At 60.9% G+C, this 44,172-nt stretch carries 38 protein-coding genes and 1 tRNA gene; 24 read left to right on the top strand and 15 right to left on the bottom strand.

The genetic code is table 11. The features are described from left to right. A partial coding sequence (locus ABF757_RS07755; RefSeq protein WP_415481646.1) for a stimulus-sensing domain-containing protein occupies positions 1 to 675 on the bottom strand: 675 nt, incomplete at its 3' end. Between the two features lie 9 nt (positions 676 to 684). After that, positions 685 to 1,398 carry a response regulator transcription factor gene (locus ABF757_RS07750; protein WP_025860260.1) on the bottom strand — a complete coding sequence of 238 codons (714 nt, stop codon included), beginning with the start codon at positions 1,396 to 1,398 and terminating at the stop codon, positions 685 to 687. Positions 1,399 to 1,586: 188 nt separating this feature from the next. Here ABF757_RS07750 and ABF757_RS07745 point away from each other — a divergent pair, with 188 nt between their 5' ends. The 9 genes from ABF757_RS07745 to ABF757_RS07705 all read left to right on the top strand — a co-directional run bounded on the left by ABF757_RS07745 (position 1,587) and on the right by ABF757_RS07705 (position 11,312). Further along, entirely contained in the window at positions 1,587 to 2,174 is a 588-nt protein-coding gene (locus tag ABF757_RS07745; RefSeq protein ID WP_025860259.1) for a nucleotide exchange factor GrpE, read from the top strand. A 182-nt stretch (positions 2,175 to 2,356) separates the two neighbouring features. Further along, entirely contained in the window at positions 2,357 to 4,261 is a 1,905-nt protein-coding gene (gene dnaK / locus ABF757_RS07740) for a molecular chaperone DnaK (protein WP_025860258.1), read from the top strand. Positions 4,262 to 4,406: 145 nt separating this feature from the next. Beyond that, complete coding sequence (gene dnaJ / locus ABF757_RS07735; protein WP_415481645.1) at positions 4,407 to 5,552, top strand: molecular chaperone DnaJ; 1,146 nt, start codon at positions 4,407 to 4,409, stop codon at positions 5,550 to 5,552. A gap of 5 nt (positions 5,553 to 5,557) precedes the next feature. Beyond that, positions 5,558 to 6,328, top strand: coding sequence for a 4-hydroxy-tetrahydrodipicolinate reductase (gene dapB, locus ABF757_RS07730; RefSeq protein ID WP_415481644.1), 771 nt, complete (start codon positions 5,558 to 5,560; stop codon positions 6,326 to 6,328). Positions 6,329 to 6,487: 159 nt separating this feature from the next. Next, the gene (gene metK / locus ABF757_RS07725; RefSeq protein WP_415481643.1) at positions 6,488 to 7,675 is read left to right on the top strand and encodes a methionine adenosyltransferase; all 1,188 of its coding nucleotides are present in this window, start codon (positions 6,488 to 6,490) and stop codon (positions 7,673 to 7,675) included. A gap of 21 nt (positions 7,676 to 7,696) precedes the next feature. Beyond that, a complete protein-coding gene (gene trmB, locus ABF757_RS07720; RefSeq protein WP_415481642.1) occupies positions 7,697 to 8,434 on the top strand; it encodes a tRNA (guanine(46)-N(7))-methyltransferase TrmB in 738 nt (245 codons plus the stop codon). A gap of 96 nt (positions 8,435 to 8,530) precedes the next feature. Next, on the top strand, positions 8,531 to 10,108 hold the full coding sequence (gene purH, locus ABF757_RS07715) for a bifunctional phosphoribosylaminoimidazolecarboxamide formyltransferase/IMP cyclohydrolase (RefSeq protein WP_415481641.1): 1,578 nt from the start codon (positions 8,531 to 8,533) through the stop codon (positions 10,106 to 10,108). A 111-nt stretch (positions 10,109 to 10,219) separates the two neighbouring features. Beyond that, positions 10,220 to 11,014, top strand: coding sequence for a hypothetical protein (locus tag ABF757_RS07710; RefSeq protein ID WP_415481640.1), 795 nt, complete (start codon positions 10,220 to 10,222; stop codon positions 11,012 to 11,014). Positions 11,015 to 11,150: 136 nt separating this feature from the next. Further along, positions 11,151 to 11,312: a DUF1328 family protein gene (locus tag ABF757_RS07705; RefSeq protein WP_025860255.1), complete on the top strand. Its 162-nt coding sequence runs from the start codon at positions 11,151 to 11,153 to the stop codon at positions 11,310 to 11,312. Between the two features lie 52 nt (positions 11,313 to 11,364). Here the strand turns inward: ABF757_RS07705 and glyS are convergent, their stop codons facing one another. Further along, the gene (gene glyS / locus ABF757_RS07700) at positions 11,365 to 13,425 is read right to left on the bottom strand and encodes a glycine--tRNA ligase subunit beta (RefSeq protein WP_415481639.1); all 2,061 of its coding nucleotides are present in this window, start codon (positions 13,423 to 13,425) and stop codon (positions 11,365 to 11,367) included. Between the two features lie 4 nt (positions 13,426 to 13,429). Then, complete coding sequence (locus ABF757_RS07695) at positions 13,430 to 14,314, bottom strand: glycine--tRNA ligase subunit alpha (RefSeq protein WP_025860253.1); 885 nt, start codon at positions 14,312 to 14,314, stop codon at positions 13,430 to 13,432. Positions 14,315 to 14,600: 286 nt separating this feature from the next. On the opposite strand from ABF757_RS07695, the gene ABF757_RS07690 reads away from it, so the two are divergent. Further along, positions 14,601 to 15,344 carry a DUF2076 domain-containing protein gene (locus tag ABF757_RS07690; protein WP_415481637.1) on the top strand — a complete coding sequence of 248 codons (744 nt, stop codon included), beginning with the start codon at positions 14,601 to 14,603 and terminating at the stop codon, positions 15,342 to 15,344. 78 nt (positions 15,345 to 15,422) lie between these two features. On the opposite strand, the gene ABF757_RS07685 is transcribed toward ABF757_RS07690, so the two are convergent. The 4 genes from ABF757_RS07685 to ABF757_RS07670 all read right to left on the bottom strand — a co-directional run bounded on the left by ABF757_RS07685 (position 15,423) and on the right by ABF757_RS07670 (position 19,084). Then, positions 15,423 to 15,929 (bottom strand): helix-turn-helix domain-containing protein, encoded by a 507-nt coding sequence (locus tag ABF757_RS07685; protein ID WP_025860251.1) that lies wholly within the window; start codon positions 15,927 to 15,929, stop codon positions 15,423 to 15,425. Positions 15,930 to 16,097: 168 nt separating this feature from the next. Beyond that, entirely contained in the window at positions 16,098 to 17,738 is a 1,641-nt protein-coding gene (gene lnt / locus ABF757_RS07680; protein WP_415481636.1) for an apolipoprotein N-acyltransferase, read from the bottom strand. 90 nt (positions 17,739 to 17,828) lie between these two features. After that, positions 17,829 to 18,677, bottom strand: a complete 849-nt coding sequence (locus tag ABF757_RS07675; RefSeq protein ID WP_415481635.1) for a GNAT family N-acetyltransferase — start codon at positions 18,675 to 18,677, stop codon at positions 17,829 to 17,831. Beyond that, a complete protein-coding gene (locus ABF757_RS07670) occupies positions 18,674 to 19,084 on the bottom strand; it encodes a Fur family transcriptional regulator (RefSeq protein ID WP_035370507.1) in 411 nt (136 codons plus the stop codon). Before ABF757_RS07670 ends, ABF757_RS07675 begins: the two co-directional genes overlap by 4 nt. Before the next feature lie 218 nt (positions 19,085 to 19,302). Between ABF757_RS07670 and ABF757_RS07665 the strand changes: the two genes are divergently transcribed. Further along, positions 19,303 to 19,560, top strand: a complete 258-nt coding sequence (locus ABF757_RS07665; protein WP_025860248.1) for a sulfurtransferase TusA family protein — start codon at positions 19,303 to 19,305, stop codon at positions 19,558 to 19,560. A 47-nt stretch (positions 19,561 to 19,607) separates the two neighbouring features. Here ABF757_RS07665 and rho read toward each other — a convergent pair whose 3' ends face one another. Both rho and ABF757_RS07655 read right to left on the bottom strand, forming a co-directional pair. Next, complete coding sequence (gene rho / locus ABF757_RS07660; protein WP_025860247.1) at positions 19,608 to 20,906, bottom strand: transcription termination factor Rho; 1,299 nt, start codon at positions 20,904 to 20,906, stop codon at positions 19,608 to 19,610. A 229-nt stretch (positions 20,907 to 21,135) separates the two neighbouring features. Continuing rightward, a complete protein-coding gene (locus ABF757_RS07655) occupies positions 21,136 to 22,254 on the bottom strand; it encodes a magnesium transporter CorA family protein (protein ID WP_415481634.1) in 1,119 nt (372 codons plus the stop codon). A 283-nt stretch (positions 22,255 to 22,537) separates the two neighbouring features. On the opposite strand from ABF757_RS07655, the gene trpB reads away from it, so the two are divergent. From trpB to ABF757_RS07605, 10 genes are all read left to right on the top strand, one after another. Next, the gene (trpB, locus tag ABF757_RS07650) at positions 22,538 to 23,770 is read left to right on the top strand and encodes a tryptophan synthase subunit beta (RefSeq protein WP_415481647.1); all 1,233 of its coding nucleotides are present in this window, start codon (positions 22,538 to 22,540) and stop codon (positions 23,768 to 23,770) included. Continuing rightward, positions 23,767 to 24,600: a tryptophan synthase subunit alpha gene (gene trpA / locus ABF757_RS07645; RefSeq protein WP_415481633.1), complete on the top strand. Its 834-nt coding sequence runs from the start codon at positions 23,767 to 23,769 to the stop codon at positions 24,598 to 24,600. Before trpB ends, trpA begins: the two co-directional genes overlap by 4 nt. Positions 24,601 to 24,625: 25 nt before the next feature. After that, complete coding sequence (locus ABF757_RS07640) at positions 24,626 to 25,870, top strand: TIGR03862 family flavoprotein (RefSeq protein WP_415481632.1); 1,245 nt, start codon at positions 24,626 to 24,628, stop codon at positions 25,868 to 25,870. Beyond that, the gene (locus ABF757_RS07635) at positions 25,867 to 27,342 is read left to right on the top strand and encodes a helicase HerA domain-containing protein (protein ID WP_415481631.1); all 1,476 of its coding nucleotides are present in this window, start codon (positions 25,867 to 25,869) and stop codon (positions 27,340 to 27,342) included. Before ABF757_RS07640 ends, ABF757_RS07635 begins: the two co-directional genes overlap by 4 nt. Positions 27,343 to 27,400: 58 nt before the next feature. Beyond that, the gene (locus tag ABF757_RS07630) at positions 27,401 to 28,585 is read left to right on the top strand and encodes an ATP phosphoribosyltransferase regulatory subunit (RefSeq protein WP_415481630.1); all 1,185 of its coding nucleotides are present in this window, start codon (positions 27,401 to 27,403) and stop codon (positions 28,583 to 28,585) included. Positions 28,586 to 28,684: 99 nt separating this feature from the next. After that, positions 28,685 to 29,974 carry an adenylosuccinate synthase gene (locus ABF757_RS07625; protein WP_415481629.1) on the top strand — a complete coding sequence of 430 codons (1,290 nt, stop codon included), beginning with the start codon at positions 28,685 to 28,687 and terminating at the stop codon, positions 29,972 to 29,974. Positions 29,975 to 30,202: 228 nt separating this feature from the next. Then, on the top strand, positions 30,203 to 30,898 hold the full coding sequence (gene phoB, locus ABF757_RS07620) for a phosphate regulon transcriptional regulator PhoB (RefSeq protein WP_025860243.1): 696 nt from the start codon (positions 30,203 to 30,205) through the stop codon (positions 30,896 to 30,898). A 31-nt stretch (positions 30,899 to 30,929) separates the two neighbouring features. Continuing rightward, positions 30,930 to 32,177, top strand: coding sequence for a sensor histidine kinase (locus tag ABF757_RS07615; RefSeq protein WP_415481628.1), 1,248 nt, complete (start codon positions 30,930 to 30,932; stop codon positions 32,175 to 32,177). 98 nt (positions 32,178 to 32,275) lie between these two features. Beyond that, complete coding sequence (gene pstS, locus ABF757_RS07610; RefSeq protein ID WP_025860241.1) at positions 32,276 to 33,310, top strand: phosphate ABC transporter substrate-binding protein PstS; 1,035 nt, start codon at positions 32,276 to 32,278, stop codon at positions 33,308 to 33,310. A 173-nt stretch (positions 33,311 to 33,483) separates the two neighbouring features. After that, positions 33,484 to 35,175 carry an OprO/OprP family phosphate-selective porin gene (locus ABF757_RS07605; RefSeq protein WP_415481627.1) on the top strand — a complete coding sequence of 564 codons (1,692 nt, stop codon included), beginning with the start codon at positions 33,484 to 33,486 and terminating at the stop codon, positions 35,173 to 35,175. 384 nt (positions 35,176 to 35,559) lie between these two features. Here the strand turns inward: ABF757_RS07605 and ABF757_RS07600 are convergent, their stop codons facing one another. Beyond that, complete coding sequence (locus tag ABF757_RS07600; protein ID WP_415481626.1) at positions 35,560 to 36,888, bottom strand: hemolysin family protein; 1,329 nt, start codon at positions 36,886 to 36,888, stop codon at positions 35,560 to 35,562. A 277-nt stretch (positions 36,889 to 37,165) separates the two neighbouring features. Here ABF757_RS07600 and acuI point away from each other — a divergent pair, with 277 nt between their 5' ends. Beyond that, positions 37,166 to 38,158 (top strand): acrylyl-CoA reductase (NADPH), encoded by a 993-nt coding sequence (gene acuI / locus ABF757_RS07595; RefSeq protein WP_415481625.1) that lies wholly within the window; start codon positions 37,166 to 37,168, stop codon positions 38,156 to 38,158. Positions 38,159 to 38,205: 47 nt separating this feature from the next. On the opposite strand, the gene ABF757_RS07590 is transcribed toward acuI, so the two are convergent. Both ABF757_RS07590 and argC read right to left on the bottom strand, forming a co-directional pair. Further along, positions 38,206 to 38,937 (bottom strand): SDR family oxidoreductase, encoded by a 732-nt coding sequence (locus tag ABF757_RS07590; protein ID WP_415481624.1) that lies wholly within the window; start codon positions 38,935 to 38,937, stop codon positions 38,206 to 38,208. A 44-nt stretch (positions 38,938 to 38,981) separates the two neighbouring features. Further along, entirely contained in the window at positions 38,982 to 39,896 is a 915-nt protein-coding gene (argC, locus tag ABF757_RS07585) for an N-acetyl-gamma-glutamyl-phosphate reductase (RefSeq protein WP_415481623.1), read from the bottom strand. Between the two features lie 152 nt (positions 39,897 to 40,048). Here argC and mazG point away from each other — a divergent pair, with 152 nt between their 5' ends. Beyond that, positions 40,049 to 40,915 carry a nucleoside triphosphate pyrophosphohydrolase gene (gene mazG, locus ABF757_RS07580; protein ID WP_415481622.1) on the top strand — a complete coding sequence of 289 codons (867 nt, stop codon included), beginning with the start codon at positions 40,049 to 40,051 and terminating at the stop codon, positions 40,913 to 40,915. Between the two features lie 22 nt (positions 40,916 to 40,937). On the opposite strand, the gene htpG is transcribed toward mazG, so the two are convergent. Both htpG and ABF757_RS07570 read right to left on the bottom strand, forming a co-directional pair. Further along, positions 40,938 to 42,806: a molecular chaperone HtpG gene (htpG, locus tag ABF757_RS07575; RefSeq protein ID WP_415481621.1), complete on the bottom strand. Its 1,869-nt coding sequence runs from the start codon at positions 42,804 to 42,806 to the stop codon at positions 40,938 to 40,940. A gap of 131 nt (positions 42,807 to 42,937) precedes the next feature. Then, positions 42,938 to 43,855, bottom strand: coding sequence for an N-formylglutamate amidohydrolase (locus ABF757_RS07570; protein WP_415481620.1), 918 nt, complete (start codon positions 43,853 to 43,855; stop codon positions 42,938 to 42,940). A gap of 67 nt (positions 43,856 to 43,922) precedes the next feature. On the opposite strand from ABF757_RS07570, the gene ABF757_RS07565 reads away from it, so the two are divergent. Beyond that, a tRNA-Val gene (locus ABF757_RS07565) sits at positions 43,923 to 43,997 on the top strand. Positions 43,998 to 44,172 lie beyond the last annotated feature (175 nt).

Genomic DNA, 44,172 nt, shown 5'->3' with positions numbered 1-44,172 from the left:
GTCGCCATTGTCTTCCGGCGGGCCGGGGGGGTGGTCGGGCGTGTCTTCCTCATCCGTATCTAGCGTGACGATACGCGGATTGTGGCTGGCCCACAGCCAGGACAGAAAACGCTCATACGCGCTGGGGGCGGGCATGTTGATGGCCCGCGCATGATGGGTGGACGGCGAGAAGGTTAGCGGGATGTCCGGCGCGTCTGAAATATCGATCAGATTATCGGCCACCAGCCGCCCGTCAGGCCCGAACAGGCGGGCATGGGCGGCGGGGCTTGGTTCTGTCAGGCGTTGCAGCAGTGGGCGGGCCAGCGCGGTTTCCAGCGCGTAGTTCTTGTCCTGCCCCCCGCTGCTTATGCGGGGCGAGTGGGTGGCGCGCACGGCACTCTGCCCCAATGCTCCGGCATAGATGCGGGCCTGCTCGCGCAGTCCCGAGACTTCTGAGGCCAGAAGGCTGTTACGGAACTGGCCAAGAAACAGCACCGTAACGCCCAACAGGGCAAGTGGGAGGATATTGACCAGCAGGATACGCCGCATGAGCGGCGAGACCAGTCGCGTGCGTGACGCCTGATAGGCGGCGGTGGCCTCCACCCCTTTCTGGGGGCGTCTGCCGGGCACGCGCAGGTGGCGCAGCGAATCCACGCGGCGGGACAGCGGCGCCAGAAAGGGGGGCCGGTCTGTCATGTGTGCTGGTCAGTCCTCGCGGTAGCGGTAGCCGATACCGTACAGGGTTTCGATCTGGTTGAAATCATCATCAACCTGCCGGAATTTCTTGCGCACGCGCTTGATATGGCTGTCGATTGTCCGGTCATCTACATAAACCGTATCGCCATAGGCTGCATCGATAAGCTGGTCGCGTGATTTGACCAAGCCCGGACGCAGCGCCAGCGTTTTGACCAGCAGGAACTCGGTAACCGTCAGCGGTACGTCCTGTTCGCGCCATGTGCATTTGTGGCGCAGCTCATCGAGCGAAAGATCGCCCCGCATCAGCGCGCCGCCAGCGGGCGCACCGCTCGCTTCAGCCTTGCTGGCCTCGTTGCGACGCAGCAGCGCGCGAATGCGCTCAAGCAGAAGCCGCTGCGAGAAAGGCTTTGTAATGTAGTCGTCCGCCCCGAGACGCAGCCCCATGAGCTGGTCCACTTCCTCGTTTTTGGAAGACAGGAAGATAACCGGCAGATTCGAACGGTTACGCAGGCGCTGCAAAAGCTCCATGCCGTCCATGCGGGGCATTTTGATATCCAGCACGGCCAGATCCACCGGGTAGGCGGTCAGCCCCTGCAGGGCTGCCTCGCCATCCGTGTAGGTACGGACATTGAATCCTTCGGCCTCAAGGGTCATCTGAACCGAGGTCAGGATGTTGCGGTCGTCATCAACCAGAGCAATTGTCTGCTTGGTGCGCTCTGTCATTGGTCTTGTTTTCCTTCCCGGCAACGGCGCGAGCGCGTCAGATTAGGCTTTGCAAGGGTGGCATGCCAAGGGGTAGCGGCTGAATGACACGCTTTTTTGCCCCTTGGGCGGGTTGGTGGGCCGGTTCATGGGAGTTTCATGCGCGAGAGGTCTTGTCGGCGGCAGCGGCGTTGCTTACTTCTTTGGGCATGACGCACGATACAGACCCCTCACAGGTCGAGGCGCCGGTCGAGCCGGGCCAGGCCGAACAGTCCACCCCCAGGCAGGATGATGCCGCGCCGGGGACGGACGCTCGTATTGCAGAGCTTGAACAGTCCGCAACGGAGTTCAAGGAAAAATGGCTGCGCGCCGAGGCGGAGAACCAGAACCTTCTGGCCCGCGCCAAGCGCGATGTGGATGATGCCCGCCAGTACGCGGTGCAGAAATTCGCCCGGGACGTGGTGGAAGTGGCTGAAAACCTGCGCCGTGCGCTGGCCAGCCTGCCCCCCGCGCAGGAAGGCGAGGACGGCGTGCTGAGCAAGATGCGTGAAGGCATCGACAGCACCGAGCGTTCCTTTATTTCCATTCTCGAGCGCCACGGCATCCATTGCGAAGACCCCGCTGGCAAGCCTTTCGACGCCAACCATCATCAGGCCATGGCCGAGCAGCCCAGTGCCGAGCACACGCCCGGCACGGTCATGCAGGCATGGACGCCTACATGGACTCTGCACGGTCGTCTGCTCAAGCCGGCCATGGTTGTGGTGGCCAAGGCGCATGAAGGCGGACAGCAGGGCTAAAAAACCATCCGATGTTGGCTGGCGTGCCTTGAAAAAGGAAAAACGCCGCCATACATCAAGTTCAGTCGGTTCGTGCGGCTCCCATGGCGTAAGGCAGGGTGCAGGTAGCGGGCCGGTATAAAGATGCAAGAAGGGTTCCATCAGGTGCTTCGGGCCAGACGGAATCGCTGAAGGGAGAACACATGAGCAAGGTTATCGGTATCGATCTCGGCACGACCAACTCCTGCGTTGCCGTGCGTGAAGGCAACGAGACGAAGGTTATCGAGAACTCCGAGGGCGCGCGCACCACGCCGTCCATGGTCGCTTTCACCGAAGGTGGTGAAATGCTGGTGGGTCAGGCCGCCAAGCGTCAGGCCGTTACCAACCCGGCTAACACGCTTTACGCCGTCAAGCGCCTGATCGGGCGCCGCTTTGATGATGCGACCGTCCAGAAAGACAAGGGCATGGTGCCCTATTCCATCGTCAAGGGCGACAATGGCGATGCATGGGTTGAAGCCCGCGGCACCAAATACGCGCCGTCGCAGATTTCCGCCTTTGTTCTGGGCAAGATGAAAGAAACGGCCGAGGCCTATCTGGGCGAAAAGGTTACGCAGGCGGTCATTACCGTTCCCGCGTACTTTAACGACGCCCAGCGTCAGGCCACCAAGGATGCCGGCAAGATCGCGGGTCTTGAAGTCCTGCGTATCATCAACGAGCCGACTGCGGCAGCTCTGGCCTATGGTCTGGAAAAGAAGAGCGGCGGCACGGTTGCGGTATACGATCTGGGCGGCGGCACGTTCGACGTATCCGTGCTTGAGATTTCCGATGGCGTGATCGAAGTTAAATCCACCAATGGTGACACATTCCTGGGTGGTGAAGATTTCGACAACCGGGTGATCGCGTTCCTGGCTGACGAGTTCAAGCGTGAGCAGGGCATTGACCTGCGTTCCGACAAGCTGGCTCTCCAGCGCCTGAAGGAAGCCGCGGAAAAAGCCAAGATTGAGCTGTCTTCCTCCAAGGAAACGGAAATCAACCTGCCGTTCATCACGGCAGATGCGTCTGGCCCCAAGCATCTCGTGCTCAAGCTGACCCGCGCCAAGCTGGAAAGCCTGGTGGATGATCTGGTGCAGCGCACGCTCGAGCCCTGCAAGGCAGCCCTGAAGGATGCCGGTCTGTCTGCATCGCAGATCGATGAAGTCATTCTGGTCGGCGGTATGACCCGCATGCCCAAGGTGATCGAAACGGTGAAGTCCTTCTTCGGCAAGGACCCGGCCCGTAACGTGAACCCCGATGAAGTCGTGGCCATTGGTGCAGCTATTCAGGGTGCGGTGCTCAAGGGCGATGTGAAAGACGTGCTGCTGCTTGATGTCACGCCGCTTTCGCTCGGTATTGAAACGCTGGGTGGCGTGTTCACCCGCCTGATCGACCGCAACACGACCATTCCGACCAAGAAGAGCCAGGTGTTCTCCACGGCGGAAGACAATCAGGGCGCGGTTACCATCAAGGTGTTCCAGGGCGAACGCGAAATGGCGGCTGATAACAAGCTGCTGGGCAACTTCGACCTGACCGGCATTCCGCCCGCACCGCGCGGCACGCCCCAGATTGAAGTCACGTTCGATATCGACGCCAACGGCATCGTGTCCGTGTCCGCCAAGGACAAGGCAACCGGCAAGGAACAGCAGATCAAGATTCAGGCTTCTGGTGGTCTGTCCGATTCCGATATCGACCAGATGGTGAAGGACGCCGAAGCCAACGCCGAAGCCGATAAGGCCAAGCGCGAACTGGTTGAAGCCCGCAACAATGCCGAAGCGCTGGTGCATCAGACTGAAAAGTCTCTGACGGATGCAGGCGACAAGGTTCCGGCTTCTGAAAAGACCGAAGCCGAAAGCGCCATTGCCGCCGTCAAGGCTGCTCTGGAAGGCACGGATGCGGAAGCACTCAAGAGTGCAACCGAACGCTTGACGCAGGCTGCCATGAAAGTGGGTGAAGCCGCTTACAAGGCAGCTCAGGAAGAAGAGGGGGCTGCGGCTTCTGGCGCTCCCAAGGCGGACGAACCCGAAATCGTCGATGCCGATTTCGAAGACGTGCACGACAACAAGAAGTCGTAAGCGGCGCAGGTTCCAGAAGGCGGCCATCCTGTATGGCCGCCTGTATTGCGCGTCCGGCGCCCGCTCTTTATGAAGCCGGGCGCCTTTTTACATTCAGGACAGTAAAGGCCGCGCCCGGCGTGGGGCGGCGCCACAAGGATAGCTCATGGCCACGCAGCTTGATTATTATGAAGTTCTTGAGGTTTCCCGGACAGCTTCGGCGGAGGAAATCAAGAAATCCTATCGCAGGCTGGCCATGCAATACCACCCCGACCGGAATCAGGGTGATGCGGATGCGGAAGCGCGGTTCAAGGAAATCAGCCATGCTTACGATATTCTGAAAGACGAGCAGAAGCGCTCTGCCTATGACCGCTTTGGCCATGCCGCGTTTGAAGGCGGCGGGGCTGGGCCGGGTGGGTTTGACTTCAGCGGCTTTGGCGGTGGCGGCGGCGGTCTGGGCGATATTTTCGAGCAGATGTTCGGGGATATGATGGGCCGCCGGGGCGGTGGTCAGGCCCGCAGTGGCAACGATATCCAGACTCATGTTGAAATCACGCTGGAAGAAGCGTTTTCAGGTGTGAAGAAGGATGTGCGGGTCATTACCCGCGTGGCCTGCGAAAGCTGTAACGGCAGCGGTTCGGAAAGTGGCGCCTCAGGTGTGCAGACCTGCCCGAGCTGCCATGGCATAGGCAAGGTGCGGGCCCAGCAGGGCTTCTTTATTGTCGAGCGGCCATGCCCGACCTGCCATGGCACAGGGCGTTCGGTTAAAGACCCGTGCAAGGCCTGCCATGGCGAAGGTACGGTCGAGCGTGAACGCGTGGTGGAGGTTCAGGTGCCTGCCGGTGTGGAGGACGGTACCCGTATCCGCATGACCGGCAGTGGCGAGGCCGGAGCCAACGGTGTGCCGCCGGGTGATCTGTATGTGCATGTGTCCGTGCTGGAGCATGGGCTGTTCCAGCGCGATGGCGCGAACATCTACTGCCGTGTGCCGCTGCGGATGGGGCAGGCGGCTCTGGGCACGGAAATCGAAGTGCCGGTAATCGACGGTAGCCGCGCCAATGTCAAAATTCCCGCAGGCACGCAGGGCGGCGCGCATTTCAGGCTCCGCGGCAAGGGGTTCTCGGTTCTGCGGTCTTCAGCACGTGGGGATATGTATATTCAGGTCACGGTGGAAACACCGCAGCACCTGACCAAGCGCCAGCGTGAACTGCTTGAGGAATTCGAGACTGAAGCGGGCGAGGACATCAAGCACAGCCCCGAACATACGGGCTTTTTCCGTCGTGTGCGTGACTTTTTCGAAGGTGGGGAATAACACGCATGCGGGTTGGTATTGCCGGTATTGGCGGGCGCGTAGGGCGACTGCTGGTGGAAGAGGTACGCGCGGCGGGTCTGGACCTGTCGGGCGGCACCACGCGCAAAGTGCAGGATGTGGTATCGCCCTACCCCCTGTTTACGGATATCGCTGAACTAGCCGCCCTGAGCGATGTGGTGATCGATTTTACCCATGCCGATACGGTGTGCGGGAATGCCCGCGTGCTGGCGCAGGCTGGCGTAGGTTGGGTGCTGGGCACAACTGGCCTGTCTGCCGAGCAGCAGGCAGCGGTTGATGAAGCGGCTCGGCAGATTGGCGTGGTGCATGCCGCCAATTTTTCACCCGGCGTTACGCTGGTGCAGCGTCTGGCCCAGATGATGGGGCAGGCCCTGCCCGCGAAGAGCTACGATGCCGAAATTGTGGAAATGCACCACCGCCAGAAGGTGGATGCCCCATCAGGCACGGCGCTGGCCATCGGGCGCTCCGTAGCGCTGGGGCGTGGCGTGGTGCTGGAGGATGTGCGCGAAAGCGGGCGCGATGGGCATACCGGCCCCCGCAAGGCCGGAGCAATCGGCTTTGCGGCCCTGCGGGGCGGGCAGATCGTGGGCGAGCACGAGGTTCTGTTTACCTCAGCGGATGAGCAGATCACTCTTACGCACCGGGCGTTCGACCGGCGTATTTTTGCAACCGGCGCCGTGCGTGCGGCTGGCTGGCTGTCCGGGCGTGTACCCGGTTTATACGGCATGGAGGATGTTCTGGGCCTGCCACCGCTTTAGGCGGCAGAGCGCCTGAACGGGGCGGCGCAGGGCCGGACTGCGCGGCCAAATGGTAAATATCCTTGACCCGCGCTGTCTATCCCGTCATATCGTCCCGTCCCTTTCATGCAAGGGACATCCTCTGTTTCCTTTTCACTCACGTGGGGCAACGGCACCATTATGCGTAAAGACGGCGATTTTCTGTTTACTTCGGAATCCGTATCCGAAGGTCATCCCGACAAGGTTGCTGACCGGATCAGCGATACCGTTCTGGACGCGTATCTGGCGGCCGACCCGGAAGCACGTGTTGCCTGTGAAACACTGGTAACCACCAACCGCATCGTCCTCGCTGGTGAAGTGCGTGGCCCGGCTTCCGTGACATCGGAAAAGCTGATTGAGTTGGCGCGCGAAGCCGTGCGTGACATTGGTTACGATCAGGAGGGTTTCTCCTGGCGTCGTGCCGATGCCTCCAACTACCTGCATGCTCAGTCCGCTGACATCGCCGTAGGCGTGGACAGCACGGACGACAAGGACGAAGGCGCAGGCGATCAGGGTATCATGTTCGGGTACGCGTCCAATGAGACCGATACCCTCATGCCCGCTCCGCTGTATTATGCGCACCGCATCCTGCATACCATGCGCGACCTGCGTCGTGCTGGCGATGCCCGCGTGGCAGGCCTGCAGCCCGATGCCAAGAGCCAGGTGACCCTGCGTTATGTCAACGGTCGCCCCGTTGGTGCCACGTCGGTCGTTATTTCCACCCAGCATGATGAGGGTGTGGATCAGGCTGACCTGCGCCAGCGCCTGCTGGGCCTGACGCGCGATGTCCTGCCCGAAGGCTGGATGCCGCCTGAAAACGAATTTTACGCGAACCCCACCGGTGTGTTCGTAATTGGTGGCCCCGATGGTGACTGCGGCCTGACCGGGCGCAAGATCATTGTGGACACCTACGGCGGTGCGGCTCCCCATGGCGGTGGCGCATTCTCCGGCAAGGACCCCACCAAGGTGGATCGTTCGGCTGCCTATGCCTGCCGCTATCTGGCGAAGAACGTTGTGGCGGCTGGTCTGGCTGACCGCTGCACCATCCAGCTTTCCTACGCTATCGGCGTGTCGCATCCGCTTTCCGTTTATGTCGATCTGGACGGAAGCGGGAACGATGTAGACGAAGTGCGTCTGGGCAACGTGCTGCGTGAGGTCATGGACCTGACGCCGCGCGGTATCCGCAAGCACCTGCGTCTGAACCGCCCGATCTATGCCCAGACATCGGCTTACGGTCACTTTGGCCGCACACCTGATGACGCGCGTGACGACTTTACGTGGGAACGCACGGATCTGGTTGACGCCCTGCGTAGCGCACTCAACCGCTAAGCTGAGAGAGCGCGTCTGTTCATGACGGAGGTCACAGGTCAGGCCGTGGGCGGCCAGCCGGAAACGGCGGAGGTCAAACCGCCACCCGAAAGGCTTTATGGTCGCCAGAGGGGGCACCCCCTGCGGCCCCGTCAGGAACGTCTGCTTGATGAAACGCTGCCGCGCCTGCGTTTCTCGCTTGAAAAAGCAGGAAACCCGGCAGCGGTATTCGGGCAGGAGCCCGAGCAGATCTGGCTTGAGGTCGGGTTTGGCGGGGGCGAGCATGTGCTAGCCCAGACGCAGGCCCACCCTCAGGTGGGCTATATTGCTTCCGAAGTTTTCCATAACGGCCTGTGTTCCCTGCTCACCAAGCTCGTGCCTGTCGGGCAGGAAGCAACGGCCCCCGTGCCGGACAGGCTGCGTCTGTGGGACGACGATGCACGGCTGGTGCTCAAGGCTCTGCCTGAGGCCAGTCTTGACCGTCTTTTCTTGATGTTCCCCGACCCGTGGCCCAAGGCACGCCATGCCAAGCGGCGCTTCATGCACCCGCAGAACGTGGCGCTGGTGGCCCGTGCTCTCAAACCCGGTGCGGTATGGCGTGTCGCCAGTGACGACCCGACTTATCAGGCATGGGTTGGCGAGGTTATGGCCCAGCAGGACTGGTTTGATGCACCAGCCCCTGTAACCGAGCGGCCTGAGGGCTGGTTTCCAACACGGTATGAGGCCAAGGCCATCGCGGCGGGCCGCCAGCCGTTGTACTGGACATTCACCCGTCGGTAACGGCGGGTTTGTTTTTTCTCACAGGCTGATTGCGCACGCACGGTTCTGCGGTCGCTCAGCCGTTCCCGTCTTTCCTGCTGTGCGAAAGGTCCCTCCATGAGCCAGACGACACTGCCAATCCGGCGTGCCCTTATTTCCGTTTCCGACAAGACAGGCCTGCTTGATCTGGCGCGTGCGCTGGCCGCGCAGGGAGCCGAAATCCTGTCCACCGGCGGGTCTGCCAAGGCACTGCGCGATGCGGGTGTGCCGGTCAGGGATGTGTCGGATTACACGGGTTTTCCCGAAATTCTGGATGGCCGGGTCAAGACGCTGGTGCCCATGATCCATGGGGGTATTCTCGGCCGCCGTGACCTGCCTTCGCATCAGGCCCAGATGCGTGAGCATGGCATTGGCGAGATCGATCTCGTGGCGGTCAATCTCTACCCGTTTGAAAAGACCGTGGCATCCGGTGCGGATAGCGAAACCTGCATCGAAAACATTGATATCGGCGGCCCCGCCCTGATCCGTGCTGCCGCCAAAAACCATGCGCATGTTGTGGTGCTGACCGACCCGGTCCAGTACGCGGGCCTGATCGATGCGCTGGGCGATGGTGGCACCACGCTGGCCATGCGTACGGCTTATGCAGGTGCCGCCTATGCCCGCACGGCTGCCTATGATGCCGCCATTGCCACATGGTTTGCCCAGCAGGCGGGCGAGCCTCTGGCCGAGCGTTTTGCCCTGACCGGGCAGCGGGCTGAAACCCTGCGCTACGGTGAAAACCCGCACCAGCAGGCGGCTTTCTACCGTGATGGCAGCCAGCGCCCCGGCGTGGCCACAGCCGTGCAGGTGCAGGGCAAGGCGCTGTCTTACAATAACATCAACGATACGGATGCCGCGTTCGAGGCGGTGGCCGAGTTCGATGCCCCGGCCGTTGTGATTGTCAAACACGCCAACCCCTGCGGTGTTGCGGTTGGTTCCAGCCTGTCGGCAGCATGGGATCAGGCGCTGAAATGCGACCCGGTTTCCGCCTTTGGTGGCATCGTGGCGCTGAACCGTCCGCTGGACGCGGAAACGGCTGAAAAGATTTCAGCGATCTTTACCGAAGTCATTGTTGCGCCCGAAGCTGATGAAGCGGCTCAGGCGTTGCTGGCCCGCAAGAAAAACCTGCGTCTGCTCCTGACGGGCGGCCTGCCTGACCCGGCTGCGGCAGGGATTGTGGTGCGCTCCGTGGCGGGCGGTTTTCTGGCCCAGACCCGCGATGCCGGACGGATCGTGCCGTCTGAACTGAAAGTGGTGACAAAGCGCGCCCCTTCAGCTCAGGAAATGCAGGATCTGGTGTTTGCCTTCCGGGTTGCCAAGCACGTCAAGTCCAATGCCATTGTCTATGCCCGTGATGGAGCAACAGTGGGTGTTGGTGCCGGGCAGATGAGCCGCGTGGATTCAGCGCGTATCGCTGCTTTCAAGAGTGGCGAAGCCGCGCGTGCTGCCGGTCAGGACACGCCGCTGACCCATGGCTCGGTTGCTGCCTCCGATGCGTTCTTCCCGTTTGCGGACGGGCTTGAGGCCATTGTGGCGGCCGGTGCCACGGCGGTTATTCAACCGGGTGGTTCAATCCGTGATGATGAAGTGATTGCCGCGGCCGATGCCGCAGGTATTGCCATGGTTCTGACCGGTATGCGTCATTTCCGTCACTGACACGCTCGCACCGCTCTTGCGGTCAGGGGGCTTCATAGCGGAAACTGGGGGGCGAATCCCGTGGCCTTGCCCCCCGCCCTGATTGCAGGGTGGTTTTCGACTGGTTGAATAATGCGCCCTGTGTTTTTTCTGCCCGCCTGTGTGCTGGCGTGTTCTGCTGTTTTTACTCCTCTTGCCCATGCTCATGAGGGCAAGGCTACACACCATCATGCCGCTGCGGCCAAGCCCGCCCCGGCTCCCGCACCGGTAGCGCCTGCGCCTACAGGTGCCCGGGTAGGCTCTGTCTATGACCTGTCGGTGCTGCCGGTCTTTACCGGCAAGGTGGCGCAGTTCCTGCCGTCCACTCATGGCGGTATCAACGGTTTCATTCTTGAAGATGGCACGCAGGTTCTTGTCTCGGCTGAGCAGGGCCATGCCTTCGCAGGGCTGGTCAAACCCGGCGATACGGTGGAAATCCGGGGCCTGAAAGGCCAGACCCTGCCAATCCTGAGGGCTTTTCTGGTTACCAGCCCCCGTGGTCGCAGCGTGGAAGACAGCGTGATTTCCATGCCCAATCATTCAACGGAAATGCTGGCTGGCCCCGATCTTGTTCTGCATGGCCCCGTGTCGATGCCGCTTTACAACATGAGCGGCAAGCTGACGGGTGCTGTCTTGCAGGATCATTCGGTAATGTATCTCACACCGGCTGAAGCCACACGCTTTGCCGATCTGCTCAAGCCCGGCCAGACGGTTTATGCCGTTGGCAGTGGTAGTAATGGCGGGCTGGGTGTCGCTGTAGATGTGCGCGAAATCGGCCCTTCGCTTGAGGCGCTGACACCGGTTGCGGTTAACCAGCCTCCGCCGCCCGGCCCGGCTGCGGGAAGTGCCGCATATGATATTATTCCCGGTGCCGACACGCACGAGTAATACCGCAAGCCCAGAGTGGGTTGGATGATTAAATACGGGCGGCACTGAACCAAAGGCCGCCTTCCAGCGTTAAAACAGGCGGTTAAACGATTTTCCAGCCGTGAAAGAGCGGCAGGGAAAAGCGCGGAGACAGGCCATGGTTCTGGTACGCTGGATACTGATTTTTCTGATTTGCGCGCTCATTGCTTCGCTGTTCGGTTTTCACGACATGGCGGCGGGCTTTTCGGAAATCGTTCGGGTTTTGCTATTTGTTTTTGTTGTGCTTCTGATCATCAGCCTCTTTTTCGGGCGAGGCTGACAGAGCATATGGCCAGCACCGGTGCATAACCGGGCTGGCCACAAGCGTTTTTTCAGCTTTCGATCTGGCTGAAATCGGCAATCAGCCGCATCATACGCACAAGGCGTGAGAGCAGTTTCAGCCTGTTCAGGCGCAGGGCCGGTTCGGGCGCATTGACCGTTACCTGTTCGAAAAAGCTGTCCAGAGATTGGCGCAGGCTTGCGGCCTCGCGCATGGCATCGGTAAACAGCTCCTTCGCAAAAGCCGCTTCCACAGCGGGTTCCACCTTTTCCAGCGTGCTGAACAGGGCCTGTTCCTCGGGCTGTTCAAACAGTGCCGCATCCGGCGTGCCTTCATGCGGGCCGTCTTTTTTGTCTTCTATCCGCAGGATATTGGCGGCGCGGCGGGTGGCGGTCAGCAGGTTTTTGCCGTCTTCCGTTTCCAGCATGGCTTGCAGGGCACCTGCGCGGGCCAGCAGGCGCACAATATCGGTATCCGTATTGTCTACGGAAATGGCTGCCAGACAGTCATGGCGTGCGCCTTCGGAACGAAGCTGCACACGCAGGCGTTCGGCAATGAACTGTGGCAGCAGGTCAAGGTCGGGTGCATTGCGCAGGGAGTCCGGCAGGGCTTCCGCAGCAAAAGTGAACAGGCGGATAAGATCAAGCCGCAGGGTATTTTCACGGATCAGGCGGATAATCCCCAGTGCGGCGCGCCGCAGCCCGAAGGGATCGCCCGAGCCTGAGGGTTTTTCACCCGCTGCAAAAAACGCGCACAGCATGTCGATCCGGTCGGCAAGGCCAACCACCACGGAAACTGGGGCGGTGGGTACGCTATCGCCCGGTCCTTTGGGGGTGTAATGCTCGCTAATGGCCTGCGCCACGCTGTCCGCCTCGCCATCGTGACGGGCATAATAGCCGCCCATGACGCCCTGTAGTTCGGGGAACTCACCTACCATGCCGGTTGTCAGGTCGGTTTTGCACAAAAGGGCGGCGCGTTCACAGGCTTCGACCGGGGCACCTGTCATACCTGCCAGCAGCCCCGCCAGACGGGCAATGCGGCGGGCGCGCTCACCCAGCGAACCCAGCTTGGCGTGGAAGGTTACGTTGTCCAGCGCAGGCAGGCGTGAGGCGAGCGTGTGCTTGCGGTCCAGATCCCAGAAATGACGGGCATCGGCAAAACGGGCGCGCAGCACGCGCTCGTTACCCGCGACAATCAGCGCACCATCATCGGCGGGGATGATATTGGCTACAAAAGCAAAGCGTGGGGCTGCGGCACCATCGGAATCGCGCAGGGCGAAGTAGCGCTGGTTGACACGCATGGAGACCTGCATGACCTCAGGCGGCAGTTCCATGAACTGCTCATCAATCCGGCCCAGCATGGGCACCGGCCATTCCACCAGCCCGGCGACTTCATCCACCAGCCCGGTATCAGGCACGATCCGCAGACCTTCGGCGGTGGCGAGTTGCTCCAGTCCGGTTGCAATGGCCTCACGGCGGTCTTGCGCTTCCACCATCACGCGGCTCTGGAACAGGCTGTCCTTCCATTGCGCGGCGCTGCTGACCGTGATCGTATCGGGGGCCATGAAGCGGTGGCCTTCGGTCAGGTTGGCGCTGTGCAGGCCGTGGCCGTTATCCTGACCCTGAGCGAGCGAGACCGGTACGACCGCACCATCCAGCAGGCACAGGATACGGCGCAGGGGGCGCACCCAAGTAAAGCTGCTGCCCTGTCCCCAGCGCATGGATTTGGGCCATGGGAAACGGCGCAGCAGGTCAGGCAGCACGGTTGCGATCTGGGTTGCTGCGTCTATCGCGGGTTCATCGCGTTCCAGCAGCCAGAAACCATCGCGCAGAACCAGCGCGTCCCGTGTGACACCGTGTTTGCGCGTAAAGCCTTCCAGCGCCTTGTCGGGAGCGCCTTCACGCGGGCCGCGTTCGCTGACAAGGCGGCCGGGCACCTGTTCGGCCACGTTCAGCGTGGCGGCGATACGGCGCGGGCCGGTATAGGCGCGCAGGTCTGATGGGGCGAGGGGAGCCAGCGCATCGGCCAGCGCGTTCAGCAGGGTTTCACCGGCCTGCTGCTGCATGCGCGCGGGAATTTCTTCTGAAAACAGTTCAATCAGCAATTCGGGCATGGTGTTATTTGTCCTCGCCAGCCAGCCAGGTTTCGCAGCACAGTTTCGCCAGAGTACGCACCCGCCCGATATAGGAGGCGCGCTCGCTCACGCTGATGACGCCACGGGCATCAAGCAGGTTGAACAGATGGCTGGCTTTCAGGCACTGGTCATAAGCGGGCTGGGCCACACCGGCTTCGGCCAGAGCCACGCTTTCCTTTTCCGCATCCGCAAAGTGGCGGAATAGCAGGTCTGTGTTGGCCAATTCAAAATTATGGCGTGAATAATCTTTTTCGGCGCGCAGGAAAACATCGCCATAAGTCAGGCCAGCGCCGTTGAAATCGAGGTCATAGACGTTTTCAACGCCCTGAACATACATGGCCAGACGTTCCAGCCCGTAGGTCAGTTCGGTTGAGGGCACGGTTACCGGAATACCGCCCACCTGCTGGAAATAGGTGAACTGGGTGACTTCCATGCCATCGCACCAGACTTCCCAACCCAGCCCCCATGCACCGATGGTCGGGTTTTCCCAGTCATCCTCAACAAAGCGGATATCGTGCCGGTCGGGGTCGATACCAATGGCGCGGTAGCTGTCGAGCAGCAGCTTCTGGCTTTCTTCGGGGGTGGGTTTGAGCAGCACCTGATACTGGTAATAATGCTGCAGGCGATTGGGGTTTTCACCGTAGCGTCCGTCAGACGGGCGGCGGCAGGGCTGCACATAGGCCGCGCGCCACGGCTTGTCGCCCAGAGCCCGCAGGGTGGTGTGGGGGGCCAGTGTACCCGCGCCCACCTCGGTATCATACGGCTGGAGAATGGCGCATCCCTGCGCAGACCAGAACTGGTGCAGGGTCAGGATCAGGTCCTGAAAGGAGAGAGGTCGCTCTGAAGGGCGGGGAGGCGCCGGAACCATGGTCAGGATGAAACTCCGCAAGGGTGACTGGGTCATTCCCCATGGCCGTTCCCGCCGGGCGGGTCTGGCTTGGGGTCTATGTGGTGGCCACCATACAGGCCCCGCGCCGGAACCGGAAGAGAACCCGTGGCGTTGGAGGGCTTATGGCCCTTGTAACGGGGTTGTGTCCTTGCCACATCTTGGCCAGAGTGACCCGCTATCAAATGTCCTGATAGGGGGCGGCATCATGCAAAACCCCCTATGGCAGGGCCGGGATCGGACGCCCGTAAGGGCAGGAAGGGATGGAATGACCAACGAAGAACGCGATCTTATCGAGAAATTCTTTGCCCGTGTGGGTGGTGCATCGCAGGGTGGCTTTGCCAGCGTGCCCGGCACACAGCCCAACCTGCCCGCCGTAGATATGCAGGCCGACCAGCTTATTGCTCAGGAATTCCAGAAATATCCTGAAGCACGTTACCGCGTAACTCAGATGGCGGTTGTGCAGGAAGTGGCGTTGGTGCAGGCCCAGAATCGGATCCAGCAGCTTCAGGCTCAGTTGCAGCAGGCCCAGCAGGCTTTGCAGGCGGCACAGCAGTCCGCTCCCCAGAAATCCGGTGGTTTTCTGGGTGGGTTGTTCGGTGGTGGGCAGTCTGCCCAGCCGCAGGCGGCCCCCCCGCCGGGTTGGGGTGGTGCGGCCCAGCAGATGCCCCCGCCGATGCAAGCCCAGTCCATGCCGTATGGCGCACGCCCCAGCATGTTTCAGGGCGGCTCTGGTTTTCTTGGCAGTGCGCTTACAACCGCGACCGGCGTTGCCGGTGGCATGCTGGCAGCCAATGCGCTGACAGGCCTGTTCAGCGGGCATCATGATATGGGGGGCTCGGGTTTTGGCGGCGGCGTGGCGCCGGGTAGCGAGACCATCATCAACAACTATGGTGATAATTCGGACCCGTTTGGTGGGGCCGGTACAACGGCTGATCAGGATTTCAGCGCTGGAGGCGATAGCTGGGGGGATTCCGGCGGTGACTGGGGCGGAGACGACCAGAGCTTCTGAACGTATCGATCCCTGAGGTCTTTACGGCGCGGGAAGGTTTAACCTTCCCGCGCTTTTTTTATAGGCCGAAGCGAGGCCTCACTCTGCGGATGTTTCGTCGCTCATGGATGTGATCAGATCGAGGATTTTCTTGCGCAGGGCAGGCTGCGGAATTCGGTAATAGGCGCGGACCAGTTCTAGCGTTTCCTTGCGTGAGAGCAGAGCCTGATCTTCCGAGCCGGTGCAGGCTGCGGATTGCTGGGCCTTGTTGAAGGGGGGCCGCTGGTCTGCAACTTCCATGGCAGGGTGCGATGGCGTGTGGCTGAAGGTCTGCCGCCCGCTGCCCATGTCATCAAAAAAGAAGCTGATCGGCACATCAAGGATGCTGGCGATATGGTACAGGCGTGAAGCCCCGACACGGTTGGCCCCGCGTTCATATTTCTGAATCTGCTGGAATGTGATGCCGAGTGCCTCGCCCAGTTTTTCCTGGGACAGGCCAAGCTGGGTTCGGCGCAGCCGGATGCGGCTGCCCACATGAAGATCAATCCCGCCTGATTGTAACGTGGGTGTGACACTGCGTGTCGTAATTTTGTCGACTGCGGTCACGATGGAAACGTTTCCCTCTGAGGAACAGGTGACGAAGGGAAGGTCACAATTTTCACGATAAAGCTGTTTATAGATGAAATCACGACCACCGCCAGCGCAAGTTACAGCAAGGAAGATGAAGGATTGGTAATAACGTGGCTGGAATAAAAGAAATTCTCGAATTTCTGTTCATTTAGGGCTTTTTTTGCGGTTTCTGATACGACTGATACAGACAACGAGCAGTATAATGCACGCACTTAGGGGAATGGTCTGGCCATACAGGCCAAAAAGCGTAGCGGGCAGGGGGGCAGGGAGTGGCACAGCGAAGGCTGCGGTGCGGTTCCAGCCCAGACTGTGCAGCAGGTGGCCCCGCCCGTCATAAACGGCGGAAATACCGGTATTGGCGGCGCGTGCAATCGGCAGGCCTTCTTCAACAGCCCGTAGTCGGACTGAGGCCAGATGCTGCCGTGGTCCGGCACTGTTTCCAAACCACGCATCATTGGTGATATTGGCCAGCCAGCGAGGGCGGTCATGGTGGTCTGTCACGTCCCCAGAAAAAATCACCTCGTAGCAGATCAGCGGCCCGACAGGGGGGAGGCCACGCAGGTGCAGGGTGCGGGGGCCGGAGCCTGAGGCCATACCGCCTTGCGGTACGATCTGAAGGGGGATGAAAGGCGGCTGGTATTCACCAAACGGCACAAGCCGCGCCTTGTCGTAAAAATCTTCCACAGTGCCATCGGGGGCGAGGGCCAGCATGGCATTGCGGTATCGGCCCTGCTCATCCACACGTAGGGCGCCAATCAATCCGGCTTCGGCACCACTCCCCCAACGCATGATGATCGCACGGGCCTGCGGGCTGTCCTGTAGCAGATCGTAACCGGGGAAGGATGTTTCAGGCCACAGGAAGACAATCGGCCTGCCAGTATTTTCCGGTTCCGCATCGGCCGGGTTTTCAGGGGCGGGGGGGCGGTGATCAAGGGCGAGCGCCTGCTGCACGCCGTCATGGGTCAGGCGCAGATAACGCAGGAAAATATCGCGCGGGTTCAGGCGGCCGACCTTTTCGGTTTCCGGCACATTGCCCTGCGCGATCACGGCAATCGGCCCTTCTTCTCCACTTGGGGTGACGGTGTAGAAACGTACGGCCCCCACCATGGCCCAGACCAGCACGGCAGCGGCACCACCACCCAGAATCAATGCACGGATACGGGGTGACAGGAGGCTACCACGCAGGCAGGCAACGCCCGCCAGCGTGCTGAGCAGGACAAGGCATAGGGTCAGTCCGTCTTCGCCTACCCATGCAGCAGGCTGGATCAGGATATCCCCCACCACGCCGGGAATGGCCAGACAACTGCCCAGAGCGTTCCATGTGAAACCACTGAACAGGAAGGTGCGGCTCATATCCGCCAGTGTCCACAGGGCGGCAAAGGCACCAAGCCGCCTGACACCCGGCGGGGCGAGTAAGCTGAGCGCTGCGGGTGCTGCTGCTGTGGGAGCCAGAATCAGGGCGCATCCCAATGAGGGGAAGGGTACGAACCACCAGAATTCGTCAGCGCGGATCAGCACGGCATGAATGAGCCAGTACAGCCCGGCAGCATAAAAGCCAAAGCCGAACAGGCCACCCGCCCACGCGGCGCGCTTCCAGCTTGTCGCTGTATTCAGCGTTTTACCCAGCAGGCCAAAACTGAACAGCAAAACAGGAAGGAAATGCACGGGTGGCAGAGCCAGTGCAGCAAGCACGCCCAAGCCCAGCATACGGCCTGTAAAACGCAGGGAGGTAGGGGTAAAACAGGTCCTTACGGACGGCGGGAGGAAAAACCTCGGCAGACGCATGGATAAAAGTCGCCTGTAGATAAAAGGGCCGTGCGCAAAGAGTAATGGTCAGGGGTGGCGTAAGGCACGATTCGCCGCCCCTGTGGCACTTTAGTCCAGTGCGTCGCGCAGGCGGCGTTCATAATGGCGGTAATATTTGTCCGCCAGAAGTTCGCTCTTGACCAGAATGGCTACGTCCGTGGTGTTGAACTGGGGGTCGATTACCGCACCATCACCAATATAGCCCCCCAGACGCAGATACCCTTTGATAAGAGGGGGAAGCCCAACAAGGCATTTGCGCACATTCAGGGTATGCGGGTCGGTACGCAGCATTTCCACCCGACGATCTTCCAGAGCCCTTACACGCAGGGCCGGAGGGGCCAGATGGTTGTGGTAGAGATAGGTCAACTCATCGGCAATGCGGTCCGGGTCGGTGCCGGGCAGGCTGGCACAACCAAACAGCAGGTCGATGCGATGCAGGAAAATATACGAGGCAATGCCACGCCATAGAAGCTGCATGGCGGCACGGCCGCGATAGTTTTTGTCTACGCAGGAACGCCCGACCTCAAGCAGCCTGCCGGGAAAATCCTGCAACGGCGTGATGTCGTATTCGCTGGAAGAATAAAAACGCCCGATGCGTTCGGCGGCATCGCTCTGAACCAGACGGTAGGTGCCAACAACGCCCCGCTCGTCGGAGGCGATGGCATTGTCGATCACCAGCAGGTGGTCAGCAACAGCGTCGAATTCGTCAATATCGCGTTTGAGGCGGAGGGTCTGCGCATCGGGGTGCGCACCCATTTCCTCGTAAAACACCCGGTAACGCAGCGCCTGAGCGGCTTCGCGCTCGGCATCGGTTTCCGCAATACGGACACTCAGGCTGCCGCCGTGCAGTTCGGGAAAGCTGCTACGGTCCAGATCCAGTGTGGACAGGCCGCCGCCACTGGCGCGTGCGGAACTCATGTCGTCTCTCCCTTGCGGTGCGGTGCCGCAGCACCCGCGGCCGGCTTCTTTTTCTTGCCGAACAGTTCAAGGCGCAGGGAAACGAACTCGAAACCGAGACGGTCGGCCATTTTGCGCATGAGTTCTTCGGGTTCGGGGTCTTCGAACTCGATGACCCGGCCATTATCCACATCAATCAGATGGTAATGGTGCCGTCCATGCTCGGTGGCTTCATAGCGGGCGCGGCCCCCGCCGAAATCACGGCGCTCCAGAATTCCTTTTTCTTCTAGAAGGCGCACCGTACGGTAAACGGTTGCCACTGAAATACGGGAATCAAGGCTGAGTGCGCGGCGGTAAAGCTCTTCCACATCGGGGTGATCGTCGGCTTCGGAAAGCACGCGCGCGATCACTCGCCGTTGGCCTGTCATTTTCAGGCCATGTTCCACACACAATTGCTCGATACGTGATTCTGCCGCTTGTGCCTTCACGATCCCAAACCTGCCTGTACTGTCATGCTTGCGTCTGTCTTTCAGGTAGCCGAAAGGTAAGGTGTTTGTCCAATTTTACGCGGATACGCGCTAGACCGGATGCTCGTTATGGTAGGTATATATGCCTGCAAAGAGGGGAGAAATGCAAAATGGTGACCATGACCGACAATGAGCCCAGCACTCCTGCGATTGTCGAACTGGATATCACCGCGGATACATGCCCCCTGACTTTCGTGCGAACCCGCCTGGCGCTGGATAGCATGGCCCCGGAAGGCGTGCTGGTCGTGCGCCTGAAAGGGGAGGAGCCGCATCGTAACGTGGGGCGTTCTGTCCGCGCTCTGGGCCATGCAATCGTTTCCGAGGTGGCGCATGCTGATGGCAGCATGGTGCTGATCATTCGCAAAAAAGCCGGCTGAAAACCCGATCGGGGCCTCTGGCCGGCTTTTTTTGTCCATTTGTCCGCCTAGTTGTTCATGGCCTCGAAGAAGTCGTTGTTGGTCTTGCTGTATTTCAGCTTGTCCAGCAGGAAGTCCATCGCGTCCATGGTACCCATGGGGGCAAGGATACGGCGCAGCACCCACATCTTGGACAGGGTGGCGCGGTCCACCAGCAGTTCTTCCTTGCGGGTGCCGCTCTTGGTGATGTCGATCGCGGGGAAGGTGCGCTTGTCGGCAAGCTTGCGATCCAGCACCAGTTCGGAGTTGCCGGTGCCCTTGAACTCTTCGAAAATCACTTCATCCATGCGGCTGCCGGTGTCGATCAGCGCAGTGGCGATGATGGTGAGCGAGCCACCTTCCTCGATGTTACGGGCCGCACCAAAGAAGCGCTTGGGGCGCTGCAGGGCGTTGGCGTCCACACCACCGGTTAGCACCTTGCCCGATGAAGGCACAACGGTGTTGTAGGCGCGCGCCAGACGGGTGATGGAATCCAGCAGGATCACCACATCGCGCTTGTGTTCGACCAGACGTTTGGCTTTTTCCAGCACCATTTCCGTCACCTGAACGTGGCGGTGGGCCGGTTCGTCAAAGGTGGAGGAAATGACTTCACCCCGGACGGAGCGTGCCATGTCGGTCACTTCTTCAGGGCGTTCGTCGATCAGCAGAACGATCAGGAACACCTCGGGGTGATTGGCGCTGATGGAGGAGGCAATGCTCTGAAGCATGACCGTCTTGCCCGAGCGCGGCGGTGCGACAATCAGGGCGCGCTGGCCCATGCCGATGGGCGAGACAAGGTCGATTACGCGCGGTGTAAAGTCTTTCTGCGCGCCTTTCTTGCCCTTTTCGCTTTTGGGCTCAGGGGCGGTGGCCTGACTTTCGACTTCCATCTGCAGACGCCGCTCGGGGTAGAGGGGCGTCAGGTTGTCGAAGTTGATGCGGTGGCGAACGGCGTCGGGCGATTCAAAGTTGATCGTGTTGATCTTGAGCATTGAAAAGTAACGCTCGCCGTCGCGCGGGGCGCGAATCTGGCCTTCCACCGTATCGCCGGTGCGCAGGCCGAAGCGGCGCACCTGCGTGGGGGAGATGTAGATGTCGTCCGGGCCGGGCAGGTAGTTGGATTCGGGCGCACGCAGGTAGCCGAATCCGTCATGCATGATCTCGAGGGTGCCCTCGCCATAGATAGCCTGGTCGTTGTCGGCCAGTGTCTTCAGTATGGCGAACATCATGTCCTGCTTACGCAGGGATGAGGCGTTTTCGATATTCAGGTCTTCAGCACAGGCCAAGAGGTCGGCTGGAGACTTGGCCTTGAGTTCCGCAAGATGCATGAAAAAATGCCCTGACTGGCAAGAAAGTTCGTGAATAGAACGAAAAGCCGGGACTGTACCGTGTGCATTTCCGCGCTTTCGCCGTGCGGACAGAATGCGTCCGTGGGTGAAAGGAACCAGAAAGCGGTTGAAGTCCTGACATGGAAGGGGAAATGCTGGGCAGGTGAAGTCAGCCAGCGTTGTGCGCAAAGGATAGGGGGCGCGTGGTGCGCCGTCAAGATATATGCGGTTATTTGATCCCGCCCAACCAGCCTTTGCGCCAGAACCACATCAGCGGCAGCACAATGGTGGCGGCCATCAGGCTGAGGGCATACCAGTAGCCGAACGACCAGTTGAGCTCGGGCATGTCCTTGAAATTCATGCCGTAAATACCCGCGATCAGGGTCGGGGCTACCCCGATGAAGCTGACCACGGTCAGTACTTTCATGACGCCGTTCTGGTCGATATTGATAAAGCCCAGCGTGGCGTCGAGCAGGAATTCAACCTTGTCCTGTGCCTGCGATACATAGGCATCAAGCGAGGACAGGTCGCGGCTGACAGTTGTAATACGCGTGCGCTGCGCACCGGAAAGCGTATAGGCGGCGGCTCGTGCATCGGCTTCGGTCAGGGGTTGCTGTGCCGCGCTGATCTGGCGGCTGCTCAGGGAGAAGCCGGGGGCTGGGGCCGCAGAGGCGGTTTTGCGGCTTTCACTCAGGAACAGCGTTATGCGCTCCATACCTAAAAGCGTGTCACGCATGCGTGAGCAGAAACTGCCTGCACTCCCCACCCGTTGCAGCAGGTCGCGCTGGCGCGAGGCCATGGTGCGTATCTGTGGTCCCTGCTGCGAGGGACGGAAAATATCGTGCGACAACGTATCGAGCAGGTTGCCCATAGCTTCGAGCACATCGGCCAGTCGGTCCACGATGGTCTCGATCAGGGCCACCAGAATTTCGCCCGCGTGCAGCACAGCATGTGGTGTGGTGGCGGCATCGGGTGTGGCTGCGGGTATGGCGGTATGGTCGGACACAAGCTGCGCCACGGTTTCAAACGCCTGATAGGGCTGAAAGCGGATGGTAAACAGCCGCTCATCGGTTAGTACGAATCCTACCGGGGTGCTGAGGAATTCGGTGCCATTGCGCTTGAGCAGGGGGGAGGACAGGAACGCCACACCCTTGCGGACACTGATGCGTGATGAGCTTTCAATGGCGTTCAAATCATCAAGGGTCGGCAGTTTCTGCCCGCACAGGCTTTCCGCCAGTTCCAGTTCCTGTTCGGTGGGGTCGAGCAGATCAAGCCAGACCGAGCCTGCCGCGTCCTCGGGTGTTTCAATGGCTTTTGTGGCTGTACCGGGTCTGTGAGCCAGAAACATGCGAGTCTCCCTGCCTGTCTGTTGGGTGCACTATCACGCTGGTGCGTGCCGGCCGGAGGGGTGGCCGGATGTGTATGGCCGCTACAAGGGGCGGGGCCATACGGGCAGGCCGGACTATGGGGCAGCCTCCCCCGGCTTGCAAGATTGCGGCGCGGGACTGTGCAATTCGGTGCGGTATCTGGTAAGCGGGGCGCATAACGGCTGTACGGGCAGGGCGGCGCTCTATGCGGTGCCGTGGCGCACAGGCGGCAGAGGAGTGGTGGAACTGGCAATGGCAAACCTGATGGAACAGCAAAAAGCAGCGCTGGCAAACAGCTCGCTCCGGCATGAACCGGATAGCCGGGGTCATTTCGGCGGCCGGTATGGTGGCCGCTTCGTGGCGGAAACCCTGATGCCGCTGATTCTCGAACTGGAAGCCGCCTACGCACAGGCCAAGGCCGACCCCGCTTTTCAGCGTGAGCTGGATTATTACCTCAAGGATTATGTAGGCCGTCCCAGCCCGCTATGGCTTGCCCGCCGGATGACCGAAAAGCTGGGGGGAGCGAAAATCTACCTCAAGCGTGAGGAACTCAACCATACCGGCTCGCACAAGCTCAATAACGTCATGGGGCAGATCCTGCTTGCCCGCCGCATGGGGCGCACGCGTATCGTGGCGGAAACAGGGGCGGGTCAGCACGGGGTTGCCACGGCCACGGTCTGTGCCCTGTTTGGCCTGAAATGCGTGGTTTACATGGGTGCCACCGATGTGGAGCGGCAGAAACCCAACGTGTTCCGTATGCGCCTGCTGGGGGCGGAAGTCGTACCCGTGACAGCCGGGGCCGGTACCCTCAAGGATGCCATGAACGAGGCCATGCGCGACTGGGTGGCCAATGTGGCGGATACCTACATGCTTATTGGTACGGTTGCGGGGCCTTCGCCCTATCCGGCCATGGTGCGTGACTTCCAGAGCGTGATCGGCACCGAGGTCAAGGCCCAGATGCACGAGGCCGAAGGGCGTCTGCCCGATGTGGTGGTGGCTGCCATTGGTGGTGGTTCCAATGCCATGGGCATTTTCCACCCTTTCCTTGATGATACGACCGTGCGCCTGATCGGCGTGGAAGCCGCAGGTCACGGGCTGGATAGTGGCAAGACAGCCGCCTCCATCGAGCGTGGTCGCCCCGGCGTGCTGCATGGCAACCGCACCTATCTGCTCCAGAACACCGATGGCCAGATTGAGGAAGCGCACTCCATTAGCGCGGGGCTGGATTATCCCGGCGTTGGCCCTGAACACGCATGGCTGAACGATATCGGGCGGGCTGAATATGTAGGGGCCACCGATGGGGAGGCGCTGGAAGCCTTCCAGTTCTGTACCGGGCTGGAGGGCATTATTCCCGCGCTGGAATCCGCGCATGCCGTGGCCTACGCCATGAAACTTGCCCCCACCCTGCCTGCCGACAGCCTGATGGTGGTCAATCTTTCCGGCCGGGGCGACAAGGATATCTTTACCGTGGCCGAGCATCTGGGGGTGGAACTGTGAGCCGTATCGCCAAGCGTTTTAGCGACCTTGCCGCGCAGGCGCGCGGCGCGCTCATTCCCTATCTGGAAGCTTATGACCCCGACCGCGAGACCTCGCTGGCCCTGCTGCGCGCCATGCCCGCGGCTGGTGCCGACCTGATCGAGATCGGCATGCCGTTTTCCGATCCGTCGGCCGATGGCCCGGTTATTCAGGCGGCGGCCCTGCGCGGGCTGAAAGCCGGTGCGACACTCGCCGGTGTGCTGGATATGGTTGCGGCCTTCCGGCAGGATGATACCGATACGCCGATTATCCTCATGGGCTATGTTAACCCTGTTGAGTCCTATGGCTACGAGCGCTTCTGCAAGGATGCGGTGGTAGCCGGTGTGGACGGCGTGATTCTGGTCGATCTGCCGCCAGAGGAAGCCGATGTGATCGAGGCTCCGGCCAAGGCCGCCGGGCTTGCTATCATCCGCCTTGTTGCCCCTACCACCACCTCAGAGCGGCTGGGTTATGTGCTGTCTCATGCTTCGGGCTTTGTCTATTATGTCAGTATTGCTGGCATAACCGGCACACGCACCGCCAGTGCGGGTGATCTGCGTGCGGCTATTCCGCGTGTGCGTGCGGCTACGAGCCTGCCGGTGGCCGTAGGTTTTGGCGTGCGAACGCCAGAACAGGCTGCTCAGGCGGCCAGTATTGCCGATGGTGCCGTTGTGGCTTCCGCCTTGCTGGAAACGCTGGCCGGTACACTGGATGCACAGGGCCGCGCCACGACTGCGACCCTGCCCACCGTGCTGGAGCAGATTGGCGGGCTGGCAACGGCGGTGCGCGCCGCAGGCCGCCAGACGGTATGAGCGCGAGCCGGTTCTGGCGCACGACATGACAGAGCCGTTTCGCGTTACGGTTGTAGGCGGTGGCCCGGCGGGGCTTGCCGCAGCGGAAGTGCTGTCTGCCGCCGGGTGTGCCGTGCAGGTGCTCGACACCATGCCAAGCTTTGGCCGCAAGTTCCTTATGGCCGGGCGGGGTGGGCTGAACATCACCCATTCCGAACCGCATGAGGCGCTGGAAAGCCGCTATGGCGCGGCGGCATCCCGCCTGCATGCCGCATTATCAGAATGGACCACGCAGGATATCCGCCACTGGATGGATGGTCTGGGGCAGGAAAGCTTTGTGGGCTCATCGGGGCGGGTGTTCCCTGTGGTTATGAAAGCCTCGCCGTTGCTCAGGGCTTGGCTGGCACGGTTGCGCGAGCAAGGGGTGACCCTGCGCCCACGCACGCATTGGCTGGGGTGGGATGCGCAGGGGGCGCTGCTCGTGGCAGGGCCGGAGAGTGCGGCTGTCAGTTCGGAAAAAACTGATGCTCTAGTGCTGGCTATGGGAGGGGCGAGTTGGCCCCGGCTGGGCAGCACGGGTGGCTGGGCGGCTCTTCTGGCTGAACGGGGTGTGGAACTGGCGCCTTTTCAGCCTGCTAACTGCGGTTTTGCCGTGGCGTGGTCTCCCCTATTTGCCGAGCGCTTTGCTGGCGTGCCGCTCAAGCCGGTGGCCTTGAGTTTTGAAGGGCGTTCCGTCCGGGGTGAGGTCGTGCTGACAGCAGGCGGGCTTGAAGGCGGTGCGGTTTACGCGCTGTCCGCGGCCTTGCGTGAGCGTGTAGCGGCACAGGGCCACGCAACGGTGCTGTGCGATCTGCGGCCGGATATGAGCCTTGCCGATATGGCCGCAAGGCTTGCGCGCGTGCGGGCGCGCGAGAGCTTGTCCAACCGCCTGCGCAAGGGGCTGAACCTGTCTGCGGCTTCTATCGGGCTTTTGCGCGAAAGCGGGGCCGTGCCTGTCACCCCCATGGGGCTTGCCGAACGGATCAAGGCGCTACCTGTTCGGCTTGAAGCGGCGCAACCGCTGGCCCGCGCCATTTCATCGGCGGGTGGTGTGCGCTGGGCGGCCTGCACCGAGCAATACATGTTGCGGGCGTTGCCCGGCGTGTTCGTGGCGGGAGAAATGCTGGACTGGGAGGCCCCAACAGGCGGCTACCTGCTCCATGCCTGCCTTGCTACCGGGCGTGCGGCGGCTCATGGGGCGCTGGACTGGTTGCGAAAGCAGGGCGGGGAGCGGTATCCCGTTTCGTTATGAACAACATGATTACAATGGGTGAGGTGCCGGGGGGCGGTCCGGCACGGATGGATCTGGCCGAACTGCTGGCCACGCGCCTGCTGGTTCAGGGCAATTCCGGCTCGGGCAAGTCGCATCTACTGCGGCGGTTGCTGGAGCAGTCTGCCCGTATGGTGCAGCAGGCGATTATCGACCCTGAAGGGGACTTTGTCAGTCTGGCGGAGTGCTTTGGCCATCTGGTGATCGAGGCGGCGGATCATTCCGAAATGGCCATGCACGCGGCGGGCGAGCGCATGCGCGAGCATCGGGCCTCTGTGGTGCTCAATCTCGAAGGGCTGGATGCCGATCAGCAGATGCGCTGGGCCGCTGCTTTTCTGGGCGGCATGTTCGAGGTGCCGCGTACGTTCTGGTACCCCGTGCTGGTGGTGGTGGACGAAGCCCAGCTTTTCGCGCCTGCTGCGGCGGGGGATGTATCGGACGAGGCGCGCCGTGTCTCGCTTGGGGCCATGACCAACCTGATGTGCCGTGGCCGTAAGCGTGGTCTGGCCGGGGTTATCGCTACCCAGCGTCTGGCAAAGCTGGCCAAGAACGTGGCGGCGGAGGCCTCCAATTTTCTTATGGGCCGTACTTTCCTCGATATCGATATGGCGCGCGCGGCTGACCTGCTGGGCATGGAGCGGCGGCAGGCCGAATCGTTCCGTGATCTGGACCGGGGCACTTTTCTCGCGCTGGGGCCAGCACTGTGTCGCCGCCCGGCCATGGTGCGGATTGGTGCGGTGGAAACCCAGAGTCGTTCAGCAGGGCCGGTTCTGGCGCCGTTCGAACCGCCTTCAGCGCCGGTGCATGAACTGATTCTGGCACCCGTGCCGGTTATGGACATGCCTGCGCGCGTGCGTCGGGCTCCCCCTGCGCCCGTGCCTGATCTGCTCAGCCAGCTTGCTGCCCACGGGCAGGCGCAGGCCGAGCAGGAGCCCGAATCCGCTCCCCCCACGCCTGAAACCGATGCCGAGCGTGAAGCTCGCATGACGGCTATCCTGCGCGATATGCTCGAGGATGATGAGGTCGCCTTCCGCTCAGCCCCCGTGCTGTATCAGGACTTTCTGGTGCGCTGCCGTATCGCGGGGCTAGGGCGCAATGCGCTGGACATGCGGCGTTTCAACCGGCTGCTGGCGGTAGCGCGTAGTGGTGTCAGCGAGGATATATCCGGCTCGGATGACTGGCAGCAGGCCGAATCCATGGCGGCGGATCTGCCTGAGGATTTGCAGGGGGTGTTTTTGTTTCTGGCGCGCGCGGCCATTGAGCAGCATGCCTGCCCGTCAGATGCCGAGATCGCGCGTGTTTACGGCACAGTGTCCACCGGCCGCGCCCGCCGTCTGCTGGGCTGGCTGGAAGATCGCAACCTGATCGTGCTGCGGCCTGCAGGGCCCGGACGGCGGGTGCTGGCGTTTATTGGTGCAGGCTGGGAAACCCTACCGGGCGTTGCGGAAGGGTGAGCGCGCACGGGCGTGGCAGTGAAGGCAATGTCGCGGCCTTCGTGCATGATTTGCAGGCATGACGGGTGAGACAGGGAGTGCTATAGGCCGAGACATGACGGAAAACCCGCCCTTTAGCCCGGCCCTGCTGCCCGCTGGCTTTGTCGATCTGCTGACGCCTGATGCCCGCACACAGGCGCAGAGTGTTGCAGTCCTTATGGATGTGTTCACCTCGCACGGATATGACCCGGTGCGGCCTCCGCTCATGGAGTTTGAGGACACGTATCTGGCCGGGGCCGGGGCCGCGCTGGCGGAACAGGGTTTCCGTGTCATGGACCCGGATACCCGGCGCATGATGGTACTGCGTCCCGACATTACCCCGCAGGTGGCCCGCATGGCGGGTACGCGCCTCAGCGGTGTGCCGCGTCCCTTGCGTGTGTCCTATGCGGGCGAATGCGTGGTGGTGGCGCCGGTCGCTGCCGAGGAAAGCGGGCGGCAGATCATGCAGGCGGGGATCGAGCTGATCGGCCCCGATTCCCCCGAGGCAGATGCCGAGGTTATGTCTATCGGTGCGGAAGCCCTCTCCCGGCTTGGCGTGCGGGGCGTGTCTTTCGATCTGACCATGCCGCCTTTTATTCCGGCCCTGCTGGAAGAGGCGGGCGTGCCGCAGGCTGAACGCCCGGCACTCCTGCGGGCGCTGGACCGCAAGGATGCAGCTTCCGTGGCGGAACATGGGGGGGCACTGGCCGCAACGCTCATTGCACTGCTCGATGCCAGTGGTGCTGCTGAACATGCTGTGGCGCGGCTGATGGAAATTACCCTGCCGGAACGGGCCGAGGCTATTGTGCGCAGGCTGGTGGCAACGGTTGGCGCGCTGCGTGAGCGCTGCCCCGGCCTGAGCCTGACTGTGGACCCGGTGGAGTTCCGGGGCTGGAAATACCATACCGGTGTTTGTGTGACGCTGTTTGCTCAGGGCCGTTCGGAAGAGCTGGGCCGGGGTGGGCGTTACCGCTGTAACGATAATGAACCCGCCTGCGGGCTGACATTCCGCCCGGATGTGCTGTGCAGGCTTATTCCCGCCGCGCCGCCGCGCCCGCGTGTTTATCTGGCAACCGATTGCGACCACGCGCAGGCCGCCGAACTGCGCGCGCGTGGCCATGCCACGATCGGTGGCTTTCTGTCCGGCACACAGGCGGTGGAAGAAGCCCGCCGTCTGGGCTGTGGCTTTGTGCTTTCGGGTGCGGATTGTGTCGCGCTGACCTAGTCACGGATAGCAGATACAGGATCAACCTTTTGGCCCGGCCCTGTGCCGTGGCGCCCTTTTTCTTGACCAGCAGGCAGTTTTTTCAGGAGCAGACCCTCAATGTCCAACGTAACCGTGATCGGCGCCCAGTGGGGTGATGAAGGCAAGGGAAAGATTGTAGACTGGCTCGCCAGCCGGGCCGATGTGGTGGTGCGGTTTCAGGGTGGCCACAATGCGGGCCATACGCTGGTGGTCGGCAATCAGGTTTACAAGCTCTCGCTCCTGCCTTCGGGTGTTGTCAGCGGCAAGCTGGGTATTATCGGCAATGGCGTTGTGGTGGACCCGCAGGCCCTTTTGGCGGAAATCGCCCGGATTGGTGAGCAGGGCCTGTCCGTTACCCCTGAAACGCTGCGGATTGCGGAAAACGCGCCGCTGATTCTGCCGGTGCACGGTGCGCTCGACCGCGCGCGTGAAGCTGCGCGGGGCGACCGCAAGATCGGCACAACGGGTCGCGGCATTGGCCCTGCTTACGAAGACAAGGTGGCCCGCCGGGGTATTCGCCTGTGTGATCTGGCCGAGCCTGAAACGCTGGACTGGAAGCTGGATGAACTGCTGCTGCACCACAACACGCTGCTGGCGGGTTTGGGTGCGCCCACGTTTAGCAAGGCCGAACTGCTGGATTATCTGGCACAGGTAGCCCCCAGCGTGCTGCCGTTCATGGCCGCAACCTGGGATATTCTGGACGATGCACGCCGTCAGGGTAAGCGTATCCTGTTTGAAGGCGCGCAGGCCGTCATGCTGGATGTGGATCACGGCACCTATCCGTTCGTAACCAGTTCCAACACGGTTGCGGCCAATGCGGGCACGGGTTCTGGCATGGGTCCGGGGGCTGCCGGTTTTGTGCTGGGTATTGCCAAGGCTTACTGCACCCGTGTGGGCGAGGGGCCTTTCCCCACCGAACTGTTTGATGAGACCGGCCGCCGCCTTGGTGAGCGTGGGCATGAATTCGGCACGGTTACGGGGCGCCCGCGCCGCTGTGGCTGGTTCGATGCCGTTCTGGTGCGCCATGCGGTACGCGTAGGCGGGGTAGATGGTCTGGCCCTGACCAAGCTGGACGTGCTGGACGGGCTGGATGAAATCCGTATCTGCGTCGGGTATGAACTGGATGGCAAAAAGACGGAGCGCTTCCCGTCCGCACCGGCCGCGCAGCAGCGTATCCGCCCGGTTTATGAAACCATCGAGGGTTGGAAAGAAACCACCCACGGTGCGCGTCGCTGGGCAGACCTGCCCGCTCAGGCCATCAAATACGTGCGGCGGATTGAGGAACTGGTGGGCGCACCCGTTACCCTGCTGTCCACCAGCCCGGACCGTGATGACACCATTCTGGTGCGTGACCCGTTCGAGGGTTGATCCAGCGGCTGAAACAATCAACCCCCGTTTTTACGGGGGTTTTTTGGAACGCTCTGTTTGTCCGCCATGCGGCTTCATAAAAGTTTCACAAGCGTGTTTTCACCATGACAAACGTAGTTTTTTGCCGTGTCATGGGGTGTGGCAGTGTAACATAAGCCGCCTGCGCGGTTGTTTTTTGTCACATGCACGTCATATCCTGCCTGTCAGTAGTGATGAGGGCGGACGGTTATGCAGAAAACGGATCTTCTGGTTGTCGAGGACGACCCGGCCCTTGCGCGGCTGATCTGTTACAATCTTGAAAAGCAAAATTACTCGGTGCGCCACGCGGGCGATGGCGAGGAAGCGCTTGAGCAGGTGCGCCAGCGCCAGCCAGACCTTATTCTGCTCGACTGGATGCTGCCGGGCATGTCCGGCATCGAGGTCTGCCGCCGCCTGCGTGAGCAGAATCGCACCGCCTCCCTGCCTATTATCATGCTGAGTGCACGGGGTGAGGAAGCGGATAGTATTCGCGGGTTGGATATCGGGGCGGATGACTATCTGGTTAAGCCGTTCGGCATGGACACGCTGTTTGCCCGTGTAAAGGCAATCCTGCGGCGCGCGCCCCCGGCGGACAAGACCCTGCGGTTTGAAGATCTGGTTATGGATCGGGTGGGCCATAAGGTTGAGCGTAACGGGCGCGTGCTGTCTTTGGGGCCGACTGAATACCGTCTGCTGGAATTTCTTATGCTGCACCCGGCCAAGGTTTTCTCGCGTGAGGAACTGCTTAAACATGCATGGGAGCGTAGCTCCTGCGTGGAACTGCGGACTGTGGATGTGCATATCCGCCGTTTGCGGCAGACCCTGAACGAAGCGACCGAACCTGATCTGATCCGCACGGTTCGGGCCAGAGGCTATGCGCTGGACAAACCTCTGGAACAGGACTGACCCCACCTGCTCATGAAAGGGGTTTGACGTCATGCAGGTATGGCAGGCCGTAGCATACGGTGTGATGGCAGGGAGCATTTTGTCTTCCGTGCCGTTTTTACTGTCCCGCATGTTCTCGCTGCGTGAGCGCGCCGAGGCGCTGGGGGCCATGCCCCGCCGGGTGGAAGTGCCTTATGGCCTGCCACTTGAAGAGGTCATGGCCTGTCTGCCCGCCGCCACGCTGGCGTTGAACGAATCGCGCCTACCCTGTGTGATTTCACCCGAGGCGCATAGGCAGTTTCGCGATTGTATCGGGAGCATTGTTCGGCATCCGGCTTTTCAGAATCGGGTCGAGTTTCTGCTTTCCAATGGTGAGAGCAGTAGCGCGCCGGAAGAAGCTGTGGTGGTGCTGGATATTCCCCAGTATCGGGTTATTCGTGCCTGGCTGCATAAAAAAGCCGTGCCTGCGGCCCTTATGGGCGAGGCGCAGCGTAAGGGGGGGCTGGCAACCGTCGTGTTTGTCGCCCTGCATGACGAGACGGAAGCCGTTATGGCCGAGCGCCAGCATACGGATTTTGTCGCCTTTGCCAGTCATGAGCTTCGCACCCCGCTGGCCGCTTTGCTGGGGTTTATAGAAACCCTGCAAGGCCCAGCTGCGGATGATCCTGCCGCGCAGCAGGAGTTTTTAGAGATCATGAGTGCTCAGGCCCGGCGTATGCAGCGGCTTTTGGATAGTCTTCTCTATCTCTCGCGCGTGCAGATGCAGGAGCATTTGCGCCCGACGGAAGTGGTTGCTCTGACAGACCTGCTCAGCCATCTGAAGAGAGAAACGGTTGGGCTTCTGGCGGGTAAAAACGCTGCCCTTACGGTCGATATCCCACAGGATGAAGGATTGCGGGTAGAGGGGGATGAGGCGCAGCTTTCCCAGATTCTGATGAATCTGGTTGAAAATGCCCTTAAATATGGACTGGCCGCCAAAGCAAAATCTGGCGGTGCGGCATTGTCCATTACCGTGCGCGGAGAGCGCGCGCCGCCGGATGCAGGCTGGCCCGCAACACCCGGGGTGGTGTTGAGTGTGGCCGATACGGGGCCGGGTATCCCTGCGCGGCATCTCTCCCGCCTGACGGAACGCTTTTATCGTGTGGCGAAAACAGCCGCCAGCGTGCAGGGTAGCGGGCTTGGTCTGGCAATCGTGCAGCATGTTGTGACCCGGCATAACGGGCGTTTTGTCGTGCGCAGTGTGGTAGGGCAGGGCACGGAATGTTGCGTGTGGTTGCCGCTGGCGGATGCCCTGTCATAAATCTGTAATGTAAATGTCCTGAAAACATCACACCGTTTCGTGGGTGGCTCCTTTAAGCACATGGGCGCGGCAAGCCGCCGCAAGCTCACGGCAAAGGGATTTATCCAACAATGCGTCTTTCAATCAGGTCTGGAGTGTGTCTGGCAGCTGTTACAAGCCTCCTGGCAACTTTTCCGGCGGTATCCCGGGCTGAAAACGTGACTGGCGCTGGTTCCAGCTTTGCAGCCCCCATTTATGAATCCTGGGGCGCGGCGGCCAAGACGGCAACCGGTGTTACGGTTAACTACCAGAGCGTTGGCTCCAGCGCGGGACAGAACCAGATTCTGGCCGGAACGGTTGATTTTGGCGCATCCGATGCGCCGATGGATGCCAAAAAGCTCGAAGACGGTCACCTGTTCCAGTTCCCGACGGTCATGGGCGGCATTGTTCCGGTTGTGAACATCCCCGGTGTCAAGCCTGACGCCATCACCCTGAGTGGCGAAGTGCTGGCCGGGATCTATGCAGGCGACATCACCACCTGGGACGATGCCAAGATTGCGGCGCTGAACCCCGGCGTGCATCTGCCCGATACGGCTATTGCTCCTGTGCACCGCGCTGACGGTTCGGGCACGACCTTCGTGTTCACCTCCTACCTGGCCGATTCTTCGGATAGCTGGAAGCAGAACCAGGGTGCCAGCACCTCCATCAACTGGCCGAACGGTCTGGGTGCGCGCGGCAATGACGGCGTGGCCGCCACGGTGCGTAACACCGAGGGTGCGATCGGTTATGTCGAATTCGCTTATGCTAGCCGCAACCACCTGACCACGGTGCGCCTGCGCAACAAGGCGGGCACGAATGTTGCCGCTGGCCTGCTCAGCTTCTCCCATGCGGCTGAAGCCGCCGACTGGAAGAGCGCTCAGCATTTCGCCATCAACCTGCTGAACACCCCCGGCAAGGAAGCCTGGCCGGTTGTTTCCGCAACCTATGTGCTGGTGCCGGTACCTGCGCGTAACCCCGCGCGTGACGAAGCTGTGCGTAACTTCTTCTCCTGGGATTTCGCCAATGGCGATAGCGCTGCCGAGAAGCTGGACTACGTTCCGCTGCCCAAGAGCGTGAAGGATGATATCCTCGCCGCTTGGAAGAGTGGAAAGTAAGAGTTCTACCAAGGTTTTTTTGTAACCTGTTGGTGGATATCCATAAAAAAGCGGTTTGGTTTTCCAGGCCGCTTTTTTAATGAAACCGTAATGAAACCCTCATTGAAGCGTCACACGCAAAAGCGAGCGGACACGGTATCCATCCCTCACTGTTTTACTTGTGGAATGGCATAATGCGCTGCAAACCCCTTTTTCCGACAATTGCTTTTACGACCATGCTGCTGGCCGGGATTGCTCCTGTGGCTCAGGCTGCCCCGGTTGATGATGCCGAGCTCCGCGCCCTGAAGGCGGAAATGGCTTCCATGCGCCGCGAAATGCAGCAGCAGATCGTTAGCCTCAAGTCCCAGCTTGCCAAGACCGATGCGGCTCAGAAGCAGGCAACCCATGGCTATCGCGCCAGCCGCCAGATTTCTTCTGGCCCGGTCGAGCACGGCGTACAGTTTGATGACGCCGCTCTGCACAAGTCCTTTGGCCCCAGCGGCGTGGGCACCCCGCCTTCCGACCGTGGTGACACGATGTCCTGGAAGGATTTCAAGGCTGCAAGTGCTAAGGATGAAGAAGTCCGCGTTGGTGGCATGATCATCGGCTTCCCCAAGGGGCGCTTTACGGTTTCTTCTGAAGATGGTGCTTACGGCTTCTCGGTTGGTCTGGCCTTCCATGAAGACTTCGGTGGTTTCATGGGTATGTCGTCCGCTCCCGGTCAGAGCCGTGGTGATTTCTCCGGTCTGACAGAAAATGCTCGCCGTATTCGTATTCCCTTCACATTCCGTTATAAAGATTGGGTAGCTAACGTAACGCCTGATCTTGGCGGCAGCACCGATGGGTATCAGACATACCAGAATTTGTATGAAGCAAACCTGAATTATACTGGGCTGCACAATACGGTCCTGACGATTGGTTACTTCCAGCCGCGCGTAACGGAAGAAGATTCCGAAAGTTCGAACGACTTTGAAATGATGGAACGCCCCAATATTACCAACGTGGTGCGTAACATTGCAGCAGGTGATGCCCGCTTCAGTCTTGGCGGTCTGCATTATGAAAAGCGCTGGTGGATTGCAGCCTACTTCACTGGCCAGCAATACGGTGCGCGTGGCGGCAATTCGGCTACCAGTTACACGACGAATAACCCCCTTGGTGGTACTTTCCGTGTTGCCGGTCGTCCGTTTGTATCGAAAGATATCGACCTGCACGTCGGTTTGTCGGCTATCAGCTCTTTCCGTCCGGGGACAAACTCCGCTACGGGTAACCGCAGCTATACAGCCAACGGCAACCCGGAAGTGGCTCTTACCTCTACCTCTCTCCTCGGTGTTGGTGCGACTATGAACAATGTTGACTCTGTCTGGGCGGCTGGCCCGGAACTGGGTCTGCGTTGGAAAAAGCTTGTGCTTAAGGCCGAGTATTATAACATTGGTGTGAGCCGTTCTCTCGGTGCCAGCGACTATGCCAAGGGCATGGGCAACGTGAACATGGATGGTTACTACGTGGCCGCCAACTACACCCTGATGGGTAAAGGGCGCGCCTATAATGAGAAAGAAGGCGCGTTCGGCGCTCCGGGTGTTGAACACGAGTTTGATCCTCAGCACGGTTACTGGGGTGCTCTGGAAATCTCGGGTCGTTACAGCGTCAGCGATTTCCACGATACTGCGATTAACGGTAACGCGGCAGGCGCTATGAACGGTAACCAGCAGACTGTGTGGTCTGGTGGGCTGAACTGGTATCCCAACCGTCACTTCCGCTTCATGCTTGATTTCAACCACTTCATGGCTACCGGCAACGGCAACACCAACTACGGCACAATGGCCGTCATCAACGAATATGGTCGTAGCGGTAACTCGCTGGCAGCCCGTGTTCAGGCAGCTTTCTAAGTTTTCCTGATCCCGGTTCTTCCGATTTTAAAAGACTTGCACAGGACGGGCCATTCCTTAGGGAATGGCCCGTTTTTTTATGTAAACCCACGAGGCAGCCAGAGGTTGCATGCGCAACAGGATGTTCTGTGAAAACTCCCACGATATCCTGACAGGCTGCGTACGGCAGGCGCACGGATGATAGGGCGCGACTGCTCGTGCGATATGGTCCAAGGGAGGGAAGAGGGCGTAGTGGTGCCGGAGCCAGCGTATTATCTTGTCACCCGATACGTGGGGGCGTCTATGCCGGGGGCGCTGGAGCATGATCATGTGCAGCGCTGCCCAGCAGGGGCGTTTATGGCCTGTCTGGCTAAAGGGCCTCCCGTTGAGAGTCTGTTACGGGGTTCAGGTGGGTAGTTTGGCGGGTAGGCGTGTCACCAATAGCTGGTTGATGCGGAAGCCTTCTACGTCCACCACTTCAAAACGGAAGCCAGAGGCATCAACCCGGTCGGTCTTGCGGGCCATGCGGCGCAAGCGGTGCATGATAAAGCCGCTGATGGTGTCGAACTGATCATAATCGGGTAGAGAAAGGATGGCGAGTTCGCGCATGACATCGCCAATAGGGGCGGCACCGTCCACCAGCCATGAGTTTTCATCGCGGCGGACAATGGCCTGTTCCTCAAACGGGCTGGCCACGCCATCCATCAGCACGCCCATAATATCTTTGAAGGTAATTAGCCCCACTACCAGACCGTATTCGTTCACCACAAGGGCAAAGCCCGTGCCATGGCTGTCGAACTGGGCCAGAGTGTCCCAAAGGTGTAGGGTTTCAGGCACAGACAGCACATCGCGCCGCAGGCGGGCGATGGGGTTGCCGCGTGGCTGTTCCACCGGAATGGCGTTGGGGTCCACCACGGAGGCCAGCACGTCTTCCGCACGGATGGAGCCAATAACCTTGTCCAGCCCACCATTACAGAGCGGGTAGCGTGAATAGGGGGCCGCGCGTACCTTGTCGTAGTTATGTTCCGCCGGATCCTGAATATCCAGAAACACGACCTCATCACGCGGGGTCATGGCGGAGGTTACAGCCCGGTCCTGCAACGCCAGCACGTTGCTGATCATCTGGTGCTCCTGCTGGAGCAATGCACCGGAGACAGTGCCCGCCGCCAGAATGGCGCGCAGGTCTTCCGGGGTTACGGGTTCCACCGCCGAGGCTGCGGGAATTTTCAGGGCGTGCAGCACGGCATCCGATATACGCGAGAACGTCCAGACAAACGGGTAAAGCACACGGAGCGCGACCCGGGGAAACCAGCCGATAGCCAGTGCTACCCGGTTGGGGTCGTTCATAGCGACGCGCTTTGGCAGCAGGTCAGCAAACAGAACGAATACGCCTGTTACAAATAAAAAGCTGGAGGCCGAGGCGAGGTTCTGCGCCCACCATTCTGAAAAATGCCACTGAAGCAGAAAGTCGGTCAGCGGTGGGGTGAGCATTTCCGAACTGACGATACCGCCCAGAATACCCACGCCATTGAGGCAGATCTGGATAACGGTCATGACCTGACCGCTGTTGCGGCGCAGGGCAAGGAAGGCTTGTGCCTTGCGGTTGCCCGCTTCGGCCTGACTGCGAAGGCGCACATCGCGCGCGGCGGCAAAGGAAATTTCTGAAAGGGAGATCAGTACGCTAACCGCGATGAGTAGCGTAAGAGCCAGCAGGCCCATGATAAACAGGAGCAAGAGAATGTCCGGTCAGTAAGATATTATAATAATTACTGCATCTATAGTCCTGATAGGGGTGGGCAGGCCAATGTATTTTTTATGTGATCGCGTATGCCTGAGCGTGCAATTGCTTTCCCGTGCGGTATCAAAACTCTGTCAGACACAAACATCGGCTCTTTTCGGGCGTTGAGAGCCTGCTACCTTCTGCCGGACATGGTCCTGCGCAGGGGCGGATGGTCAAGAGCTAGGGGTAGGCGTGCAGGTGCTGTTCTGCTCACATGATATGGAAGAGCGTATGTTTGAAGCTTTGTACATAGAAAAAACCGCTGAAGGTGGCCAGCATGTCGCGCTGCGTAGCCTGCCGGACGATGCCCTGCCGCAGGGTGATGTGACGGTGCGGGTGCTCTGGTCGAGCCTGAATTACAAGGATGCGCTGGCTGTGACAGGCCGTGGGCCGGTTGTCAGAACATGGCCCATGGTGCCGGGTGTAGATGCGGCAGGGATTGTGGAACACACGACATCGCCTGAGTTTCAGGTCGGGCAGTCGGTGGTGCTGAATGGTTGTGGTGCGGGTGAACTGCACTGGGGTGGCTATGCCCAGCGCCTGCGCGTGCCGGGTAACTGGCTGGTGCCTTTGCCTGCGGGACTGGATGCTTTTCAGGCCATGGCGCTGGGCACGGCTGGGTTTACGGCCATGCTGTGCGTGATGGCGCTGGAACGTGAAGGCGTGCGGCCGGTTGATGGGCCGGTGCTGGTTACGGGCGCCACAGGTGGGGTTGGTAGTGTGGCTGTCATGCTGCTGGCCCGGTTGGGTTATGAGGTGGCCGCCGTGACTGGACGGCTGGAGGAACAGCCTTACCTGCAAAGCCTCGGCGCGCATGAGGTGCTGCCGCGCGCGCTGTTTGAAGCGCCGCTCCGCCCGCTGGAAAAGGCCCGCTGGGCCGGTGCCGTGGATGTGGCGGGGGGGCATGTGCTGGCTGCGGTCTGTGCAGGAATGAAGCCGCGGGGCGTGGTGACAGCCTGCGGGCTGGCGGGGGGCATGGATTTTCCCGCGACTGTTGCGCCGTTCATTCTGCGGGGCGTTACACTGGTGGGGATCGACAGCGTTATGTGCCCGCGCCCCTTGCGGCAGACGGCCTGGCAGCGTCTGGCAGAATTGGTCGATCTGGAGCGTTTGGCCGGGCTAAGTCGGAGCGTGCCGCTGGCAGAGGTGCCGCAGGCAGCGGAAGATCTGCTTGAAAGCCGGCTGACAGGCCGGATCGTGGTTGAAATCCCTCAAGCCGCGTGAGGGCAAGGCCTCCCCCGGCACCTGAGTGGGCCGGGGTGAGGGGGCGATCAGGCTTCCAGACCGCCATCAACCGGCAGGGCGGCCCCTGTTATATAGCTGGCCTGCGGGCTGGCCAGAAAAGAGACCATATCCGCAATGTCATGCGCCTTGCCGTAAGCGCCGGTGGCGACAAAGCTGCGGATCAGGGCTGCGACTTCGCCACTATCGGGGTTCAGGTCAGTATCGATCGGGCCGGGCTCCACCACGTTGGCGGTAATGCCGCGCGGGCCAAGGTCGCGCGCAACGCCTTTGGCAAAGCCACGCAGCGCGGCCTTGGTTGCGGCATATAGCGAAATACCGGGGAATGGAGCGCGTGCGCCAAAAGCAGACCCGATATAGACAATCCGCCCGCCCGTGGTCATGTATTTGGTAGCTTCCATGGTTTCAATCATGGACGCGCGCACGTTCAGGTTGAGGATATGCTCGATCTGGCTGACGCTCATTTCGTCAATCGGGCCGGAGAAGAACGTGCCTGCATTGCACACCAGCACATCGATCCGACCAAAAACCACTATGGTTTCGGCAATAACTTCGCGGTTGCCTTCCACAGAGGCACCATTGGCCTTGATAGCCAGCGCCTTGCGCCCCTGCGCGCGGATTTTTTCAACGACCTGTTCGGCTGCCGTGGCGTTGCTGGAATAGGAAATGGCGATGTCATATCCGTCTGCCGCAAGCCGTTCGGCAATGGCGGCACCAATGCCACGGCTGCCACCGGTTACGAGCGCTACACGATGTGTCATGTCTGTCTAACCTTTCCTGTTTTCAAACCAGCTCAAAGGCTTTCTTACGAAAGCCCCAACATAAGCCGGATATTCTGCAATGCCGCCCCGGAGGCGCCCTTGCCGAGGTTATCCAGTCGAGCGGTCAGCAGGGCATGGCGGGTATGGGGGGTGCCATGCACGCGCAGTTCCATGAGGTCGCTATGCGCCAGCGCTTCGGCGGAGAGTGTGTTATCGGCCGTAACCACCCGCACATGATCCTGCCCTGCGTAGTGGCGGGCCAGAATATCGTGCAGGTCGGCAGCGCTGGGGGCACCTTCCAGCATGGACAGGTGCAGCGGAATGGAAACAATCATCCCCTGTGCGAAATGCCCGACCGAAGGCACAAAAAGTGGCCGTGCCGTAAGCCCGGCATGGGTATGGATTTCCGGCACATGCTTGTGTTCGAGTGACAGTCCATACAGTTCGAAAGCAGGGCCGCCATCGCGCTCATGGGCTTCGATCATCTGTTTTCCGCCGCCGCTATACCCGCTGACGGCATTGATGCACACCGGGTAATGCGCGGGCAGCACACCGGCCTGAATCAACGGGCGCAGCAGGCCAATGGCGCCCGTGGGGTAGCAGCCGGGATTAGAGACGCGCGGTGCCGATGAGATGGCATGCGCCTGTTCGGGCGAAAGTTCAGGAAAACCGTAAACCCATGTGGGGTCGGTTCTGAATGCCGTGCTGGCGTCAAGCAGGCGTGGGGCATCTGCCCCCAGTTCAATGGCGATGGCCTCGGCCTCGCGGGAGGCAGCGTCTGGCAGGCACAGCACCACCAGATCGGCCTCGGCCATGGCGGCCTTGCGCGCGTCACGATCCTTGCGCTGGGCTGGGTCTATGGAGTGCAGGCGTACCGGCAGCGCGCGCAGGCGGTCGCGAATGCCAAGCCCGGTTGTGCCTGCTTCGCCATCAATGAATACGACTGGTTGCTGCGCCATTCTGGTTCTCCGCGTTGCGCCTGTATGCCATCCCGCCCGACCGATGGGGCGTATGCCGGGGTGCATGGACGTAAGAGCGTTTTATGGCACAATGCGCCCGCGATAAAGCCCGCATATGGCGGGGCTGGCAGAACAGGATGGATGCAGGCCGCATGACGGATTTTTCTTCTTCTGGCATGGCTGAGGCAGAGCAGCAGCTTTCACGTTTGCTGGCGCTGATGGCCCGCCTGCGCGACCCTGAGGAAGGATGCCCGTGGGATAAGGAGCAGACCTTCGAAACCATTGCTCCTTACGCCATCGAGGAGGCGTACGAGGTCATGGACGCTATTCAGAAGCAGGACTGGCGCGCTTTCCCTGATGAGTTGGGGGATTTGCTCCTGCAGGTGGTGTATCAGGCCCAGCTTGCGCGTGAGCAGGGGCTGTTCGACTTTGCCACCGTCGCACGGATGGTGACGGAAAAAATGATCCGCCGTCACCCGCATGTCACTTTCGGCCCGGATGTTCTGTCGGTTCCTGTCCAGCAGGCGGCACCGCCTGTGGTGGAGGCGGGTGTGCCTGCTCAGTGGGAACAGTTGAAGGAGCGTGAGCGCCGTGCGGCCGGTGGGGGCGTGCAGGGGGCTCTGGCGGGCGTGCCACCGGCTTTGCCTGCGTTGCTGCGGGCGTCCAAGCTGGCATCCCGTGCGGCGCGTGTGGGTTTTGACTGGCCGGATGAGCGCGGCGTGCTGGACAAGGTGCGTGAGGAAGTCGAGGAGTTTGCCGTGGAAATGGCGGGCGGAGACCATGCCCGCATGCAGGATGAACTGGGCGATATCCTGTTTTCGGTCGCCAGTCTTGCACGGCGGCTGAAGCTGGACCCCGAGGCCTGTTTACGGCAGGCCTGCGACAAGTTCACCCGTCGGTTTGAAGGGGTGGAAGCCCGCCTGACAGACAAGGGCCTGTCCATGGCCGAGCAGGATGTGCAAACGCTTGATGCCCTGTGGCGCGAGGTCAAGCAGCAGGAGCAGGCGGGCCCTGCCTGAGCGCCGAGCCCACCCTGTATTATCAGCCTGCAGTTGCAGGGGCTGCGGCCAGATAGGTCATGATCCGCCCTGCGAACGCGTTGACATCCTTGGGGGTGTCGCCGTTCTGGATACTGGCGACATCAAGCAGAATCTGCGCCAGCGGGGCAATGTCTTCCCCTGCCTGCAGGCGGGCGGCCAGTGCGTGTGCCAGCGGGTGGGCGGGGTTGAGTTCCAGCACCGGCTTGGCTTCTGGCATGGTCTGACCGCTCCGCTGCATCAGCTTGCGCAGTTGCAGGTCCGGTCCGCCTTCGGGCGCACTCAGCACCATGGCGCTGGAAACGAGGCGGTCGGTTGCGCGCACGTCCGTCACTTCATTTTCCAGTGCGGTTTTAAGGGCTGGCAGAAGTGTGTCCATGTCCGCTTTCTGTTCAGCGGTTTCCGTATCGGGGGTGAACTTGTCCAGATCGTTCAGGCCCTGTGCGACATTGCGCAGGGTTTTGCCCTCATAGCTGCCCAGCCGTTCCGGCCAGAAGGAATCCACTGCATCGGACAGGAGCAGAACTTCGACCCCGCGTGCCTTGAAACCTTCGATCTGGGGTGAGGCCGCCAGTACGTCCGCATTGTCACCCGTTACGTAGTAAATGGCGTCCTGCTCGGGCTTCATGCGGCTGACATAGTCCGCAAGGCCGGTCAGCCCCTCTACCGCGCTGGAGCGGAAACGGCTCAGCCCGGCAACCTCGGTGCGGTAGGCCGGATCATCCCACATGCCTTCTTTCAGGATCGGGCCGAAGTTTTCCCAGAACGCGGCATAGGCCTGCGCATCTTCAAGGCGGGTCTTGAGGGACGAGAGCACCTTGCCGGTTACCGCCTTGCGGATACGGGCGAGAACCGGCGTGGCCTGAAGCATCTCACGCGAGACATTCAGCGGCAGGTCTTCCGTATCCACAACGCCCTGCACGAAGCGTAGCCACGGCGGCAGAATTTCAGCCTCGTCGGTAATGAACATCCGGCGCACATGCAGGCGGATACGGCTTTCACGCGTCTGCTCGCCAAACTCGAACGGGCGGGACGAGGGAATGAACAGCAGGGCCGAAAACTCCATGGTGCCTTCGGCGCGCCAGTGCAGGGTTTCCCACGGGGTATCAAAATTATGGGTCAGATGGCGGTAGAATTCCTCCATCTGCTCCGTGGTGACCTCGGAGCGGGGCTTGCGCCACAGGGCCGTGCCTTCGTTGGCGGCTTCTTCCTTGCCGTCCTGCACGATGGTGACAGGCCATGCGATATGGTCTGACCATTTGCGGATGATGGATTGCAGCCGGTAGGTATCAAGAAACTCATCGGCGTCGGTTTTGATATGCAGCGTAATGTCGGTGCCCGCCGTCTCGCGGCTGGCGGGTTCAATTGTGTAGGAACCCCGTCCGTCGGATGTCCAGCGCCACGCTTCATCGGAACCAGCCCGGCGGGAGACGACCTCAACCCGATCAGCCACCATGAAAGCCGCGTAAAAGCCAACACCAAACTGCCCGATCAGGCTTGGGCGGTCTTCCGGGCTGGTGTTTTCAAGCTGCTGGCCAAAGGCGCGTGTGCCCGAGCGTGCAATGGTGCCAAGGTTGGACACCAGTTCCTCGCGGCTCATGCCTGCGCCATCATCGCTGATGCTCAGCAGGCGGGCATCCTTGTCCGGGTTGATGCGGATTTTGGCCTCGTCGGGCAGCGCGCGCGCGCCATCTGTCAGCGCTTCAAACCGGCGGCGGTCCGTGGCGTCCGCCGCGTTGGCTACCAGTTCACGCAGGAAGATTTCCCGTTCGGAATACAGCGCATGCACGACCAGATCGAGCAGGCGGCCGACCTCGGCGCTGAATTCCTTGGTTTCGCTGCCCGGATGAGTAGTGCTCGTACTGTCGGTCATATTCTGTATCCTCTGTCGTGGTTTGTCATGGGTGCGGCCTGAGGGTTTCCGCCACACCCTGTTTTGCAGCATGAGATGAGGGTTTGGTCGTTCTGTTTCAATATCTTGTCATGCATTGGGGAGTGGTATTTTCAGCTCATTTGCTCAAGCAGCCGGGCCACCAGAACAGCAAGACCCTGCGCCAGAGGCTCAAAGCCGTCATGCGGTGTGTGGGTTGCTTCAGTCATGTACAGGCTGCGGCGGATTTCAATTTGCAGCGCATGGCAGTTTTTCGGGGGGTGGCCATATTGCTGGGTAATATAGCCACCCGCATACGGTGTGTTGCGTGCGGTGCTGTACCCCAGAGCGCGCAGGGTTTGCTCGGCTTTGTCCATAATGGCCGGAGCGCAGGCCGTGCCGTGGCGGTCGCCCAGCACAAAATCCGCCGTGCCGATTTCAGCCGTGTCCGGCATGGAGTGCAGGTCCAGTAACAGGCATTGCCCATGCTGCTGATGGGTGCTGCGCAGTAGGCTGGCGAGGGTTGTATGGTAGGGCATCCAGTATGTCGCGATCCGCCGTGCCGCCTCGTTGAATGGCAGGCGGGAACGGTAAATGGCGCGGTGGCTGCCGGTAATGCGCGGAATGGAGCCAAGTCCAGCCAACCCACGTTCTGTCGGGCGTATGAATGGGGGGATAGCGCCATGGAACATCCGCGGGTCCAGATCCCATGCGGCACGGTTCGGGTCGCACAGAACGCGCGGAAACGTGGCATGGACTAGGGTAGGCCCCAGAGCATGGGCTGGTTGCGCCAGAAGTTCCGTAAAACTGTCCTCGCCGCTGCGCAGGTCGTCCAGTGGCTGGCGTGCCGTCTCTACAAACCAGTCCGGGTAGTAGCGTCCCGCATGGGGGGCTGCGAGCACGATGGGGCTTGCCGCACTGCCCTGCATGGTGATGACAGGAGGGGGCGCCTGCGGGTCTGCCGGAGGGGCATTGGCAGTTTCCTGCGGCTGCATGGCCGACAGGGAAGCACGGATTCCGCGGGACAGGACGGAGTGAACAAAATTTTTCATCTCCCCCCTTTATTGTGGGCTTGCGCTGTCAGCGCAAGCACGATACAAGGCCCCACACCACAGGAATGGGCGCATAGCTCAGCGGTAGAGCACTACCTTGACATGGTAGGGGTCACAGGTTCAATCCCTGTTGCGCCCACCATTCCTGGCCGCAGAAGTCAGCGGTTTATCCATGTCTCCCCCACAAAATAAGTTCCGCCAAAACGGCATCGAGTGGCACTAATAGCCATCAATCGGTACCGATATCTGTGCCAGATCCGTACCGCGTTATAGCCCCCACCACGCGCGAATCTCATCTCGGTAGGCGTCGGGCATTT

The sequence above is a fragment of the Acetobacter papayae genome, from assembly GCF_047721125.1.
In the GTDB taxonomy this organism is placed as follows: domain Bacteria; phylum Pseudomonadota; class Alphaproteobacteria; order Acetobacterales; family Acetobacteraceae; genus Acetobacter; species Acetobacter papayae.
The sequence above is the reverse complement of the archived record's forward strand: the minus strand, read 5'-3'. Positions and strand labels throughout refer to the sequence as shown.

Excerpts from the sequence above, each read along its gene's own strand:
- ABF757_RS07630 (WP_415481630.1), top strand. The coding sequence starts at position 27,401 with ATGACGGGTGAGACAGGGAGTGCTATAGGCCGAGACATGACGGAAAAC.
- ABF757_RS07750 (WP_025860260.1), bottom strand. The coding sequence starts at position 1,398 with ATGACAGAGCGCACCAAGCAGACAATTGCTCTGGTTGATGACGACCGC.
- argC (WP_415481623.1), bottom strand. The coding sequence starts at position 39,896 with ATGGCGCAGCAACCAGTCGTATTCATTGATGGCGAAGCAGGCACAACC.
- glyS (WP_415481639.1), bottom strand. The coding sequence starts at position 13,425 with ATGCCCGAATTGCTGATTGAACTGTTTTCAGAAGAAATTCCCGCGCGC.
- ABF757_RS07635 (WP_415481631.1), top strand. The coding sequence starts at position 25,867 with ATGAACAACATGATTACAATGGGTGAGGTGCCGGGGGGCGGTCCGGCA.
- dnaK (WP_025860258.1), top strand. The coding sequence starts at position 2,357 with ATGAGCAAGGTTATCGGTATCGATCTCGGCACGACCAACTCCTGCGTT.
- purH (WP_415481641.1), top strand. The coding sequence starts at position 8,531 with ATGAGCCAGACGACACTGCCAATCCGGCGTGCCCTTATTTCCGTTTCC.
- ABF757_RS07590 (WP_415481624.1), bottom strand. The coding sequence starts at position 38,937 with ATGACACATCGTGTAGCGCTCGTAACCGGTGGCAGCCGTGGCATTGGT.
- ABF757_RS07655 (WP_415481634.1), bottom strand. The coding sequence starts at position 22,254 with ATGTTTCTGGCTCACAGACCCGGTACAGCCACAAAAGCCATTGAAACA.
- metK (WP_415481643.1), top strand. The coding sequence starts at position 6,488 with ATGCGTAAAGACGGCGATTTTCTGTTTACTTCGGAATCCGTATCCGAA.
- htpG (WP_415481621.1), bottom strand. The coding sequence starts at position 42,806 with ATGACCGACAGTACGAGCACTACTCATCCGGGCAGCGAAACCAAGGAA.
- trmB (WP_415481642.1), top strand. The coding sequence starts at position 7,697 with ATGACGGAGGTCACAGGTCAGGCCGTGGGCGGCCAGCCGGAAACGGCG.
- ABF757_RS07695 (WP_025860253.1), bottom strand. The coding sequence starts at position 14,314 with ATGGTTCCGGCGCCTCCCCGCCCTTCAGAGCGACCTCTCTCCTTTCAG.
- mazG (WP_415481622.1), top strand. The coding sequence starts at position 40,049 with ATGACGGATTTTTCTTCTTCTGGCATGGCTGAGGCAGAGCAGCAGCTT.
- ABF757_RS07640 (WP_415481632.1), top strand. The coding sequence starts at position 24,626 with ATGACAGAGCCGTTTCGCGTTACGGTTGTAGGCGGTGGCCCGGCGGGG.
- lnt (WP_415481636.1), bottom strand. The coding sequence starts at position 17,738 with ATGCGTCTGCCGAGGTTTTTCCTCCCGCCGTCCGTAAGGACCTGTTTT.
- ABF757_RS07615 (WP_415481628.1), top strand. The coding sequence starts at position 30,930 with ATGCAGGTATGGCAGGCCGTAGCATACGGTGTGATGGCAGGGAGCATT.
- ABF757_RS07690 (WP_415481637.1), top strand. The coding sequence starts at position 14,601 with ATGACCAACGAAGAACGCGATCTTATCGAGAAATTCTTTGCCCGTGTG.
- ABF757_RS07745 (WP_025860259.1), top strand. The coding sequence starts at position 1,587 with ATGACGCACGATACAGACCCCTCACAGGTCGAGGCGCCGGTCGAGCCG.
- acuI (WP_415481625.1), top strand. The coding sequence starts at position 37,166 with ATGTTTGAAGCTTTGTACATAGAAAAAACCGCTGAAGGTGGCCAGCAT.
- phoB (WP_025860243.1), top strand. The coding sequence starts at position 30,203 with ATGCAGAAAACGGATCTTCTGGTTGTCGAGGACGACCCGGCCCTTGCG.
- dapB (WP_415481644.1), top strand. The coding sequence starts at position 5,558 with ATGCGGGTTGGTATTGCCGGTATTGGCGGGCGCGTAGGGCGACTGCTG.
- ABF757_RS07605 (WP_415481627.1), top strand. The coding sequence starts at position 33,484 with ATGCGCTGCAAACCCCTTTTTCCGACAATTGCTTTTACGACCATGCTG.
- ABF757_RS07675 (WP_415481635.1), bottom strand. The coding sequence starts at position 18,677 with ATGAGTTCCGCACGCGCCAGTGGCGGCGGCCTGTCCACACTGGATCTG.
- dnaJ (WP_415481645.1), top strand. The coding sequence starts at position 4,407 with ATGGCCACGCAGCTTGATTATTATGAAGTTCTTGAGGTTTCCCGGACA.
- ABF757_RS07570 (WP_415481620.1), bottom strand. The coding sequence starts at position 43,855 with ATGAAAAATTTTGTTCACTCCGTCCTGTCCCGCGGAATCCGTGCTTCC.
- ABF757_RS07705 (WP_025860255.1), top strand. The coding sequence starts at position 11,151 with ATGGTTCTGGTACGCTGGATACTGATTTTTCTGATTTGCGCGCTCATT.
- trpB (WP_415481647.1), top strand. The coding sequence starts at position 22,538 with ATGGAACAGCAAAAAGCAGCGCTGGCAAACAGCTCGCTCCGGCATGAA.
- ABF757_RS07625 (WP_415481629.1), top strand. The coding sequence starts at position 28,685 with ATGTCCAACGTAACCGTGATCGGCGCCCAGTGGGGTGATGAAGGCAAG.
- rho (WP_025860247.1), bottom strand. The coding sequence starts at position 20,906 with ATGCATCTTGCGGAACTCAAGGCCAAGTCTCCAGCCGACCTCTTGGCC.
- ABF757_RS07710 (WP_415481640.1), top strand. The coding sequence starts at position 10,220 with ATGCGCCCTGTGTTTTTTCTGCCCGCCTGTGTGCTGGCGTGTTCTGCT.
- ABF757_RS07665 (WP_025860248.1), top strand. The coding sequence starts at position 19,303 with ATGACCGACAATGAGCCCAGCACTCCTGCGATTGTCGAACTGGATATC.
- ABF757_RS07670 (WP_035370507.1), bottom strand. The coding sequence starts at position 19,084 with ATGACAGGCCAACGGCGAGTGATCGCGCGCGTGCTTTCCGAAGCCGAC.